Annotated in this window: 45 protein-coding genes and 3 tRNA genes; 21 read left to right on the top strand and 27 right to left on the bottom strand. The window is 71.6% G+C overall.

Features of this window, described 5'->3' with window-relative positions; translation table 11 throughout:
- Positions 1-100 precede the first annotated feature (100 nt).
- On the bottom strand, positions 101-850 hold the full coding sequence (locus tag JHN63_RS07245) for a MerR family transcriptional regulator (RefSeq protein ID WP_200678064.1): 750 nt from the start codon (positions 848-850) through the stop codon (positions 101-103).
- A gap of 136 nt (positions 851-986) precedes the next feature.
- The gene (locus JHN63_RS07240) at positions 987-1,853 is read right to left on the bottom strand and encodes a helix-turn-helix transcriptional regulator (protein ID WP_200678063.1); all 867 of its coding nucleotides are present in this window, start codon (positions 1,851-1,853) and stop codon (positions 987-989) included.
- A gap of 109 nt (positions 1,854-1,962) precedes the next feature.
- Between JHN63_RS07240 and JHN63_RS07235 the strand changes: the two genes are divergently transcribed.
- From JHN63_RS07235 to JHN63_RS07225, 3 genes are read left to right on the top strand one after another with little or no spacing between them, the layout of a single operon-like run.
- Complete coding sequence (locus JHN63_RS07235; RefSeq protein WP_200678062.1) at positions 1,963-2,811, top strand: helix-turn-helix transcriptional regulator; 849 nt, start codon at positions 1,963-1,965, stop codon at positions 2,809-2,811.
- A 29-nt stretch (positions 2,812-2,840) separates the two neighbouring features.
- Positions 2,841-3,032, top strand: coding sequence for a zinc-binding dehydrogenase (locus tag JHN63_RS07230; RefSeq protein ID WP_307781838.1), 192 nt, complete (start codon positions 2,841-2,843; stop codon positions 3,030-3,032).
- 21 nt (positions 3,033-3,053) lie between these two features.
- Positions 3,054-4,112: an NAD(+)/NADH kinase gene (locus JHN63_RS07225; RefSeq protein ID WP_200678061.1), complete on the top strand. Its 1,059-nt coding sequence runs from the start codon at positions 3,054-3,056 to the stop codon at positions 4,110-4,112.
- Positions 4,113-4,123: 11 nt separating this feature from the next.
- Here the strand turns inward: JHN63_RS07225 and JHN63_RS07220 are convergent, their stop codons facing one another.
- Together JHN63_RS07220 and JHN63_RS07215 are read right to left on the bottom strand one after the other, a co-directional pair.
- Positions 4,124-5,824: a cell wall metabolism sensor histidine kinase WalK gene (locus tag JHN63_RS07220; RefSeq protein WP_200678066.1), complete on the bottom strand. Its 1,701-nt coding sequence runs from the start codon at positions 5,822-5,824 to the stop codon at positions 4,124-4,126.
- A gap of 97 nt (positions 5,825-5,921) precedes the next feature.
- Positions 5,922-6,623: a response regulator transcription factor gene (locus JHN63_RS07215; protein ID WP_200678060.1), complete on the bottom strand. Its 702-nt coding sequence runs from the start codon at positions 6,621-6,623 to the stop codon at positions 5,922-5,924.
- Between the two features lie 83 nt (positions 6,624-6,706).
- Here JHN63_RS07215 and JHN63_RS52470 point away from each other — a divergent pair, with 83 nt between their 5' ends.
- The 3 genes from JHN63_RS52470 to JHN63_RS07200 all read left to right on the top strand — a co-directional run bounded on the left by JHN63_RS52470 (position 6,707) and on the right by JHN63_RS07200 (position 10,607).
- On the top strand, positions 6,707-7,393 hold the full coding sequence (locus tag JHN63_RS52470; RefSeq protein ID WP_307781837.1) for an ABC transporter permease: 687 nt from the start codon (positions 6,707-6,709) through the stop codon (positions 7,391-7,393).
- A 267-nt stretch (positions 7,394-7,660) separates the two neighbouring features.
- Positions 7,661-9,715 (top strand): phosphocholine-specific phospholipase C, encoded by a 2,055-nt coding sequence (locus tag JHN63_RS07205; RefSeq protein ID WP_200678059.1) that lies wholly within the window; start codon positions 7,661-7,663, stop codon positions 9,713-9,715.
- 52 nt (positions 9,716-9,767) lie between these two features.
- The gene (locus tag JHN63_RS07200) at positions 9,768-10,607 is read left to right on the top strand and encodes a phospholipid scramblase-related protein (RefSeq protein WP_200678058.1); all 840 of its coding nucleotides are present in this window, start codon (positions 9,768-9,770) and stop codon (positions 10,605-10,607) included.
- A 6-nt stretch (positions 10,608-10,613) separates the two neighbouring features.
- Here the strand turns inward: JHN63_RS07200 and JHN63_RS07195 are convergent, their stop codons facing one another.
- The gene (locus JHN63_RS07195; RefSeq protein WP_200678056.1) at positions 10,614-11,579 is read right to left on the bottom strand and encodes a hypothetical protein; all 966 of its coding nucleotides are present in this window, start codon (positions 11,577-11,579) and stop codon (positions 10,614-10,616) included.
- Positions 11,576-12,373, bottom strand: a complete 798-nt coding sequence (locus JHN63_RS07190; RefSeq protein WP_200678054.1) for a phosphatase PAP2 family protein — start codon at positions 12,371-12,373, stop codon at positions 11,576-11,578. The genes JHN63_RS07195 and JHN63_RS07190 overlap by 4 nt, the downstream gene beginning before the upstream one ends.
- A 224-nt stretch (positions 12,374-12,597) precedes the next feature.
- Here JHN63_RS07190 and JHN63_RS07185 point away from each other — a divergent pair, with 224 nt between their 5' ends.
- Positions 12,598-13,212, top strand: a complete 615-nt coding sequence (locus JHN63_RS07185; protein WP_200678052.1) for a TetR/AcrR family transcriptional regulator — start codon at positions 12,598-12,600, stop codon at positions 13,210-13,212.
- Between the two features lie 148 nt (positions 13,213-13,360).
- Here the strand turns inward: JHN63_RS07185 and JHN63_RS07180 are convergent, their stop codons facing one another.
- The 3 genes from JHN63_RS07180 to JHN63_RS07170 all read right to left on the bottom strand — a co-directional run bounded on the left by JHN63_RS07180 (position 13,361) and on the right by JHN63_RS07170 (position 16,934).
- Positions 13,361-14,380 carry a DUF2510 domain-containing protein gene (locus JHN63_RS07180; protein WP_200678050.1) on the bottom strand — a complete coding sequence of 340 codons (1,020 nt, stop codon included), beginning with the start codon at positions 14,378-14,380 and terminating at the stop codon, positions 13,361-13,363.
- A 120-nt stretch (positions 14,381-14,500) separates the two neighbouring features.
- Entirely contained in the window at positions 14,501-15,637 is a 1,137-nt protein-coding gene (locus JHN63_RS07175) for an anhydro-N-acetylmuramic acid kinase (protein ID WP_200678048.1), read from the bottom strand.
- Positions 15,558-16,934: an MFS transporter gene (locus JHN63_RS07170; RefSeq protein WP_200678046.1), complete on the bottom strand. Its 1,377-nt coding sequence runs from the start codon at positions 16,932-16,934 to the stop codon at positions 15,558-15,560. The genes JHN63_RS07175 and JHN63_RS07170 overlap by 80 nt, the downstream gene beginning before the upstream one ends.
- Before the next feature lie 157 nt (positions 16,935-17,091).
- Between JHN63_RS07170 and JHN63_RS07165 the strand changes: the two genes are divergently transcribed.
- Positions 17,092-19,776: an AAA family ATPase gene (locus tag JHN63_RS07165; protein WP_200678044.1), complete on the top strand. Its 2,685-nt coding sequence runs from the start codon at positions 17,092-17,094 to the stop codon at positions 19,774-19,776.
- 66 nt (positions 19,777-19,842) lie between these two features.
- On the opposite strand, the gene pcaD is transcribed toward JHN63_RS07165, so the two are convergent.
- Genes pcaD through JHN63_RS07130 form a run of 7 tightly spaced genes read right to left on the bottom strand, consistent with a single transcriptional unit; the run spans position 19,843 to position 26,287 of the window.
- A complete protein-coding gene (gene pcaD / locus JHN63_RS07160; RefSeq protein ID WP_200678042.1) occupies positions 19,843-20,961 on the bottom strand; it encodes a 3-oxoadipate enol-lactonase in 1,119 nt (372 codons plus the stop codon).
- On the bottom strand, positions 20,958-22,292 hold the full coding sequence (gene pcaB / locus JHN63_RS07155) for a 3-carboxy-cis,cis-muconate cycloisomerase (protein WP_200678040.1): 1,335 nt from the start codon (positions 22,290-22,292) through the stop codon (positions 20,958-20,960). Before pcaB ends, pcaD begins: the two co-directional genes overlap by 4 nt.
- The gene (pcaG, locus tag JHN63_RS07150; RefSeq protein WP_200678038.1) at positions 22,289-22,894 is read right to left on the bottom strand and encodes a protocatechuate 3,4-dioxygenase subunit alpha; all 606 of its coding nucleotides are present in this window, start codon (positions 22,892-22,894) and stop codon (positions 22,289-22,291) included. The genes pcaB and pcaG overlap by 4 nt, the downstream gene beginning before the upstream one ends.
- Before the next feature lie 6 nt (positions 22,895-22,900).
- Entirely contained in the window at positions 22,901-23,674 is a 774-nt protein-coding gene (gene pcaH, locus JHN63_RS07145) for a protocatechuate 3,4-dioxygenase subunit beta (RefSeq protein WP_200678037.1), read from the bottom strand.
- Positions 23,675-23,682: 8 nt separating this feature from the next.
- Positions 23,683-24,885 (bottom strand): thiolase family protein, encoded by a 1,203-nt coding sequence (locus JHN63_RS07140; RefSeq protein ID WP_200678036.1) that lies wholly within the window; start codon positions 24,883-24,885, stop codon positions 23,683-23,685.
- Positions 24,882-25,526 (bottom strand): CoA transferase subunit B, encoded by a 645-nt coding sequence (locus JHN63_RS07135; RefSeq protein ID WP_200678035.1) that lies wholly within the window; start codon positions 25,524-25,526, stop codon positions 24,882-24,884. Before JHN63_RS07135 ends, JHN63_RS07140 begins: the two co-directional genes overlap by 4 nt.
- On the bottom strand, positions 25,526-26,287 hold the full coding sequence (locus JHN63_RS07130; RefSeq protein WP_200678034.1) for a CoA transferase subunit A: 762 nt from the start codon (positions 26,285-26,287) through the stop codon (positions 25,526-25,528). The genes JHN63_RS07135 and JHN63_RS07130 overlap by 1 nt, the downstream gene beginning before the upstream one ends.
- 221 nt (positions 26,288-26,508) lie before the next feature.
- On the opposite strand from JHN63_RS07130, the gene JHN63_RS07125 reads away from it, so the two are divergent.
- Entirely contained in the window at positions 26,509-26,973 is a 465-nt protein-coding gene (locus tag JHN63_RS07125) for a MarR family winged helix-turn-helix transcriptional regulator (protein WP_200678033.1), read from the top strand.
- 272 nt (positions 26,974-27,245) lie between these two features.
- Here the strand turns inward: JHN63_RS07125 and JHN63_RS07120 are convergent, their stop codons facing one another.
- From JHN63_RS07120 to JHN63_RS07110, 3 genes are all read right to left on the bottom strand, one after another.
- Entirely contained in the window at positions 27,246-28,094 is an 849-nt protein-coding gene (locus JHN63_RS07120; protein WP_200678032.1) for a lipopolysaccharide assembly protein LapB, read from the bottom strand.
- A gap of 80 nt (positions 28,095-28,174) precedes the next feature.
- Positions 28,175-29,179, bottom strand: coding sequence for a DUF3048 domain-containing protein (locus JHN63_RS07115; protein WP_200678030.1), 1,005 nt, complete (start codon positions 29,177-29,179; stop codon positions 28,175-28,177).
- 149 nt (positions 29,180-29,328) lie between these two features.
- Positions 29,329-30,408 (bottom strand): ATP-dependent DNA ligase, encoded by a 1,080-nt coding sequence (locus JHN63_RS07110; protein WP_200678028.1) that lies wholly within the window; start codon positions 30,406-30,408, stop codon positions 29,329-29,331.
- A gap of 75 nt (positions 30,409-30,483) precedes the next feature.
- Here JHN63_RS07110 and ligD point away from each other — a divergent pair, with 75 nt between their 5' ends.
- The 3 genes from ligD (at position 30,484) to JHN63_RS07095 (ending at position 33,588) form a co-directional block, all read left to right on the top strand.
- Positions 30,484-31,518, top strand: a complete 1,035-nt coding sequence (gene ligD / locus JHN63_RS07105) for a non-homologous end-joining DNA ligase (protein WP_200678026.1) — start codon at positions 30,484-30,486, stop codon at positions 31,516-31,518.
- Positions 31,519-31,522: 4 nt separating this feature from the next.
- Entirely contained in the window at positions 31,523-32,452 is a 930-nt protein-coding gene (locus JHN63_RS07100; RefSeq protein WP_200678024.1) for an ornithine cyclodeaminase family protein, read from the top strand.
- A gap of 89 nt (positions 32,453-32,541) precedes the next feature.
- Positions 32,542-33,588 (top strand): LacI family DNA-binding transcriptional regulator, encoded by a 1,047-nt coding sequence (locus JHN63_RS07095; RefSeq protein WP_200678022.1) that lies wholly within the window; start codon positions 32,542-32,544, stop codon positions 33,586-33,588.
- A gap of 239 nt (positions 33,589-33,827) precedes the next feature.
- Here the strand turns inward: JHN63_RS07095 and JHN63_RS07090 are convergent, their stop codons facing one another.
- On the bottom strand, positions 33,828-34,619 hold the full coding sequence (locus tag JHN63_RS07090; RefSeq protein ID WP_200678019.1) for a VOC family protein: 792 nt from the start codon (positions 34,617-34,619) through the stop codon (positions 33,828-33,830).
- Positions 34,620-34,890: 271 nt separating this feature from the next.
- On the opposite strand from JHN63_RS07090, the gene JHN63_RS07085 reads away from it, so the two are divergent.
- The 6 genes from JHN63_RS07085 (at position 34,891) to JHN63_RS07065 (ending at position 38,156) form a co-directional block, all read left to right on the top strand.
- Entirely contained in the window at positions 34,891-35,136 is a 246-nt protein-coding gene (locus JHN63_RS07085; RefSeq protein WP_200678017.1) for a WhiB family transcriptional regulator, read from the top strand.
- A gap of 78 nt (positions 35,137-35,214) precedes the next feature.
- Positions 35,215-35,287: transfer RNA gene (locus JHN63_RS07080), tRNA-Val, on the top strand.
- A 10-nt stretch (positions 35,288-35,297) separates the two neighbouring features.
- Positions 35,298-35,369, top strand: a tRNA-Glu gene (locus JHN63_RS07075).
- A gap of 30 nt (positions 35,370-35,399) precedes the next feature.
- A complete protein-coding gene (locus tag JHN63_RS07070; protein WP_200678015.1) occupies positions 35,400-36,752 on the top strand; it encodes an SDR family NAD(P)-dependent oxidoreductase in 1,353 nt (450 codons plus the stop codon).
- Between the two features lie 56 nt (positions 36,753-36,808).
- Positions 36,809-37,252 carry a hypothetical protein gene (locus tag JHN63_RS52465; protein ID WP_234476245.1) on the top strand — a complete coding sequence of 148 codons (444 nt, stop codon included), beginning with the start codon at positions 36,809-36,811 and terminating at the stop codon, positions 37,250-37,252.
- A complete protein-coding gene (locus JHN63_RS07065) occupies positions 37,188-38,156 on the top strand; it encodes a ribonuclease inhibitor (protein WP_234476244.1) in 969 nt (322 codons plus the stop codon). The genes JHN63_RS52465 and JHN63_RS07065 overlap by 65 nt, the downstream gene beginning before the upstream one ends.
- On the opposite strand, the gene JHN63_RS07060 is transcribed toward JHN63_RS07065, so the two are convergent.
- On the bottom strand, positions 38,134-39,954 hold the full coding sequence (locus JHN63_RS07060) for an AAA family ATPase (protein WP_200678013.1): 1,821 nt from the start codon (positions 39,952-39,954) through the stop codon (positions 38,134-38,136). The genes JHN63_RS07065 and JHN63_RS07060 overlap by 23 nt on opposite strands.
- The gene (locus JHN63_RS07055) at positions 39,955-41,358 is read right to left on the bottom strand and encodes a hypothetical protein (protein ID WP_200678011.1); all 1,404 of its coding nucleotides are present in this window, start codon (positions 41,356-41,358) and stop codon (positions 39,955-39,957) included.
- A gap of 91 nt (positions 41,359-41,449) precedes the next feature.
- Between JHN63_RS07055 and JHN63_RS07050 the strand changes: the two genes are divergently transcribed.
- Positions 41,450-41,525: transfer RNA gene (locus JHN63_RS07050), tRNA-Trp, on the top strand.
- 4 nt (positions 41,526-41,529) lie between these two features.
- On the opposite strand, the gene JHN63_RS07045 is transcribed toward JHN63_RS07050, so the two are convergent.
- The 4 genes from JHN63_RS07045 to JHN63_RS07030 all read right to left on the bottom strand — a co-directional run bounded on the left by JHN63_RS07045 (position 41,530) and on the right by JHN63_RS07030 (position 46,198).
- Positions 41,530-42,378 (bottom strand): hypothetical protein, encoded by an 849-nt coding sequence (locus tag JHN63_RS07045; RefSeq protein WP_200678009.1) that lies wholly within the window; start codon positions 42,376-42,378, stop codon positions 41,530-41,532.
- A gap of 73 nt (positions 42,379-42,451) precedes the next feature.
- Positions 42,452-43,426 (bottom strand): acyl-ACP desaturase, encoded by a 975-nt coding sequence (locus tag JHN63_RS07040; RefSeq protein WP_200678007.1) that lies wholly within the window; start codon positions 43,424-43,426, stop codon positions 42,452-42,454.
- A gap of 215 nt (positions 43,427-43,641) precedes the next feature.
- The gene (gene ddaH / locus JHN63_RS07035; RefSeq protein WP_200678005.1) at positions 43,642-44,418 is read right to left on the bottom strand and encodes a dimethylargininase; all 777 of its coding nucleotides are present in this window, start codon (positions 44,416-44,418) and stop codon (positions 43,642-43,644) included.
- Between the two features lie 157 nt (positions 44,419-44,575).
- Positions 44,576-46,198, bottom strand: a complete 1,623-nt coding sequence (locus JHN63_RS07030) for an ABC-F family ATP-binding cassette domain-containing protein (protein WP_200678003.1) — start codon at positions 46,196-46,198, stop codon at positions 44,576-44,578.
- Positions 46,199-46,535: 337 nt separating this feature from the next.
- On the opposite strand from JHN63_RS07030, the gene JHN63_RS07025 reads away from it, so the two are divergent.
- Entirely contained in the window at positions 46,536-47,369 is an 834-nt protein-coding gene (locus JHN63_RS07025; protein WP_200678001.1) for an isocitrate lyase/phosphoenolpyruvate mutase family protein, read from the top strand.
- Between the two features lies 1 nt (position 47,370).
- Here the strand turns inward: JHN63_RS07025 and JHN63_RS07020 are convergent, their stop codons facing one another.
- The gene (locus JHN63_RS07020; protein ID WP_200677999.1) at positions 47,371-47,787 is read right to left on the bottom strand and encodes an SsgA family sporulation/cell division regulator; all 417 of its coding nucleotides are present in this window, start codon (positions 47,785-47,787) and stop codon (positions 47,371-47,373) included.
- Positions 47,788-48,027: 240 nt separating this feature from the next.
- Between JHN63_RS07020 and JHN63_RS07015 the strand changes: the two genes are divergently transcribed.
- Positions 48,028-48,789: YCF48-related protein (locus tag JHN63_RS07015; protein WP_200677996.1), on the top strand; the 762-nt coding region annotated here is incomplete at its 3' end.

Here is a 48,789-nt window from a genome sequence, read left to right as displayed (position 1 = left end):
GTCAGCGCGAGTTGGGCGGGCACCGCGACGGCGCGCAGCTTCCGCAGGGCGGGTCCTCGGGCGGGGGCTTCGGGCAGGGGGACCCGGATCTCCGGCGTGGTCATGACGGAGCCTCCTGTCGTCGCCGCACGAGTTCGATCGCGTGGAGCACCGCCGCCGCTTGGGCCGGTGCCAGGTCCGCGAAGATGACGTCGGTCAGGCCGTTGTCGGGCTGGTCGGGGAAACCCGCGATCAGGTCGGCGGGGAGCAGGGCCGCGAGCGCGGTGGCGGCGCGGGTGACCCCGGGGTCGTCCGGTGCCTTGTCGGCAAGGGCGTCCAGCAGGGCGTACATCTCGCCGGCGTGCTCCTGCATCCCCCGCAGTGTCTCCATCAGCCGGACCCGCTCCGCCTCGGGCGCCACGGTGTCGAGGAGAGCAAGGATCTCCCGGTCCTTCGCGGCGATGGGGGAGTCCGGGATCTCGCCGAGGCCCGCCAGCAGCGCGGTGAGCTGCGGCGACAGCGGTGCGTCGGCGGTCAGCCGTCCGGCCCGGGCCTCCGCCAGCAGCGCGGCGAGGCGTTGGCGTCGCTCCCGGACCACCGCTTCCTGCCGTCCGAGGTCCTCGTCCAACTCCTGGAGGACTTCGACCAGTTCGCGGCCCTCGTCGTCGGCGAGGACGTCCCGCACCTCGTCGAGACCGAGGCCGAGTTCGGTCAGCCGCCGGACGCGGGCCAGCAGGACGGCGTCCCGGATGCCGTACTCGCGGTAGCCGTTGCTCCGCCGTACGGGTTCGGGCAGCAGCCCGAGATGGTGGTAGTGCCGCACGGCCCGCGGGGTGACCCCGACGAGGGCGGCGAGCTGGCCGATTCGCATGACCTCAGTAGAAACCCTGACGTCGCGACAAGGTCAAGGCGACGCGTGAGCCGCTTGACCTTGCCGCGGCGTCAAGGTCCGTACTGAGTGGCATCCGGCCCGGAGCGAGCACCGAGCTCGCTCCCAGTGATTCCGGCTATCCCGGTTGTCCCGGTGATGTCGGCTCGGGCGCGTTGAGCGAACCCAGCAGTGCCAGAGCGTCCGCCGAGGGTGAGTCCGGCTCCGCCTGCAGAATGACGAGCTGCTGCCCGGGCGCGCTGCGGATGGTGAGGGCCTCGTGTCGCAGCTCCAGGTCGCCCACCACGGAATGGCGCATCCGCTTGACCTCGTAGGGCGGGACCCGGGTGTACTCGCGGGCCCACAGCGAGCGGAACTCGCCGCTGCGCACGGAGAGTTCGCCGACGAGTTCCAGGATGCGGGGATCCTCCGGGGTGCTCGCCGCGGTCTGCTGGAGATCGGCGACCGCGCGGTCCTTCGCCCGCTCGGGGCTGCGGTAGAACGTCTTCGCCGCGGGGTCCAGGAAGAGCATGCGCAGCACGTTGTCGTGCTGGGCGAAGTCGCGGTAGAGGGCGTCGGCAAGGGCGTTGGTGGCCAGCAGGTCCTGGGCGTGGCCAATGATGAAGGCCGGGGTCCTGGTCCAGCTCTCGATCAGCTGCCGCAGATGCGGGCGCACCCGCTCGACACGGGAGGGCGACTTCGTCCGGCGGGCCGGGGGCCGCGCCAGCCGGAACAACTCGAGCCGGTCCGCCTCCGCCAGCCGCAGCACCCGGGCCATGGCCTCCAACACCCGTACCGAGGGGCTGAGTTCACGGCCCTGCTCGAGTCTGCTGTAGTAGCTGGGGCTGACCCCGGCGAGCACGGCGACCTCGTCCCGGCGCAGCCCGGGCACCCGCCGCCGGCCGGAGCCGGACAGACCCGCATCGGCGGGGCTGACCCGTTCCCGGCGGGAGCGGAGAAACTGACCCAGCCCTTCCACCGGGTCGGGGCGCGTGTCGTTCTGCATACCGTCGAGGCTAGGCGGAAAACACGGGGAGAAGCGCTGCCGACGGTGGGTGCGTTGCACCCAGGATGACGGCTCCCCGGGTCGCTCGAAGAGCATCTAGTCTGGCCGCATGAGCAATGGGACCCCTTTGGGTGATTTCCTCCGGGCTCGCCGCGAGGCCCTCAAGCCCCAGGACGTCGGTCTGCCCGAGTACGGGCGACGCCGGGTGCCGGGACTGCGCAGGGAAGAGGTCGCGCTGCTCGCCGGGGTCAGCTCCGACTACTACATCAGGCTCGAGCAGGGACGCGAGAACAGCCCCTCGCCGCAGGTCCTGGAGGCCGTGGCCCAGGCGTTGAAGCTGGACGCGGAGTCCGCCGATCATCTCAACCGCCTCTGCCTGGCGCCCTCGCAGCGTCCGCACGACGCGGGCGAGGCCGAAGTGAGCCCGCAGTTGCTGCGGTTGATGGACGGCTGGAAGCACACCCCGGCGTTCGTGCTCGGCCCGGCTCTCGACATTCTCGCGGGCAACTCGCTTGCCACGGCGCTGCACAGCGGATTCGACGCGTTCGACAATCTCGCCCGGAATGTGTTCGTCGACCCGGCGGGGCGTGAGTTCTACCAGGAATGGGAGCGGGCCGCGCATTCCTGTGTCGCCGAACTCCGGGCCGCCTACGGACACGATCCCGATTCGGACCGTATCGCCGAGGTGGTCGGGGAACTCTCCGCCGAGAGCGAGGAGTTCGCCGGTATCTGGCGACTGCACGACGTCAAGAGCAAGTCCCAGGGAGACAAACACCTCAAGCACCCGGACGTCGGCGACCTGCACATCGCCTTCGCCGCGTTCACCGTCAATGGCGCCCCGCACCAGCAACTCGTCGTCTACCAGGCCGAACCGGCCAGCCCCACCGCCGCCGCCTTCGAGACGCTGCGGGCGATGGCCGCCGAGCCGAAGAAGGCGCGGACGAAGGCGAACACGTAGGAGAGGACGTCTTCACCCCTCAACTGGTCGTGGAACCCGCTGAATTGGTCTCCAACAGCCTGCTCACCGTCCCGATCAGCGAGGTGTACCCACTGGAACAGGTCCAGGAGGCCTACCGGCAGGTGCGGCGGCGCCATGCGCGGGGGAAGATCGTGCTCAGCCCGGTCCCGCCCGACGAACGCCCCGCACTGCCCGCCGAACTCCGCGCCCCTCGTCCCTGACCGCACTTCACGGAGGACCCCATGCCCGTACGCCGTATCGGTCTCGTCGTCCACCTGGGACGGGAGACCGCCCGGGACGCGGCGGCCGCCGTGCACGCCTGGAGTGAGGCGCACGACGTCCGCTGCACGGAGATCGACGTGTGGGCCAAGGACCACCACCGCCGCACCGGACGCGAGGAGGCCGAGGCCGCGGGCAACCCCGACCTCGTCGTCACCCTCGGCGGCGACGGCACCTTCCTGCGCGGCGCCCGCATCGCCGTCAAGAGCGACGCCGACGTCCTCGGCGTCGACCTCGGCAAGGTCGGCTTCCTCACCGAGGTCCCCGCCTGCGACATCGGCGACGCCCTGGACGCCGTACACGAAGGACGGGCGATCGTGGAGGAGCGCATGACGCTGACCATGCGCGCGTCCCGTCCGCTGGACATCCCCGAGGAGATGGAGGCCCTGCTGCGCTACGGCCGCGGGCCCGCGCTGCCGCCGCCGCAGGTCCGGCCGGAGACCACGGAAGGGGGCGGCTGGGGGTGCGCGCTGGACGTCACCGCGCTCAACGACGTCGTCCTGGAGAAGCTGGCCCGCGACCGGCAGGTCGGCGTCGGTGTCTACCTCGCCGGACGGCTGCTGGCGACCTACTCGGCCGACGCGCTGGCCGTCGCCACCCCCACCGGGTCCACGGCCTACAGCTTCGCCGCCGGCGGGCCCGTCCTCTCGCCCCACATGGACGCCCTCGTCTTCACCCCGATCGCCCCGCACATGACGTTCAACCGCAGCGTGATCGCCGCCCCCGACGAACCGATCGGCCTGCGCGTCCTGCCCCAGTCCGGGCAGGCCGCCGTCAGCGTCGACGGCCAACTCCGCGGCGTCCTGGACCCCGGCGACTGGATCGGCGTCTTCCGCGCCCCCCAGCGCGTCCGCCTCGTCCGACTGCGCCCGACGGATTTCTACGGCCGGCTGCGCGACCGGTTCCGGCTCACGGACGCCCCCGCGAATGCCCAGGACGGGCCCTCGGAACCGTTCTTCCGGCCGGACACCCCGGTCCCGGCGGACCTCGCCGGGATGCGACTGCCGCCGCCCGCCCAGTAGTTCCGGGTGGTTCAGGAAGGAAGACGGACGGTGAAGACCGTCCCCGCGCCGACCGTGCTGGTCACCGTCACCGTCCCGCCGTGCGCCTCGGTCAGCCGGCGCACGATGGCGAGGCCCAGACCGCTGCCGCCGGTGCGGCGGTTGCGGGACTTCTCGGCGCGCCAGAAACGGTCGAAGACCCGGGGCAGGTCCTCGGCCGGGATACCGGTCCCGGTGTCGGCGACCTCGATCGTGACCTGGCCCGCGGCCTGGCGGGCCCGGAGGGTGACGCTGCCGCCGCGCGGGGTGTGCCGCACGGCGTTGGAGACCAGGTTGCCGACGACCTGCCGCAGCCGTACGGGATCGCCGGACACCTCGGGCTCGCCGTCGATGTGGGTGGTGAGGGTGACGCCCGCGGTCTCGGCACGGCCGAGGTGGGCGGTGGCGACATGGTCGAGAAGGTCGCGCACGAGGAGGGACTCGAGGTGGACGCGCAACTGGCCCGCGTCCGCCTCCGCGAGATCCTGGAGGTCGTCGACGATGTGCTGGAGCAGCAGCGCCTCTTCGAGCAGGGAGTCCACGAGCGCCTGGTCGGAGGTGGCGATGCCGTCCTGCACGGCCTCGAGCCAGCCTCGGATGGTGCTGAGCGGGGTGCGGAGTTCGTGGGCTACATCGCTGACCATCGCCTTACGCCGGCCTTCCACGCGCTCCCGGCGCTGGGAGAGGTCGTTGAAGGCGGCGGCGAGGTAGCCGATCTCGTCGTTGGTCGTGACCGGTACCCGCTGGTGCTCCTCCACCGGACGGCGCGCGGCGTCGGCCAGCGCGCGCAGGGGCCTGACGAGCCGCGTTCCGACGACGACGGTGACGGCCACGGTGACCAGCAGCACCAGCCCGGCCGCGCCGGCGATGCGGGTGGTGTTGGCGGAGGTGAAGTGGAACGCGGGGGCGGCGGTCGTACCGGCCGGGGTGGTGACGTACAGCAGCGCGGCCGGTGCCACATAGGGGGTGAGCTGGTCGCGGCGGGCGGTGTCGAGACAGGTCTGGGCGGCCTGGGCGCCGATCTTCGTACGGACGACGAAGTCGATGGACACCTTCACCTCGGGCAGGTCCTGGCCCCTCAAGCAGGCGTTGACCATGGTGTTGAGCCGGTCGAGCGGCCCGATCTCGGTCGGGACGGGGGCGGCGAGCTGGTCGAGGCCGCATCCCCTGTCCACGAAGGCCCCGTCGAGGACGCTGTCGGGGAGCTTGATGGACGGGCGGCCGGTCGGCTTCTCGGTGAGGGTGGCGGCACCGGTCGTGGCCCTCAGGCAGTAGACGATCTTGGTCGCGTCCCGGCGCAGGCCCTTCCGCTCCGCGGCGGTCAGCCGGTACGGGCCGACGGCAAGCGGGTCGATCCGGTCGCTCACGCCACCGGACAGCAGGGCCGGGTCGGTGCGCAGCGGGTCGACGACCGCCGACGCCCTGGTGGGCAGCGCGGCGCTGGTGGCGGACGACGCGGCGATGGTACGGCGGCTCTGGGTGGTCAGGGTGATACGGCGGCCGGTGTCCCCGGCGAGGCGGCGCAGGGTGGGGGCGACACCGTTCCAGTCCCGGTGCGTGGCCGCGTAGCCGACGAGGGTGTCGTAGATCTCGGTGTCGGACGACAGGAGTTGACCCTGTTCCTGCTGGATGGCGCTGCTCGTGGTGCGCGCGGCCAGCCACGCGGTGGCCGCGACCGAACAGACGGCGATCATCACGGAGGTGGCCAGCAGCCGGACCAACAGGCTTCTGTGCAGGGGCACTTTGGCCCGCGGCCGGGTCCTGGGCCGACCCTCGCCGCCGGTCTCCGCGTCACCGCGCACGGGTGCCGTCCATGAGCTTGTAGCCGACGCCGTACACGGTCTGCAGATAGGCCGGTCGCCGGGGCACGGCCTCTATCTTCTTGCGCAGGTTGAGGACATGGACGTCGATCGTGCGCTCGGTGATGTAGCGGTCGAACCCCCGGGTCAGGGCGAGCAGTTGGCGGCGGGAGAAGACCCGTTCCGGTTCGGCGGCCATCGCCGCGAGGATCTCGAACTCCCCTGGCGTGCACACCACTTGGCGTCCGTCGAGCGCGACGGTACGGCGGACCGGGTCGATGGCGAGCGCGCCGATCCGCAGCACGGGATCGTCCGGCGGCGCCGTGGCGGCCCGGGTGCGCCGCAGCAGGGTGCGGATGCGGGCCATCAACTCCCGTGGGCTGTAAGGCTTCGTCATGTAGTCGTCGGCGCCCAGGTCGAGGCCGAGCAGGAGGTCCTCCTCCGTGCTGCGCGCGGTCAGCATCAGCACGGGCACCTCGCACTCCCGGCGCAACACCCGGCACACGTCCAGCCCGTCGACCAAGGGCATCATGACGTCGAGGACGAGCAGATCCGGCAGCCGCCGCCGCACCTCGTCGATGGCCGCACGCCCGTCGTGGACGACCAGACAGGAGTGGCCCTCGCGGTCCAGATAGCGGCGGATCACCTCGGCCTGTTTGACGTCGTCCTCGGCCACCAGGACATATGCGCTCACGCGGCTCACCCTAAGGTCGCCGCCCGGACATCAGACAGGAGTCTGACGGTGGCCTGACAGGATCTTCATATCCTCCGGCCACTGTGCCGCCATGGCGAAACCCCCCCCCAGCGAAGGCGGTCCGTAGCCTTCGCCGGCCTCGGCGCGGCACCGGCTCTCCCCTCCTCGCCGCGTGCGGCGGTTCGGGCGGCCACGGGAGCACCGCGCTGGGCATCTCGATCGGCATCGCCACGATGATCGTGGTCACCGGGATCCCGGCGTCCAGCCAGAAGGCGCTGATGGAGCAACTCTTCGCGCCGGGCACCAACATGCTCCAGGTCGCGCCGGTCCCGAACCAGACCCCGCCCGTCGAACTCCCTCCCCGGTCCGTGGACATGGTCCGCCGGATCGGTCCGGTGACGACGGCCGGCGCGGTCGCCAACACCCGTGCCGAGGTGTTCGGGCGTTTCCTCAGCGCGAGCACCGAGAAGTTCCCCACGGCCGTCCTCGGCTCGGTGGCCGCCACCCGGATGGGCGTCGCGCGGATCGTCCCGGGGCGGCCCGCCCCGCAGATCTACGTCGACCAGCGCTGGTTCACGGTCATCGGCATCCTCGCGCGGACCCCGCTCTCGCCCGACATCGACCGCTCGGTGCCGGTCGGCCGGGACGCGGCCCGTACCCGACTGGGCTTCACCGGCCACCCCACCGTCATCGACGTCAAGGCCAGGGAGGACGGCATCGACGCCGTCCGCAACGTCCTCGCGCCGACGGTCTGTCCCGAACTCCCCTGATCCCGCTCCCGGCGGTGGCGGGGCGGCTTCGCCGGTGCCGTCCTCATCGGCATGGCCGCCGGTGTCCACCTCTCCGTCCGGGCCTCCCGGCTCACCCCGACGGAGGCCCTCGCGACGACGTGACGGTCCGCCCCCGCACGTACGGGCGAGTTTCACATGGGCGCCACCGGACCCTTCCCTGACGTTTGTTGCTCTTGGAACACTCGCACCGCGCGCATTTCGCCATGTTCCGGCCGGCCGCGCGTCAGGATGAGAGGTGCCTCACCCATGTCCGAAGTCAATCGGCGTCGATTTCTCCAACTCGCCGGTGCCACCACGGCGTTCACGGCACTGTCGAGCAGCATCGAGCGGGCCGCCGCGCTTCCCGCGAACCACAGCTCGGGGAGCATCGAGGATGTCGAGCACATCGTCGTGCTGATGCAGGAGAACCGGTCCTTCGACCACTACTTCGGTTCGCTCAGAGGCGTCCGGGGCTTCGGCGACCCCCGCCCGGTCGTGACCCGGCAGGACGGTAAACCGGTCTGGTACCAGTCGGACGGCACCAAGGACATCCTGCCGTTCCGCCCCGAGGCCGACGACCTGGGCCTCCAGTTCATCCAGGACCTCCCGCACGGCTGGAACGACGGACACGCCGCGTTCGACGGCGGCAAGTACGACAAGTGGGTGCCGTCCAAGGGCTCCACGACGATGGCGTACCTGAACCGTGAGGACATCCCCTTCCACTACGCGCTCGCCGACTCCTTCACCATCTGCGACGCCTACCACTGCTCGTTCATCGGCTCCACCGACCCCAACCGCTACTACCTGTGGACGGGTTACACCGGCAACGACGGCCAGGGCGGCGGCCCCGTCCTCGGCAACGACGAGGCCGGCTACAGCTGGACGACGTACCCCGAGCGGCTGGAGAAGGCGGGCGTCTCCTGGAAGATCTACCAGGACGTCGGCGACGGCCTCGACGCGGCCGGCGGCTGGGGCTGGATCACGGACGCCTACCGCGGCAACTACGGCGACAACTCGCTCCTCTACTTCAAGCAGTTCCAGAACGCCCAGCCCGGCGACCCGCTCTACGACAAGGCCCGCACCGGCACCGACGCCACCAAGGGCGAGGGCTTCTTCGACCAGTTGAAGGCGGACGTCAAGGGCGGCAAGCTGCCGAAGATCTCCTGGATCGTCGCCCCCGAGGCCTTCACCGAGCACCCCAACTGGCCCGCGAACTACGGTGCTTGGTACGTCGCCCAGGTCCTGGACGCGCTCACCTCCGACCCCAAGGTCTGGGCGAAGACGGCCCTGTTCATCACGTACGACGAGAACGACGGCTTCTTCGACCACATGGTGCCGCCGTTCGCGCCGGGCTCGGCCGCGCAGGGCAAGTCGACCGTCGACGTCGGCCCGGACCTCTTCGCGGGCAACGCCGGCCACCCGGCCGGTCCCTACGGTCTCGGCCAGCGCGTCCCGATGATCGTCGTCTCGCCCTGGAGCAAGGGCGGTTACGTCTGCTCGGAGACCTTCGACCACACCTCGGTCATCCGGTTCATGGAGCGCCGCTTCGGTGTCCACGAGCCCAACATCTCGCCGTGGCGGCGCGCGATCTGCGGCGACCTGACCACCGCCTTCGACTTCTCCCGCAAGGACGTCAAGAAGGTCCCGCTGCCGGACACCGACGGCTACCAGCCGCCGGACAAGAACCGCCACCCCGACTACGTCCCGACCCCGCCCGCCAACCCTGCGCTGCCCAAGCAGGAGCGCGGACTGCGCCCGGCCCGGCCGCTCAAGTACGCGCCCACGGTGGACGGTTCGGCCGACACGGCGGCCGGAAAGTTCACGCTGACCTTCGCCTCCGGCGCGAAGGCCGGCGCCAACTTCCTGGTCACCTCCGCCAACCGCACGGACGGGCCCTGGAGTTACACCACCGAGGCCGGCAAGTCCGTCTCCGACGCCTGGAACTCGGCGTACTCGAACGGCTCGTACGACCTGACCGTGCACGGCCCGAACGGCTTCCTGCGCGTCTTCAAGGGCCACGGCAAGAGTGCCGGACCCGAGGTCACCGCCCGCACCTGCGGCGACGACATCGAGCTGATCTTCACCAACAAGGGCTCCGGGACGGCGCAGTTGAAGGTCGCCAACGGCTACGGCGGCAAGGCCCGGACCGTCAAGGTGCGGGCGGGCGCGACCGTACGGCACACCGTCGACCTGGGCGCGAGCAAGCGCTGGTACGACCTGACGGTCACCTCCGACGGCGACGCGGGCTTCCTGCGGCGATTCGCCGGACATGTCGAGAACGGCCGTCCCGGGGTCAGCGACCCGGCGATCGTCACCGTCTGAGGGGCTTCGTGAAGCCGGTTGTTTTCCGGGGCACTCGCGGTAGTGTGCCCCGGTGACCACGCATTCGAACACACCTGCAGGCTGGTACCCGGATCCGCACGGAGCGCCGCAGACCCTCCGGTACTGGGACGGCGCGAAGTGGACCGACCACACCAACGCGGACCAGCAGGCGCAGGGCGCCAAGCCGCAGCAGCCGCCGCAGGCCGTGCCGCAACAGGCGGCCGGTCCTGACCCGCGGGTCCAGCAGCAGGTGCAGCAGCAGGCCGGGGTCGCGGGTGGCGGCCCCGGCGGTGGCAGCCTGTTCAGCGAGCCGGTCCTGGTGGTGAACCAGAAGGCCAAGCTGATCGAGCTGACCAACGAGTACAAGGTCATGGATCAGAACGGCAATCTGATCGGCTCGGTCACCGAGATAGGCCAGAGCGCGCTGAAGAAGGCGCTGCGCTTCGTCTCCAGTCTCGACCAGTTCATGACCCACCGGCTGGAGATCCGGGACGCCTACGGGCAGCCGCAGTTGGTGCTGACCCGGCCCGCGAAGATCATGAAGTCCAAGGTGCTCGTGTCCCGCCCGGACGGCTCGCCGGTGGGCGAGATCGTGCAGCAGAACATGATCGGGAAGATCAATTTCGGCATCTTCGCGGACGGCCGGCAGATCGGCGCGATCAAGGCGGAGAACTGGCGGGCGTGGAACTTCGCGATCGTCGACCACGCGGACAACGAGGTCGCCCGGATCACCAAGACCTGGGAAGGCCTCGCCAAGACGATGTTCACCACCGCGGACAACTACGTCCTGCAGATCCACTACCAACTGCCCGAGCCGCTGCTGAGCCTGGTGGTGGCGACGGCGCTGACCGTCGACACCGCGCTCAAGCAGGACTCGCGGGGTCTCGGCTGACCCCCGTCACAGCGCGGTGAGATGCCCCGGCTCGGACCGTCGGTTCGGCTGCCGGGGCATCAACGCCGGTTCCGGGGAGGCCGATTCGGGCTCCAGCGCCAGCACGGCGGCCACCGGGTGATCGTGGTCGCCGTACTCGTGCGGCAGGGGTAGCGCGGGGACCACCCGGGTCAGCAGGACCACGCCCCAGGACGCGATGCCCGCCCCCGTCAGCGCGAGGAGGATGCCGGCCGCGCCGCCCTGGAGGCGTTCGCCCAGCAGCGCGAGGCCGATCGCGGCGGCGGCCACCGGGTTCGCCAGGGTCACCACCGCGAGCGGGGCACCGAGGCCGCCCCGGTAGGCGGTCTGCGAGAGCAGCAGCCCGCCCGCCGCGAACACCGCGACCAGCAGGGCGACTCCGACCACCTGCATGCTCAGCAGCGGGCCCGAACGGTCCGTCGCCGCGACCGTCACGGTCTGCGTGAGCGCGGAGGCGACACCCGAGGCGACACCGGACGCCGAGGCATGGCGTAGACCCGGCTTCGCGCCGCGTCGTGCGAGGAGGCCGATCAGCGCCGAGGTCGCTCCCGCGACCGCCAACGCCTGGGGAACGGTGAGGACTTGGTCGGGCTGGGGGCCGGACGCCGTGACCAGTAGGGCCGACAGGCCGAGCAGGGTGAGCGCGGTGCCCCGCCACTCGACCGCGCTGACCCGGCGCCCGGCCACCCGCGCGCCCATCGGGACGGCGGCGACGAGCGTGAGCGCGCCCAGCGGCTGTACGACGGTCAGCGGACCGTACTTGAGGGCCACGACGTGCAGCAGCGCGGCGCCCGCGTTGAGCACGACCGTCCCCCACCAGGCGCCGGTGGCGAGCAGCCGCAGCGTGCCCGCGTCGGAGTTGCGGGAGGCGAGCCGTTCCTGGGCCACGGCGGCGGCCGCGTAGGCGACGGCGGAGAAGAGGGACAGGACGACGGCGACGAGCGTGGCGTTCATCGGCCGGCTCCGACGAGCACCGGCTGCTTCTCGGGGGCGAGTTCCGGCTGACCGCGGCCCGCCGTGCTCGCCGTGCGGTGCGGCGGGTGGATCAGCGCGAGGGCGATGCCGAGCATCGCGGCGGCCACGATCGCGTCGAGCCAGTAGTGGTTCGCCGTGCCCACGATCACCGTCAGCGTGACCAGCGGGTGCAGCAGCCACAGCCAGCGCCAGCGCGAGCGGGTCGCCACGATCAGGCCGATCGCCACCATCAGCGCCCAGCCGAAGTGCAGCGAGGGCATCGCCGCGAACTGGTTCGAGAGGTGGTCGCTGGTCGGCGGGCCGTAGACCGAGGGACCGTAGACCTTGGCGGTGTCGACCAGGCCCGTCGCGGCCAGCATGCGCGGGGGCGCGAGCGGGAACACGAAGGGCAGGACGAGGGCGGCCGAGGTGACCGTCGCCAGGACCCGGCGGGCCCAGACGTAGTGCGCGGGGCGCCGCAGGTACAGCCAGACCAGGAAGGCCACGGTGGCCGGGAAGTGGACGGTCGCGTAGAAGGTGTTCGCGAGGTGCACGAGGGTGTCGCTGTGCAGCAGCACCGACTGCACCGAGCCCTCGTTCGGGAGGCGCAGGGTCCGCTCCAGGTCCCATACGTGGCGGGCGTTGTGCAGGGCCTCACCGGTATGGCCCGTCGCCAGTTGGCGGCCGAACTTGTAGACGAGGAAGAGTCCTGCGACGAGCAGGAGCTCACGGACGAGCGGAGGCCGCGCTATCGCGCTGGTCTCCGGCTCTGCAGGCTCGGTGCGGGCATTCATCCCCCGGCCCCTTCGCTGACGGTGGTGCGTGTGGTGGTGCTGGCAGGGCTTGTGACCCTTCCGGCGGACCGAACTCATCGGTACGAGTTCGTTCCGATACGCCAGTGTACCGATACGTGCGGGTACCGATACGGCGGAGTACCGGTACACTGGCGTATCGATAGCGAAACGAGACACACGGGAGAGCGGACCCCGAGTCCGCGGGCCGAGCGAGGAGAAGAGCCATGACGTCGCAGGCTGAGGACGCACCGGACACGGTCGCCGCCTCGCGCCGCTCCAAGATCACGCCGGAGCGTGAGCGGGAGTTCTTCGACGCCGTGCTCGAACAGATCAGAGAATGCGGCTACGACTCCGTCAGCATGGAGGGCGTGGCCAGCAGCACGCGGTGCAGCAAGTCCACGCTGTACCGGCAGTGGGGGACCAAGCCCCAGTTCGTCGCCGCCGCGCTGCGCGCCAACCGCCGGGTGCACTTCACCGGCATCGACACGGGATCCCTCGCGGAGGACCTGCGCCAGGCCGCGCGGGCGGCGGGCGCGTGGTCGGCGAAGGACACGAAACTCGTCTCGGCGCTCGGCCACGCCGTCATCCAGGACAGCGAGCTCGCCCAGGCGGTCCGTGAGGCGCTCGTGCACCCCGAGATCGCCGCGCTGGAGGACATCCTGCGCCGTGGTGTGGAACGCGGCGAGGTCCCGGCCGACCATCCGGCGCTGCCGTACGTCCCGGCCCAGATCTTCGGCGTCCTGCGGGCCCGTCCGGTCCTGGAGGGCTGTTACGCCGACCCCGACTACCTCGTCAGATTCGTGGAGGCCGCGGTGCTGCCGGCACTCGGTCTCACCTAGAACTCAGGCCGCCGTCCATGGGATGACCGGACGGTGACCTGATCGCGCCGCACCGTGGGGACGGGGGCGGCGCGCACCCCCCGGCCGGGTGGGGTTCCTCTTGAGCGGAGAGGCGCCACACCCGGCCGACCGGTGTGCGGGGGCGGGATCAGATCTTCTGGCCGTCGCCGCTGCCCGTGGACACCTTGATGCCCGAGGTGATCTCGTCGATGACGGACTGCTTCTGGCCGACGTCGACACCGAAGCGGACCACGACGATCTGGCCGCTGCTCGCGGGCGAGGGGAACGCGAGCGACTCGACATAGCCGTCGGCGCCCTTGCTGGTGACCGCCTTCCAGCGGACCAGATAGCCCTTCTGCCCGGCCACGGTCACGGCCTTGGAGGCCAGCACCTCGTGCGAGGTGATGCTGCCGTACGACGTACCGCCGTAGGACTCCTTCGCATTGGCGGCGATGTCCGCCTTCGCGACCGCCTCGGCCGTGCTGCCCTTCGTGCCCAGCACCACCGCGGGCGCGGAGTACGCGCCGCCGTTGGTGCAGGTCTGGGAGGTGTTGCCGGGGCACTTGTACGAGGTGTTCGACGTGACCTGCGCGCCGATCTGGATGACCTGGCCGTACCAGTCGGACGGCACGGGGAGGCTGATGCCGTCGAGGGAGTCGGTCACGGCGCCGCCGGCCTCGACCTTCGGCTGCGCGGACTCGCTGGGTGCGGGGGTCGCACCGCCCGTACCGCCGGAGCCGCCGAAGGGATCGCTCTGACCGCCGGTACCACCGGACCCGCCCGTGCCGCCCTGTCCCTCGGGACCGCCCTGGCCGCCGAAGCCGCCCTGGCCGTTCGGCGCCTGCTGGTTGCCGGCCTGGGTGCCGTTCCCGCTGCCGTTGTCGGACAGCGCGTACGCACCGACACCGATCGCGGTGAGCACCGCCACGGCCACCGCCACGGCTATGCCCGTGCGCAGATTGCGGCGCGGCGCGGCCGGGGGCACGGCGGGATACGCCGGATACGCCCCGGCGTACGGCGGCTCGGTCGGGGGACCCCACTCGGCCCCCGACCCCGCGGGCCGGGTCCGGTCCGTCCATGCCTTGCCGTCCCACCAGCGCTCGGCGGCGGGACCGTCATTCGTCTGCCCGGGATCGGGGTACCACCCGGGGGGAGTCACCTGCGTCATGCCCCTACCGTATGAGGCGTCGGTGAAAGCGGGATGAGAGGATCCGGCCCGGATCGGGGGGACGGGGCGGTACGGGCGCGTCGGCGGGGGTGCGCCGGTACGACGGCGGGCTGTTCTCCGTCACCCCAACACCAGCCGCACAGGCCCCCGTTCGACCGTCGGAGGCCCCGGTGTCATGGACCCGAGCACGCTCGGATGCCGGGCGCCGGTGCTGGTCGGGATCGTGCCCGGGAGGCCGTGGGCCGTGAGGAAGCCGAGGACGGCGAAGGCGTAGGCCTCCTTCGCGGGGGACGGGAGGCCCAGGTCGTCGGAGGTGCGGACGGGGACGCCCGGGAGTTCCGTGGCGAGCAGGGTCATCAGGACCGGGTTGCGGGTGCCGCCGCCCGAGGCGATGACCTCGGTGGGAGCCAGCGGCCGGAGCGCGTTCGCGACCGTGCGGGCCGTGAGCAGGGTGAGGGTCGCGATGACGTCCTCGGCGGGGAGGGTGCCCAGGCCGGCCAGCGCGTCCTGGAGATATCCGAGGTGGAACAGTTCCTTGCCGGTCGTCTTCGGGGCGGGCAGCGCGTAGTACGGCTCGCTCAACAGCCGTTCCAGCAACGGCTCATGGACGGTTCCGCGGGCCGCGAGGGCGCCCTCCGCGTCGTGGTCGAGCCGCCCGCCGCTGAAGCCCCGCGCCGCCGCGTCGATCAGCGCGCACGCCGGTCCGGTGTCGAAGGCCGTGCCGTCGGGGGCGGTGAGGTTGGCGATCCCGCCGAGGTTGAGCGCGACCGGTGTGCCCGGACGGCCGCGCAGCCACAGCAGGTCGACCAGGCTCACCAGCGGCGCGCCCTGGCCCCCGGCGGCGATGTCACGTGGCCGGAAGTCGGCGACCACCGGCAGCCCGGTCGCCTCCGCGATCCAGGCCGGCTGCCCCAGTTGCAGCGTGCCGCGCACCGCGCCGCCCTCCACCCAGTGATAGACGGTCTGCCCGTGCGAGGCCACCAACTCGGCCCGCCCGCCGCACAGTTCGTCGTTCGCCCGGACGGCCGCCGCGGCGAAGGCCTGCCCGATCAGGGTGTCCAGCCGGCACACCTCGGCCAGCGTGGTGGCGGCCGGCGGCAGCGCCGCCGCGAGCGCCTCCCGCAGCTCCTCGTCGTACGGCGTGCTCAGCATCCCGAGCGGTTCCAGTACGACACTGTCACCGACGAGGCTCAGCCCGGCCGCCGCCGCGTCGATCGCGTCGTACGACGTCCCGGACATCAGCCCGATCACCAGCATCCGACCAACTCCCCTTTCCTGTACGGCTCTTGACGAGCGCGAGCGCGCTCACCGCGCAGGCCGCCGCCGCGTAGTACGCCGGAATGTCCACGTTCCCGGTCCGCTCGACGCTCTCGGTGATGATGAGCCCGGCGCACCCCGAGAACACGGCATTGGACAGGGCGTAGGCGAGTCCCAGACCGGTGTGGCGGACGCTCGTCGGGAACATCTCCGCGAGCATCGCCGGGCCGGGCCCCGCCATCAGCCCCACCACGGCACCCGCCCCGAACACCCACGCACCCTTCACCGCGGTCGAAGTCCCGTCGTCCTGAAGGAGGTTGAGCAAGGGCACGGACAGGGCCACGACCAGCAGCGCGCCCGTCAGCATCACCGGGCGGCGCCCCACCCGGTCGCTCAGCAGCCCCGCCGGAAGGATGGTGGCCGCGAACCCGACGGTGGCCAACACCGTGGCCAGCAGCGCCTGTTGGAAGCTCGCGTCGAGCGTGCTCTGCAGGTACGACGGCAGCACCACCAGGAAGGTGTAGCCGGCCGCCGACCACCCCATCACCCGCCCGACACCCAGCGCGATCGCCGCCCGGACCTCCCGCGCGGGCGGCACCTCCCGTACCGCCCCGCTCACCGTCCCGTTCCGGAACGACGGTGTCTCCTCCAGCCGCAGCCGGAGCCACAGCGCGCCGAGCCCTGCCGGCAGCGTCAGCAGGAACGCCAACCGCCAGCCCCAGTGCGCCAGTTGACCGGCGTCGAGCACGGTCGCGAGCAGCGCCGCGATCCCCGCCCCGCCCAACAGTCCCAGCGCCACGGTGAACGACTGCCACGCCCCGTACAGCCCACGCCGTCCCGGCGGCGCGAACTCCGTCATCAGAGCCACCGCACCGCCGAACTCCCCACCCGCGGACAGCCCCTGAAGGACCCTCAGAAACGTGAGCAGCCAGGGCGCGAGGGCACCGACCGTCGCGTACGTCGGCAGCACACCGATCAGTGTCGTCGCACCGGTCATCAGCGCGATCACCAGGATCAGCACCGGGCGCCGCCCCACCCGGTCGCCGAGCCGGCCGAACACGGCGGCGCCGACCGGCCGGAAGAAGAACGCCAGCGCGAAGGAGGCGTACGTCCGCACCAGCCCCTCGGCCGCGCCGGTGCCCTCCGGGGTGAAGAACTCCGCCGCGATCACCGTCGAGAAGGAGCCGTAGACACCGAACTCGTACCACTCGATGAAATTGCCCACCGACCCGGCGACCAGCGCCCGTACCGCAGGCCTGTTCGAGACGGGTCGGGATTGATCGGAAAACACCTTCATTTCAGCGCCTCTTGACCGTTCGTCACCTGCGTGAGTCCTGCGGAAAGACCGCCGTCACCCGTTGCGGCAACAGCTGCCCGGACCGGCCTCCACTTCGGCATCCGGACGGCTACGCTCAAGGGCTGTACGTCGTTCGGGCTACTGGGGAGGTTTCGGGATGACGGAGGAACGGCCTCCGGGAGCCGGATCGGCCTCCCTGTGGGAGCGCGAGAAGGCGGTCGAGGGCGTCGCGGAGGCGATCGACGCGCTGCGCGCCGACGAGTCGTCCTCGGGCAGCCTGCTGATGATCCGGGCCGAGGCGGGGTTCGGAAAGACCGCGCTGCTGGCCGAGACCCGCCGTATCGCCGAGGCACGCAAGTGCGTGGTCTGGCACGCCCGCGGCGGCGAGACCCTCAAGTCCGTCCCCTTCAACGTCGTACGGCAGTTGCTGCAACCCGCGCTCCTCTCGCTGATGCCGGAGGAGATCCGGGAGTACCTCGGCGACTGGTACGACATCGCGGGCCCCGCCCTCGGCGTCACCGAACCTGGCGAGCGGCAGGCCGACCCGCAGGGCGTGTGCGACGGCCTGGTCGCCGCGGTGCGCCGGCTCGCCAAACGCGACTGGCCGCTGGTCCTGCTGATCGACGACGCCCACTGGGCCGACCAGGAGACCCTGCGCTGGCTCGCCGCGTTCGCCGAGCGCCTCGACGACCTGTCCGTGCTGGTCGTGGTCGCCCGCAGGCCCGGCGAGGTCAGCGGGGAGAGCGCCCGCTACCTGGACGCGATCGCCGCCGCCGCGGGCCCGCCGCCCACGGTCCTGGAATCCCTCACCCCGAAGGCCACCGCGGGGCTCACCCGCGCCACCCTCGGCCCGCACGCCGACGGCGCGTTCTGCCGCGAGGTGTGGGCGGTCACCGACGGCAACCCGTACGAGACCGTCGAACTCCTCGCCAAGGTGAAGGACAGCGGCCTCGCCCCCGTCGAGGACTCGGCCGCCGAACTGCGCGAGCTCAACCGCTCCGCGCGCGGCGGCGGACTGCTCGCCCGCCTGGACGACCTGGGCTTCGAGGCCACCCGGTTCGCCTGGGCCGCCGCGATCCTCGGCACCGGCATCTCCGTGGACCTGGTCGCCAAGCTCGCCACCATGAGCCGCGAGGAGGCGGTCCGCTGCGCCGAGTTGCTCCGCGCCGACCGCATCCTCACCGCGCCCGACCCCGCCGCCTCCCAGGCCGGCGCGGGCGAGCTGGAGTTCGTCCACCCGCTGATCGCCAGTGATGTCTACGACTCCATCCCGGGCGGTGTGTGCACGGCCATGCACGGCATCGCCGCCCAGGTCGTCACCGACAACGGGTACGGCGCGGCCGCCGCCTCACGGCACCTCCTCAAGGTGCACCCGGACGACGACCAGGAACTCGTCGAGCAACTCCGCGAGGCCGCCCGCGAACACCTCTCCATCGGCGCCCCCGACGCCGCCCGCCGCTGTCTGGAGCGCGCCCTCCTGGAGCCGCCGCTCACCGAGACCCACGCGCACGTGCTCTACGAACTGGGCTGCGCCACCCTCCTCACCGCGCCCGCCACCACTATCGGCCACCTCCAGACCGCCCTCGGCATGCCCGGCCTCGACGGCCACGCACGCGTGGACGCCGTCTTCCGGCTGTCCCAGGCGCTGACCCACAACGACCAACTGGAGGAAGCCGTCCGCACGGTGGAGGCGGAGGCCGCGCGGTACGAACCGGGCGCCGCCCGGATGCGGCTCCAGGCCGTGCAGTTCATGTGGGAGGGCATCCACGCGGGCGAGGGCACCTCCCCGGGACGCTCCGAGCGGCTCGCCGCACTCGCCGGCACCTGCACCGGCCGGGACAACTCCGAGCGGGCCCTGCTGATCCTGCGCGGCTTCGACGCCATGACCCACGGGGAGAACGCCGAGGAGGTCGTCGAGGTCTGCGACCGCGCCCTCGTCAACGGACGGCTCGCCCCCGGACTCGGCTGGACCGACACCGAGTGGGGCCTGGAGATCCTCATGATGCTGGCCAGCGCGTACGCCTACACGGACCGCCTGGATCGCGCGGAGAGCCTCTACAACGAAGCCCTGCGCGCCTACGTGTCCGCCGGCTGGAGCGGCGGCCACCTCTCCCTGGCGCACGCCTACGTGGGCCTCGGCCACCGTCGGCGCGGCCGTCTCCGCGAGGCCGAGATCTCGCTGCGCGAGTCCCTGCGTCTCGCCGAGCGCGTCGGCCGCGGACTGCCGCTGTACTGGTCGGCGACCTGCAACCTGGTCGACACGCTGCTCGCCCGCGGGCATGTCGAGGAGGCCTGGGAGACGGCGGAACAGTACGGCTTCACACCCCCGTACCCGTCCACCATCGTGCTGCCCGACCCGCGCTGTGTGCGCGGCCGGCTCCTGCTCGCCGTCGGCCGCACGAAGGACGGCATCAACGAGCTGGAACAGGCCGCGAAGGCGGCGACCGTACGCGGCCACCACAACCCGGTCCTGGTCCCCTGGGCCGTGGACCTCGCCCGCGCCCTCGCCGTCGAGGACCCGACCCGCGCGGCCCAACTCGCCACCGACGCCCGCCGCCAGGCCGAACACTTCGGCACGGACACGGCGATCGGCGAGGCCCTCCGCTGCGCCGCGGCCCTCGAAACGGGCCAGCGCGCGGTACGGCTCGCCGCACAGGCGGTCGCTTACCTGGAGTCCTCGCCCTGCCAGTACGAGCATGCGGCGGCGCGGGTCGAGTACGGCATCGCGGCGCGGTCGGTGGCGGAGATCAACAGGGGCCTGACGCTCGCGCGTTCCTGCGGGGCGGACGGACTGGTGACCCAGGCGCGGGAGGTGTTGGAGACGGGGAGGGGGCTGCGGTGAGTTGTCGTTCGGCCGCGGCCAGCCACGACACACCCGCAGTTGACACACAACAGGCCCCCCACCCCCTCAGTCGCCCTCTTCCTCCAACACCCGCTGAGCCACGGCAAACGCCGAGTTCGCCGCAGGCACCCCGCAATACACCGCGCTCTGCATCAACACCGCCCCGATCTCCTCCGGCGTGAGCCCATTGCGTCGGGCCGCCCGCACATGCATCGCCAGTTCGTCGGAATGGCCACCCGCGACCAACGCCGTCAGCGTGACCATGCTCCGCTCGCGCCGCGACAACGTGGGGTCGGTCCAGATCTCCCCCCACGCGTACCGGGAGATGAAGTCCTGGAAGCGGGCCGTGAACGGCGTCTGCCGAGCCTGCGCTCCGTCCACGTGGGCGTCACCGAGCACCTCCCGCCGCACGGCCATCCCCAGCCGCGCACCCCCACCGAGATGCGCCCGCAGCGCGCTGAGAACGGCCGAAGGACACTGCGCCGGCGCCAGATGCGACGCCCCCGGAATCTCGACCAGGGCCGAGCCCGCCACCGCGTCGGCGATCTCCCGCAGATGCGCCGGCGGCGTCGCCGGGTCCTCGCGCCCGGCGATCACCAGCGTCCGCGCGCTGATCTCGGAGAGCCGCGACCGCAGGTCGAACGCGGCCAGCGCGTCACAGCAGGCGGCATACGCGGCCGGGTCGGCGGCCCCCTGGTCGGCCACCAGCTCCGGCACGGTGAACCCGGGTGTGAACCAACGGGAGTCGGCGCTCTCCACCAGCCACCCCACCCCCTCGCTCCGCACCCGCGCGGCCCGTTCCTCCCACGCCTTGGCCCCGTTGAAGTGCGCCGAGGAACAGATGACGGCGAGCGAGGCGACCCGCTCGGGGTGGTGCACCGCGAGATGCAGACCGACCGCACCCCCCAACGACACACCCGCGTAGGCGAATTGCCCGATCCCGAGCGAGTCGGCGAGCGCGAGCACCAGACCCGCGAGGTCCCCGACACTCGCCCCGGGACCGATCAGCTCCGGCGCCGAACCACCGTGCCCGGGCAGGTCCCAGCGGATCACCCGGTGGGTGACGGACAGTTCGGGCGCGACCCTGTCCCACAGGGCGTACGACGTGCCCAACGAGGGCCCGAGCAGCAGCGGGGGAGCGGAAGTGGGCCCCTCGGCACGGAAGGTGAGGAGTTTCTCGGTCAACGTCGCTCCAGCGCACGGTCGGTGAGGGCTCCGGCGGAACCCGTGTAGCGGGCGGGGTCGGTGAGGGCGGAGAGATCGAGGTCCTTCAACTCCGTTTCCCCGGAAAGCAGTTCGGCCAGCGGACGACCTTCGGTGTACGCCCGCCGGGCGACCTCCGTGAGCAGCTCCTTCGCCCGGGCCCGCCCGAGCAGCGGCGCCAGTTCAGCGGACAGCCGCTCGGAGACGATCAACCCATGGGTGAGATCCAGGTGTTCACGCATCACGTCCGGGTGCACCCGCAGCCCCTCGGCCAGTTCGGCGGCATCGCGCGCCGCGCCGCCGACCAGCCGCAGCAACTCGCGCAGCGGCTCCCACTCGGCGTGCCACGCCCCGGCCGGCCGCTCGTCCTCGGCGACCAGCGAGCCGTAGAGGACGGCCGCGAGCTGCGGTGCCCGGCGCACGGCGGCGGCGATCAGCGTGGACCGTACGGGATTCGCCTTGTGCGGCATGGCCGAGGAACCCCCGCCGCTGCTCTCCGAGACCTCGGCGATCTCCGTACGGCACAGCACGAGCACATCGGCGGCGAACTTGCCCAGCGCCCCCGCCGCGAAGGCCAGGCACCCGGCGAGATCGGCGATCGGCGTCCGCAGCGTGTGCCAGGGCAACAGCGGCGCCGCCAGGCCGAGTTCACGGGCGTACGAGTCGGGCAGCGCGAGCGCGTCCTCGGCGCCGTACGCGGTGAAGGCAGCCAACGTGCCTGCCGCGCCGCCGAGTTGAACGGGCAGCCCGCCCCGCACGACCCGCACCCGGTCCCGCGCGTCGAGCACCAGCGACCGCCACCCGGCGGCCTTCAGCCCGAAGGTCGTCGGTACGGCGTGCTGGGTGAGCGTGCGGCCCGGCAGCGCGGTGTCGCGGTGGGCGGCGGCCAGCCGGGCCAGCGCCTGCTCCGTGCGCGTGAGGTCGGCCAGGACCAGATCCAGGGTGCGGGCGGCGACCAGCATCGTCGCCGTGTCCATGATGTCCTGGCTGGTCGCGCCCCGGTGGACGTACGGGCCGTACTCCCCGCCGACCGCCTTCGTCAGATCCGCGACCAGCGGGATCACCGGGTTCCCGCCGCCACGGGCGCGCTCCGCGAGGGACCGTACGTCGAAGCCGTCCACGTCGGCCGCCGCCGTCACCGCCGTCGCCGCCTCGGCGGGCGCGAGCCCCAGGGCCGCCTGGGAGCGGGTGAGCGCGGCCTCCGCGTCGAGCAGGGCCCGCAGATACGCGGTGTCGCTCGTCGCGGAGGCGGCGGGGGAGCCGGCCCACCCGGGGGCGAGCAGGCCGGTGTCCGACGGGTCGGAAGAAGTCACTGGAACTCCAGGAAGACCGTTTCGCCTTCGCCCTGAAGGCGGATGTCGAAACGGTAGGTGCCCCTGCCGTCGTCCTGCGCGATCAGTGTGTCGCGCCGCGCCGGGTCCAGCCCGGACAGCAGCGGGTCGGCGGCGAGCGCGGCCTCGTCGCCCGGGAGGTAGATCCGGGTGAAGAGGTGCACCAGGAGTCCGCGCGCGAAGACGCAGGCGCTCAGGTACGGGGCGCTCTGTCCGCGCGCACCCGGCCGCAGGGTCCGTGCGTACCAGTGGCCGTTGGCGTCGGTCTGGATGCGGCCCCAGCCGGTGAACTCCACGCCGTTGCGGCCGAGATAGCCGCCGCTCGCCGGGTCGCGCCGGATCGAACCGTCGGTCGTGGAGACGTTGCCCTCGGGGTCGGGCCCCCACAGCTCCACGAAGGCGTCCGGCAGCGGATTGCCCTCGCCGTCGTACACGTATCCCTGGACGGTGATCGTGTCCGGATGCCCGACCGGCGCGATGTCACCGCCGCCCGGGAACGGCAGCGCGTAGCCGTAGAAGGGCCCGACCGTGTGCGAGGGGGTCGGCAGCACGGACTCCGGGCGGCTCGTGTCGATCTTCGTCATGGCGGGTCAGCGTCCTTCTTCGATCCAGGTGGCGTGCGGGCCGTCGAGCACGATGTCCCAGTGGTAGCCCATCGAGAACTCGGGCACCGACAGGCTGTGGTCGTACGTCGCGACGAGGCGCTGGCGGGCCGCGTCGTCCGTCACCGACTGGATGATCGGGTCGTAGGGGAAGAGCGGGTCGCTGGGGAAGTACATCTGCGTCACGAGCCGTTGGGTGAACGCCGTGCCGAACATCGAGAAGTGGATGTGCGCCGGGCGCCAGGCGTTGACGTGATTGCGCCAGGGGTAGGGGCCCGGCTGGATCGTGGTGAAGCGGTAGGTGCCCTCGTCGTCGGTCAACGTCCGCCCCACACCGGTGAAGTTGGGGTCCAGCGGGGCGTCGTGCTGCTCGCGCTGGTGCGCGTAGCGGCCGGCCGAGTTCGCCTGCCAGATCTCCACCAACTGGCCCCGGACGGGCCGCCCGTCGCGGTCCAGCAGCCGCCCGGAGACGGTGATCCGCTCACCGATCGGCTCGCCGTTGTGCTGCCGGGTGAGGTCGTTGTCGATCTCGGTGATGTCCCGCTCGCCGAACGCGGGGGAGGCCAGCTCCACCAGCTCCGGGTCCTTCGACACGTCGATCGTGACCGGCGGCTGTTTCGGGTGGCGCAGCAGCGAGGAGCGGTACGGGGCGTAGTCGCGGCGCGGGTGGTGCTCGACCGGGGCGCCGTCCGCGACCCGCTTCTCGTACGTCGCGTGCTCGGCCGCTATCTCGAGGTCGATGTCGTGCTGGGTGAGTGTCATGGGGGTTCCTACCGTTCGAGGACGAGGGCGAGGCCCTGGCCCACGCCGATGCAGAGGGTCGCGACACCGACTCCTGTTCCCTTGCGGGCGAGTTGGTGGGCGACGGTACCGGCGAGCCGGGCACCGGAGGCGCCGAGCGGGTGACCGAGGGCGATGGCGCCGCCCTGCGGGTTGAGGATCGCCGGGTCGAACTCGGGCCATTCGGCGACGCATCCGAGCACCTGGGCGGCGAAGGCCTCGTTCAGTTCGAGGACTGACAGGTCGTCAAATGCCTTGCCCGCCTTGGCGAGTGCGCGGTTGACCGCTTCGACGGGGGCGAGTCCGAAGTACTGCGGGTCGAGCGCGTTCACGCCAGTGGCGGAGATGCGGGCGAGCGGCTGGCGGCCGGTGGCCTTGAGCCCTTCCTCGTCGACCAGGAGGAGTGCGGCGGCACCGTCGTTGAGCGGTGAGGCGTTGCCCGCCGTCACCGTGCCGTTCTCTGGGCGGAAGGACGGCTTCAGCCTGGCCATGGCGGCGAGGGACGCGTCCGGTCGTACGGACTCGTCGGCGGCGAAGACGACCGGGTCGCCCTTGCGCTGCGGGATCGGCACGGGGGCGATCTCGCCGTCGAAGAGGCCCGCGGCCTGTGCCTTCGCCGCCTTGTGGTGGCTGGCGAGTGCGAACTCGTCCTGCTGTTCGCGGCCGATCTTGTGCTTGTCCGCGATCAGCTCGGCGCTCTCGCCGAGCGGGATGGTCCACTCCGGGTTCATGGCCGGGTTGGTCATGCGCCAGCCGAGCGTGGTCGAGTACAGCTCGGTGTGCCCGGCGGGGAAGGGCCGGTCCGACTTGGGCAGGACGTACGGTGCGCGGGTCATCGACTCCACACCGCCGGCCACGGCGATGGAGGCGTCCCCGACCGCGATGGCGCGGGCCGCCTGGATGACCGCCTCGAGGCCGGAGGCGCACAGCCGGTTGACGGTCACGCCCGGCACGGAGGTGGGCAGGCCGGCGAGGAGGGCGGCCATGCGGCCGACGTTGCGGTTCTCCTCGCCGGCGCCGTTGGCGTTGCCGAAGTAGACGTCCTCGATGCGGGCGGGGTCCAGGTCCGGGGTGCGGGCGAGGAGTTCACGGAGGGCATGGGCGGCGAGGTCGTCGGGGCGGACGGACGCGAGCCCTCCGCTGTATCTGCCGATGGGGGTGCGGACGGCGTCGACGATGTAAACCGGGTTCACAGCAGGCCTTCCGTGATGATGAGTTTCGCGTCGGTCTTGGCGACGATCTCCTCGACGCCCACACCGGGTGCGGTCTCGGTCAACACCAGACCTTCGGGTGACACGTCGATCACGCCGAGATCGGTGATGACTCGGTTCACACATGCTCTGCCGGTGAGCGGCAGTGCGCACTCCGTGAGGATCTTCGGCGAGCCGTCCTTGGCGGTGTGGGTCATGACCACGATGACCGTGCGGGCGCCGTGCACGAGGTCCATCGCCCCGCCGATCCCGGTGATCATCTTTCCGGGAATCGCCCAGTTCGCGAGGTCACCGCCCGCCGACACCTGCATCGCGCCCAGGACGGCGACGTCGATGTGACCGCCCCGGATCATCCCGAAGGAGAGCGCCGAGTCGAAGAAGGACGCCCCCGGCAGGACCGTCACGGTCTCCTTGCCGGCGTTGATCAGATCCGGGTCGACCTGGTCCTCGGTCGGATAGGGCCCGGTGCCCAGGATGCCGTTCTCGGACTCCAGGATCACCTCGACGCCCGGCGGGAGGTAGTTGGGGATCAGGGTCGGCAGACCGATGCCGAGATTGACGTACTGACCGTCTGCGAGTTCGCGGGCCGCGCGGGCCGCCATCTGCTCACGTGTCCAGGCCATCAGCCGCTCACCGTCACCGTTCGCTGCTCGATCCGCTTGTCGGCGGCCTGCTCGGGGGTGAGGGCCACCACCCGCTGCACGAAGATCCCGGGCAGGTGCACCGCGTCCGGGTCGATCTCGCCGGGCTCGACGAGTTCCTCGACCTCGGCGATCGTGACCTTGCCTGCCATCGCCGCGAGCGGGTTGAAGTTCCGCGTGGACTTGTTGAAGACGAGGTTGCCGTGCCGGTCGCCCTTCGCGGCGCGGACCAGGGCGAAGTCGGTGCGGATGCCACGCTCCAGGACGTACTCGGTGCCGTCGAACTCCCGCACCTCCTTCGGCGGCGAGGCGAGCGAGACCCCGCCGGAGCCGTCGTACCGCCAGGGCAGTCCGCCCTCGGCGACCTGCGTGCCCACCCCGGCCGGGGTGTAGAAGGCGGGGATGCCCGCCCCGCCCGCGCGCAGGCGCTCCGCGAGGGTGCCCTGGGGGATCAGCTCGACCTCCAGTTCTCCGGCGAGGTACTGGCGGGCGAACTCCTTGTTCGCGCCGATGTAGGAGCCCGTCACCCGGGCGATCCGACCGGCGGAGAGGAGGACGGCGAGACCGGACTCCATCGCCCCGCAGTTGTTGGAGACCACGCCCAGCGCGCCGACACCGCGCTCGTAGAGGGCCTGGATCAGCACGTTCGGTACACCGCTCAGTCCGAAGCCGCCGACCGCGAGGGTTGCTCCGTCCGGCACATCGGCCACGGCCTCGTCGGCCGTGGCGACCACCTTGTCCATCCGTGAAGCTCCGTCCCGTTCGAGCGCCCGGTCGGCATGTGGCCGGCAATTGGTCAGGGCACTGAGCATTTCGGTGAAGTTTCCTTCACGCTGCCACTGCGGGGGCTCGTCGTCAAGACCCGGGGGAAGTGCCAGTTCAGCTCCCTGCATGGGGCTGGACGCATACGTAGGGCCTCCCGGTATCGTTCAGTGCACGGATGAATATGACTTCGGGAGGGCACATGGCCGCGGTGGACCTCACCACCCACCCCGGGCACCTCGCCCGGCGACTGCAGCAGGCGCACTATCTGCTGTGGAACACGATGGTCTCCGAGGAGATCACCTCGCCGCAGTTCGCGGTGCTCAACGCGCTCGTCGACGAGCCCGGGCTCGACCAGCGCACGGCGGGGGAGCGGGTGGGCCTGGACCGGTCGACCATCGCCGAGGTGATCAGCCGGCTGATCCGGCGCGGACTGCTCGACAAGGTGCGCGATCCGCAGGACGGCCGTCGTTTCCTGCTGCGCCTCACCGACGACGGCATGCGCGTCCACCGCAAGCTGATCGTGCGCACGGCCCGGATGAACCAGCTCTTCCTCGCCCCGCTCTCCTCCGAGGAACAGACCGTCTTCTTCGACCTCATCCGACGGGTCGCGGATGCGGCGGAGGGGCTCCGCAATCCCGGGGAGCCGCTCGCCGCCCAGCGGTAGCCGGGGTCGGAGGGCGCGCCTCGGTCAGCAGGTACTCGGTGCGGTGCTGTCGGCTCGCGGAGATGCGCGCGTGTGCCTGGTGCGTGTCGCCGGTCGGCGGTCGGTGGACATGTCCCGGCCCGGCAGGGAGGGGACCCGCGCACACGTCGAGAGTCGTCGCTCTGCGCGGCTGAGGCTCCCGTGCGCCGAGTTGCAGCGCCGTCGCCAAGTCGCCGCGCACCAAACGGCGTTCGGCCGTCCGCACCTCGGCCAGGCGGTGGGCGAAGCCGGAGCTACTTCCCTTCGCGCGCGGCGATGACCCGCAGTGCGTGCTGCGCCTGCGCGTCCCCCAGGTCGGCCGCCCTGTGGAACCAGACGAGGGCCTCGTCCGTCCGGTCCTGCCCGTCAAGGAGTTGACCCAAGCCGTACATGCCGCCGGCGTTCCCGGCGTCGGCCGCTGTGCGGAACCACTCCTCGGCCTCTGCCGTGCGCTCCTGCTTCTTGTGCAGGAGCGCCAGATTCACCGCCGCACCGCTGAACCCCGCCGCGTGGGCTCGGGCGTAGAATCCGGCGGCCTGCTCGGTGTCACCTTGCTCCGCGGCCAGTTTGCCCAGGAAGTCGAGTGCCCCGGGATGGTCCTTGTCCGCTGCCCGGCGCAGCAGTTCCTCGGCCTCCCGCCGACGGCCCCGGCCGAGCCACAGACCGGCCAGGGACACCTCCGCGTCGACGTCTCCGTGCTGCGCGGCCTGTTCGAAGTAGCGCTCGGCGAGGGCGAGTTCACCCGTAACCCGGTGGTGGAGACCCAGGTTGAACTGCGACGGCGCGTGGCCGCGCGAGGACGCCTCGGCGTACCAGCGCAGCGCCTCGGCGGCCTCCTTCCGGTCCCCGTCGGCGAGTTGGAGCGCGAGACTGTGCATGGCGCCGGCGTCTCCCGCGGCGGCGGCCCGGCGGAACCACCGGATCGCGTTGGCGCGGTCGCCGAGATCGACGTAGACGAGCGCGAGGTTGTACTGGGCGTTCACGCTGCCCGACTCGGCCGAGCGGAGGTACGCGTCGCGTGCCTCCGTCAGCCGTCCCTGCTCGGCGTGAGTGACCCCCCGCTTGAACCACTTCCGGCCGCTGAACCACCCACGTCCGCCCACGACTTCCCCCGCCCCGGCCGCACCGATCAAGGACGACAGAGTGGCACAAGCGTGCGAAACCGCGAAAGGGCACCAGACGGTCAGGCCTTCGCGAACACCACCCAGACCTGGCCCTTCGCGAAGTTCACCGGCGTACCGTCCGGGGTGGTGAACTCCGTTCCGTCCGTGGCCTTCTGCCGCTTCCAGTCGACGCTGAAGGTACGGCCGTCCCGCAGGACGTCCGCCTTCCCGGAGCCGACCGACTCGGTGTACGGCGTGTTGTTGCCGAGGACGTCGTGATAGACGGACCTGCGGATCTTCACGTACTGCACGACGACGGTCGCCGGAGCCACCCGCTTGCCGTCGGTCGTCACGGTGGGCGTGCCGTCCTCGGTGACCAGCCAGCGGTGCTTGCTCCCGGACCAGGTGAAGGTGAAGCGGGCCGCCGGATAGCGCACGGTGCGGGAAGCGGTGGGCTTGCCGCCCGCGGGGGCCGCGCCGTAGCGGAAACCGGTCGTCAGGGCCGCCGCGCCCGGCGCCGAGGAGAGCAGCTTGCCCGGGTGCAGATAGAGGTTGTGCGGGGCGGACTTGGTGACGCCCCGGTAGTAGGCGCTCGCCACCTCGTCCGGCGACGCGGAACGAAGGGGCGCCTTGGCGATCAGCGGCAGCAGTTTGTGCTGCGCCCCGGAGAAGGCGAGCGTCGGTTCGTGGAACTGGCGCAGCAGTTCCAGGTCGGACACGCGGGCGCTGCGCACCGGTCCGACGGACCGGGGGAGCTTGGTGGCGAAGACCGCCATCAGCCGGCTCAGCCCGCCCTCGACCTGCTCGGCGTAGACGATGTCCGCCGAGTCCAGACCCGTCTGCGGGCGGGCCGCGGGGACGTTGTCGATCTTCACCGCGAGCACCGGACCGGCGGCGGGGGCGACCGTGCCGTCGGCGCTCGGGCTCTGGGCCGGGCTCTGCGTGGGGGTCTGGACCTTTCCGCGCCCGTCGTCGACGGACCGGCCGTGATGGGCCGAGCAGCCCACCGCCAGGGAGGCCGTCATCGTGGCGGCCAGCAGCGCCGCTCTTCTCGCACCGCGCCGCCGAGGCGTTCTCTGTCCCATGCCCACCGTTGCCACCAAGTCTGTATTTTCGATTGTGCGCTTATAAGTTCATTGATGGCCATACCCGCTCGGTTGTGTTTGTGCGCGCTGATTGCGCCGATCGGACCAGGGGAAATGTGGAAGGGCTCGGTCCCTGACCTGCGGAAGGGTCAGTCCGCAGCGTTCCGCGGGCCCAGAATCTCCGCGAGGTCGTAGCGGACAGGTTCCTCCAGTTGTGCGTAGGTGCAGCTCTCGGGCGTGCGGTCCGGGCGCCAGCGGCGGAAGCGCGCCGTGTGCCGGAAGCGCGCGCCGTTCTCCATGTGGTCGTACGCCACCTCGGCCACCCGCTCCGGTCTGAGCGGCACCCACGACAGGTCCTTCTTGCCCGACCAGCGGCTCGGCGCGCCCGGCAGCCGGGCCGACTCTTGCGCGGCCTCCTCCGCCCAGGCCGCCCACGGATGCCCCGTCGGGTCGTCCATGCGCAGCGGCGCCAGTTCCTCGATCAGCTCGGCGCGCCGCTTCATGGTGAAGGCGGCGGACACGCCCACATGCTGGAGGGTGCCGTGATCGTCGTTCAGGCCGAGCAGGAGGGACCCCACGACGGGCCCGCTCTTGTGCAGCCGGTACCCGGCGACGACCACATCCGCCGTCCGCTCGTGCTTGATCTTGAACATGGCGCGCTCGTCCTGGCGATAGCCCAGGTCGAGCGGCTTCGCCACGACACCGTCGAGCCCGGCGCCCTCGTACTGCTCGAACCACCGCCGCGCGACCTCGATGTCGGTGGTCGCGGGCGCCAGATGCACGGGCGCGGTCGCACCCGACAGCGCCCGGGCGAGCAGCGCCCGCCGGTCGCCGAGCGGTACGTCCAGCAGCGACTCGTCGGCCAGCGCCAGCAGGTCGAAGGCGACGAAGGAGGCCGGCGTCCGCTCGGCCAGCGTCCGCACCCGTGAGTCGGCCGGGTGGATGCGCTCGGTCAGCGCGTCGAAGTCGAGCCGTCCCTCCCGGGCGATCACGATCTCCCCGTCCAGCACGCACCGCTGCGGCACCCGCTCCTTCAGCGCCTCGACCAGTTCGGGAAAATACCTGGTCAGCGGCTTTCCGGTACGACTGCCCAGCTCGACCTCATCGCCGTCACGGAACACGATCGCCCGGAAGCCGTCCCACTTCGCCTCGTAGTGCAGGCCCGGCGGAATGCGCGCCACCGACTTGGCGAGCATGGGCTTCACGGGCGGCATCACCGGCAGATCCATGGTTCCGATTCTGCGCCCGTACGTCGCTCGCCGCCCGGTGTGCGAGCTGTGCGCGGGAGGCCTACGGTGGCTCGCATGGGCGAAGCGGTGGAACTGGAGGCGGGCGGCCGGACCGTACGGCTGTCCAGTCCCGGCAAGATCTTCTTCCCGGAGCGCGGCTTCACCAAGCTGGACCTCGCCCGGTACTACATCGCGGTCGGCCCCGGGATCCTGCGCGCCCTGCGGAACCGCCCCACCACCCTGGAGCGCTATCCGGACGGGGTCGAGGGCGAGAACTTCTTCCAGAAGCGGGCGCCGAAGAACATGCCCGACTGGATCCCGACCGCCCACATCACCTTCCCCAGCGGACGCAGCGCCGACGAGATGTGCCCCACCGAGGAGGCCGCCGTCCTGTGGGCCGCCCAGTACGGCACGCTCACCTTCCACCCCTGGCCGGTACGGCGTGACGACGTCGACAGCCCCGACGAACTCCGCATCGACCTCGACCCGCAGCCCGGCACCGACTACGACGACGCGGTCCGCGCCGCCCATGAACTCCGGTCCGTACTCGACGAGTTCGGCGGTCTGAAGGGCTTCCCCAAGACCTCCGGCGGCCGCGGCCTGCACGTCTTCGTGCCGATCGAACCCAACTGGACCTTCACCCAGGTCCGCCGTGCGGCCATCGCGGTAGGCCGTGAACTGGCGCGCCGGATGCCCGACCAGGTGACGATCAACTGGTGGAAGGAGGAGCGCGGCGAGCGCATCTTCGTCGACTACAACCAGACCGCCCGCGACCGCACCATCGCCTCCGCCTATTCCGTACGGCCCCGCCCGCACGCCCCCGTCTCGGCGCCCCTGCGCTGGGACGAGGTCCCCGTCGCGCACCCCCGGGACTTCGACCTCGCGACGATGCCGGCGCGGTTCGCCGAACTCGGCGACGTGCACGCCGACATGGACGACCACCGCTTCTCCCTGGAGGCCCTGCTCGAACTCGCCCGCCGCGACGAACACGACCACGGGCTGGGCGATCTGCCGTATCCGCCGGAGTACCCGAAGATGCCGGGGGAGCCGAAGAGGGTGCAGCCGAGCCGCGCGAAGAAGGACCCCGACGCCGCCCCTGACGGATCATGAACGGATGACGCGCCTCCTGACCCGGAGCGACCTCGGTGACCTCCTGGAACCCTCGGCCTGTCTCGCGGCGCTGCGCGACGGCTTCCGCGCCGTGGGAGCCGAGGCGGCGATCCCCGGCCAACGGGTGCGCACCGACCTGCCGTTCCCCGGTACGGCCACCGCCCTGATCCCCGGACTGCTGCCCGGCATCGAGGCCTACACCGCGAAGGTCAACGCCAAGTTCCCCGGTGCGCGGCCCGCGTTGCGGGGTGTCATCTGCCTGTACAGCGGTGTGGACGGCGAGTTGCTCGCCCTGCTGGACTCGGCGACGATCACCGCCTGGCGTACGGGACTGGCGGCGGCGCTGGGCACCCATGTGCTCGCGGGGCCCGCCGAGGACGCGGTGGTGGGCGTGATCGGTGCGGGCGCGCAGGCCGAGTTGATGGTGCGGGGGCTGGGTGTCCTGCGGCCGTACGGTCAACTCCTCGTCCACGACACGGACTTCGACCGGGCGACCGACTTCGCCGTACGGCACGGCGGCCGGGTGCTGGGCTCGGCGACGGAGATCGCCTCGGCCGCCGACATCGTGCTCCTCGCGACCTGGTCCCGCACCCCGCTGCTGTCCCTCGCGGACACCCGTGCGGGCCAGCACCTCACCAGTCTCGGCGCCGACGAACCGGGCAAGCGGGAACTCGCCGCGGATCTGCTCGACGCGGCGCTCGTCGTCGTCGACGACCGTCAACTGGTCGCTTCCGTGGGCGCGTTGGCGCCGGACGACATCGACACGACACTCGGCGACGTACTGCGCGGCGACCACCCGGGCCGCACCGATGCCGCCACCCGTTCCGTGTACGCCCCCGTCGGCCTTCCCTGGCAGGACCTGGCGCTCGCCTGGCTGGCGTACCGGCGTGCGGAGGAGGACGGGGTCGGGCGGCGGGTGAATCTGCTGGGATGAGCAAGGGGTTCCCGTCGGGTTGGGAGCGCTCTCACCGTCTGCCTCGCCCGCGGCTATCCTGATCCGCATCATCGAGGAGGGGTCCACACGTGACCGAGACAGCACCGCGTCCCACGCTGGAGGCCGTGGCCGCGCGGGCGGGGGTGTCGCGGGCCACCGTGTCCCGGGTGGTCAACGGCGGGGACGGGGTGCGGGAATCACTCGTCGAACGGGTCAGGCAGGCCGTGGACGAGCTCGGGTACGTGCCCAACCAGGCCGCCCGGAGCCTGGTCACCAAGCGACACGACGCCATCGCCGTGGTGATCGCCGAACCGGAGACCCGCGTCTTCGCCGACCCCTTCTTCGCCATGCAACTCCGCGGCATCAGCAAGGAGTTGACCGCCCACGACTCCCAACTCGTGCTGCTCCTCACCGAAGGCCGCGCCGACCACGCCCGCGTCGGCCGCTATCTCGCCGGCGGCCATGTGGACGGCGCGCTCGTCTTCTCCCTGCACCTCGACGACCCGCTGCCCGGCCTGATCCAACGGGCCGGTGTCCCCACGGTGTTCGGCGGCCGGCCCTCCTGGAGCGAGGGGGCACGCGCCTTCGGCCCCACGGTGTACGTCGACTGCGACAACCGGGGCGGCGCCCGCGAGGCCGTACGGCATCTCGTCGGGCTCGGCCGCACCCGGATCGCGCACATCACCGGCGCGCTCGACCAGACGTCCGCGGTCGACCGGCTCGACGGGTTCCGGGACGTCATGGTCGACGTCGATCCGCGGCTGATCGTCGAGAGCGACTTCACGCCGGGCGGTGGCGAGCGCGCGATGCGGGAACTCCTCGACCGGTGCCCGGACGTGGACGCGGTGTTCGCCGCGAACGACCTCACCGCGTACGGCGCGCTGAAGGTGCTGCGGGAGGAGGGGCTGCGGGTGCCCGAGGACGTGGCGGTGATCGGCTTCGACGACATGCTCCCGGTCGCCGAACAGACCGAACCACCGCTCACGACGGTCCGTCAGGACATAGAGGAGATGGGCCGCTTGATGGCCCGCCTGCTGCTGCGCGGACTCGACCGCCGGGGTGCCCGCGACGGCATCGGAGGCGCACCGTCCAGCGTCATCCTGCCGACGACCCTGGTCCACCGGGCTTCCGCGTGAGCGACGACCTCGCGGTGCTGCGGGGTTCTGAGCTGCCGGGGGCCCGGGTGCTGCCCCCGGGCAAGGCGCACCCCTGCAACCTGCGTGAGTCGCACCTGGGGTGGGCTCACCCCGGGGCGGGCCGCGCCTCCGCGTGAGGCATTTCTGCGCCCGGGTCGCGCCGCTGTGCAACCGACGTCCCCATGAGACCGGCACCCCGCGCGGGTCGCGGATCGTGGCCCCGCGCGGGCCCGGCGTCGTCAGCCCTGGGGCGGCTCGCTCTTGATGATGGCGAAGCGCGCGCCGTGGGGGTCGGTGAGTTGGGCCATGCGGCCGACGCCCTCCATGGTGGTGGCCGGGACGGCGACCTTGCCGCCGGACTCCAGGGCCTTGGCCACCGTGGCGTCGACGTCGTCGACCTCGAAGTACGCCAGCCAGTACGCCCCCGAGGCCGCGCCGGTCGGGTCGACGTCGAGGGGGACGATGCCGCCGAACATCGCGTCCTCGCCGAGGCCGGCCGGGTTGACGCAGGTGTAGTCGACGCCCGCCATGGGCGCGGCCGAGGTCTCCAGACCGAATGAGGCGTAGTAGAACGCCGCCGCCGCGGCGATGTCCGGCGTGTACAACTCGACCCAGGTCAGCGAACCGGGGTCGCCCGCCACGTCGACCCCCTTGGTCCGCCCCGGCTGCCAGATGCCGAACGCCGCGCCCGCCGGGTCCCGGAGGATCGCCATGTGGCCCTCGCCCATCACGTCCATCGGCTGGAACAGGACCGCGCCGTGCGCCTGTTCCACCGCCTTGGCCGTGGCCTCCGCGTCCGGGCTCTGGAAGTACACCGTCCAGGCCGACGCCTCATGCTCCGCGGGCAGGGGCATGCCGCCCGCGACGGTCTTTCCGTCCAGTTGGAAGAAGCCGTACCCGCCGGCCTCGGGCCCCGCCGACTGGAACTCCCAGCCGAAGAGACCGCCGTAGAAGGAGATGGCGCTGTCGATGTCGGGCGAGCCGACGTCCAACCAGTTGGGAGCGCCGTTGACGAAACGGGTGGTGAGCATTGTTGCCCTCCTCATTGAAGGGTCCCGTTCTCTGCACTGCCGAGTCTTGCACCGCCCACTGACAATCGCTGCCGGAGTGCGGCAGCGGTTCGGGGACACGGCCATGATTACCCTCGGTGACCATTGAAGTTCTCCGTGTTTTCATATGGTTCCGCGCGCCGCCGTGCGCCGGTGTGGTCGCGGGGCCATCATCGGGGCGGCCGGAGGCCTCGGAGCGCGGCGTTGATCCCGCGTTGATCGAACGTTTTTCGCCGGACGGCACGATGTGGCCATGCACATCGACACGATCACCACGCCCGACCTGGCCTGGCAGCAGGAGGCGTTGTGCGCGCAGACCGGGGCGGACTTCTTCTTCCCCGAGCCGGGCAGCTCCGTCAGGGAGGCCAAGCGGATCTGCGGCATGTGCCCGATCCGCTCCGCCTGTCTGGAGTACGCCCTCGACAACGACGAACGCTTCGGTGTCTGGGGCGGACTGTCGGAGAAGGAGCGCCTGGAGATCCGACGTGGCTCGCGTTGAACGGGACGCGTTGAGTCGAACGGGTGCGTTTATCGGTGCGGGTCGCGCGGGGGAGTGCGGCTAGGATCCGGGGGCGCACCCGGGCGTAGCGCAGAGGCAGGCGCACGTCGTGCTCTGACGAAGCACATCGGTTCGAATCCGATCCCCGGGCTGCGTTCGGGGGCCCTGTAGAGCAGAGGCAGACTCGCCGCCTTCTCAGGGCGGATACGCCGGTTCGAATCCGGCCGGGGCCCCACTTCACGGTACGGCCGGGGCGGGAATCGATGACGGACGAGGGCGGGATCACCGAGGCGGAACTGGCGGCCTTCCACCAAGTGGTGGGCAGGCTGCGGGAGTTGCCCGTCGACGATCCGGTGCGCCTGCGCGCGGAACAGGTCGCCGCGTCCTTCGCGCGGGACGGCCGGCTGCGCCGCCGCAAGGCCCGCGGCGCCGATGTGACCGCGGCCGACGCGGCGGCGATGGCGGCGACGGCGACGGGGGCGGTGGACCGACGCGAGGACGCTCCGCTGGGTCTTCCGGACGGGCTCGCCGAGGTGGACACCGGGGGTGTGTACCGCAAGCCGCGTGGTTGCTATGTCTGCAAGTCGCCCTATCGACAGGTGGATTCCTTCTACCACCGGCTGTGCCCCGACTGCGCCGCCGACAACTCCGCGCGCCGGGCGCTGCGTACGGATCTGAGCGGGCGCCGGGCGCTGCTCACCGGCGGGCGGGTGAAGATCGGTTTCCAGCTGGCGCTGATGATGCTGCGGGACGGTGCGGAGCTGCTGGTCACCTCGCGGTTCCCGCACGACACCGTGCGCCGGTTCCGCGCCGAGCCCGGCAGCGGGAAATGGCTGGACCGGCTGACCGTGCTCGCCGTGGACCTGCGTGATCCCCGTCAAGTGCTGGGCCTCTGCGAGGAATTGCGGCAGGCGGGCGAGCCTCTGGACATCCTCGTCAACAACGCCGCGCAGACCGTACGACGCCCTCCGCAGTCGTACGCGCTGCTGGCCGCGGGCGAGCGCGACGCGCTGCCCGAGGGGGCCCGGCAGGCACCGGGCTTCACACCGATGCGGATGCTCGCGGGCGGGGCCTCGGCCCTGCCGGTCGTCCTGCGCGAGGCCGACGAGGCCGGACTGCTGCCCGACCCGTCCCCGGAGAACTCCTGGTCGGCACGGCTCGGCGCCCTCGACCCGGCCGAGGTCCTGGAGACCCAACTCGTCAACGCCCTCGCCCCCGCCCTCCTCTGCGACCGACTGCTGCCCCTGCTGCTCGCCTCGCCGCACCCCCGCAGATACGTCGTCAACGTCACCGCCGTGGAAGGCCGGTTCGCCGTCCGCAACAAGACGGCCGGCCACCCCCACACCAACATGGCCAAGGCCGCGCTCAACATGCTCACCCGCACCAGTGCCGCCGAACTCGCCGACCAGGGCGTCCACATGTGCGCCGTCGACACCGGCTGGATCACGGACGAGAACCCCGCTCCCAAGAAGGGCCGCATGGCCGGGGCGGGCTTCCGCACACCGCTCGACATCGTGGACGGCGCGGCCCGCGTCTACGACCCGATCGTGCGCGGCGAGTCCGGGGACCCGGTGTCCGGTGTGTTCCTCAAGGACTATCGAGAGGCGGCGTGGTGAGCGGGGACGCGAGGAACACGGGAGGTTCCGCCGCGCCGGGTTCGGGGGACGGGGCCGTGAAATCTCCGGTGACGGGGTCGGGCGAGCCGCGTCCGACGGCTGCGCCGGTCGGCCCGGAGGCGGCGATGCCGTCGGCGACCGCGCCGGTCGAGCCGCCCCCGGTGCCCGCGCCGCCCGCTCCGGACTCGGAGCACCCGGACTCCCTGCCCGTCACCTTCGCCGGTGTGCCGAGCGTCGTGCCGCGACCGGTCACCGAACTCGGCCCGCTGCTCGACTGGTTGAGGGCGGGGCGACCGGCCGGGGAGCGGCTGGACTTCGCCGTCGGGACGGCCTTGCCCGACGGTCGACTCGACCTGTGCAAGCAGGAGTTGGGGGCGGAGGGCGCCGCGCTGGTCGCCGAGGCCCTGGGCCAAGGGCCCGTCCCCTGTACGGCACTTGCTGCTCGGCACCGACGGGCTCGGGGACGAGGGGGCCGAGGTCGTCGCCGGGGGGAGCGGTGATGTCGAGACGCTCTATCTCGGGTGCAACGGGATCACGGCCGGCGGTGCCTGCCGGATCGCCGACCAGTTGCGCGCCTCGCCGCAGGTCGTCACCGGGGTGTGGCTCAAGCGCAACCCGCTGGGCAGCGGCGGAGGGCGGGCGGCGGCCGAACTCATCGAGTCCGCACGGTCGTTGCGCACACTCGACCTCGTGCAGACCGGGCTCGACCCGGCGGGCGCGACCGTCCTCGCCGACGCGCTGCTCGCCGCCGCCGGCAACGGGCGCCGTATCGAGCGCCTCTTCGTCGGCGGCAATCCGCTCGGCGCGGACGGCACCGTGCCCCTCGCCGCCGTCGTCGGGGCGGGCGCGATCGACGAACTCTATGTCTCCGCCGCCCGGTTGGGAGACCCGGGCGCCCTCCTCCTGGCCGACGCCCTGGAGCGCGCGCCGTACGGACGGCTCACGCGGTTGTCCGTCGCCAGCAACGGCATCGGTCCACAGGCCGCGGCACGACTGGTGACGGCGGCCACCGCGGCCGGGGTCGGGCTGCTGGACCTCGGCCGGGTCCGGGCGGCGGCCGTGCTCGGCGCAGCCGACAACCACGTCGATCTGCGCGCCGCCGAGACCATCGCCGGAGCCCTCGTGGCGGCCGAGCACCGCCTCACCCATCTCGTCCTGTCCCACACCGGGATGCGCAGCCGCGAGGCCCACCGCCTCCTCGACACCGCACCCCGCGCGATCACCCCCACCCGCTTCGTCCTCGGGCAGGGCATCGCCGCCAGCATCAAACGCCGCCTGGGGTCCCTCACCGCCCACCTCCCCGCACCCGCGCTCGCCCCCGACGTGGCCGCCGTACGCAGCGTGCACCGCACGGCGCGGCCGGGGGAGGGCGACCACGGGGTCAGCGACGCGCCATCCCGGTGAAGATGTCGGTCCAGAACCGCTGTTGCTGTGCCGACGCCCCCACCAGATACGTCGCCCGCAGCTTGGCCGGCAGCAGCGCCACCATGCGGGCCACCACCGCGCGGTGCTTCTTCAGCTGGGACAACTCCGCGTTGGCGAGGATCTGGTGGACCACGTCGCTGTCGTCGCCGCCCTCGTCGGTGTGCTCGGCGGCGCGCCGCAGCCGGGCCGCCCAGAGGTCCGCGTCACGGGCCAGTTCCCGCAGGCCGGTGACCGGGCGGCCCTTGAAGCGGTCGATCAGGGCGGTGAGCGGCACGGGCGCGTACTCGCCGTCGCCGAGGTAGACCGTCGCCATCTCCAGCGGCAGCCCCTTGCGGTGCAGCTTGACGAGCCGCTCCAGGGTGCGCTTGGTGATCCAGGCGCGGCCGTCGTCGTCGATGTCGTGCTTCCACCACTCCAGCACCGTCTCGGCGTCCGCGCCGTACCGCGCGAGCAGCCACTCGTTGGCCGGGATGTCCTCCGGCTCCACCGTCAGCGAGGCCGTGAACCGCGTCGCCTGGGCGATGTTGTTCCGCGAGACCAGCAGCTTGCGGCCCAGATGGTACGGCGGGTTCTGGACGGCGATCTGCGCCTTCAGGTTCTCGATGCGGCGGCCGGCCAGCGACCACTCCTGGGTGATCTCCATGAGCTTGGCGAACGCGGCCCTGTCCTTGGGGCGGTTGTACTCGTCCCACACGATCGCCTTGGGCCCGGGCCCGGTGAAGTTCGCCGCGAGCAGGTTGTCCAGGGTGCCGTCCGGCGACGGGATCGGGGCGCACAGGTCCTCGACGTTCGTCACCGGCAGCGAGAAGTACAGCGGCTCCCGGCCCAGGCCCGCGCGGACCGTCTCCCGGACCAGCTCCGTCTTGCCGCAGCCGGGCGGCCCTTGGAGCAGCACTGTCCAGCGGTTGCGCAGCGCGGCCCGCACCACCTGCCGTACCGGGTCGGGGATCGTCGTCGGGTTGGGCACGCCGAGGGCCTCGGCGACGCGGTCCAGGATCTCCGCGGTGCGGTTCTGCCCGGGCCTGCCGTCGGGGCCCGGCTCGGCCAGCCGCAGCCGCTCACCGTCGATCAGGGGCAGGCCCCAGCTGAGCGGGAAGCCCTCCTTCGCGTTGGCCAGGAGATGGTCCAGCGTGCGCGGGGACAGCAGCTCGCGCAGCGCGGGGGAGAGCGACGCCCACACGGCGAACACCGGATTCAGGTCCCAGGGGCGGTACTTGACGGCGAGATGCCGGCGCCAGGACGTGTCGTTCGCCGTGATCCGCATCGTGACCATGCGGTCGAGCAGCGCGAGGTCGCCGCGCCGGGCCGAGGTCTCGGACAGCGACTCGTTGTCCGTGAGGAAGACCCCGACGCAGCCGAGCGCGCGCAGATCGTGCTCGCCGAGCGTCCAGTTGCAGGCGATCTGCATCAGCTGCGACTGGATCGTGTCGCCCGCCTGGAGCGAGTCGTCGATGAGCAGCACGAACGGCGTGCCCGGCTTCAACTGGCTCATCACCAGCTGCCGCAGCACCAGTTCACCGGAGTGCGGGTCCCGCACCGGCGCGTTGACCAGCAGGTCGTCCGGTGTCAGATTCGCCGCCGGGACGTACACCAGCGCGGTGCCCGGGTGGGCGCGGCCGATGTGGGTGAAGAACGTCGCCGTCTTGCCGATGCCGTGCTCGCCGAAGATCTGCCCGGTCTGCCCGATGTCGATCATCGCGTCGATGAAGGACTCCAGGCGCGACACCTCACGCCCGTCGCGCTGGGCACCCGTCGACTGCTCTGTTCCCGTGCTCATCTACCGCGATCCTGTCGTGACGCGATGGCAGTCCATCGCCGGGGTGTGCGTCTCGGGCCACTCGCTGCCGCCCTCGGTGATCAGCCAGATCCACCTGTCCGGCTCGGCGGGCGTGATCGGCGGCGCGTACCCGTCGGTGAGCATCACGACCGCGTCCGGGGTGACGTCGAACCGCCGGCCCTTCACCTCCGTACGTCCCTCCACGTAGTCCGCGACCACCTGGAAACTCGTGCCGCCACCGCCGTAGACCCGCTCGCCCGGCCTGAACGGCATGACCACGGCGTCGAAGGACAGCCAGTGCGCCTCGACCCCGTCGATGCGGCCGACGAGTTCGGTGAGCCAGGTGATCACCTGGTGCGGCATCGAGCCCGAGGTGTCGTAGGCGATGACCAGGACCTTGTCCCGGACCGGGCCGCGACGCGCGAGCATCGGGTCCTGGCCGAGGGCCGCGAGCAGTGCGCCGCGCTTCTTCGGGTACACCAGCCGCTCGCCGTCGCGCAGCTTCGAGCCGAGGACGTCGACCAGCCAGCGCTGCCACCAGTGGACCGTACGCGTGCGTGCCGTCTCGCCGCGCAGGACGCCCGCGCCGAGGCTCCCCCAGATCCGGCCGGCCCGCGCGGGACCGTCCTCCGTGCGGCCCATCAGGTCGAGCAACTCCCGCTCCGCGCCCGCGTGTCCGCGCCGGGCCGCCAGCAGGGAGTTCAACAGCGCGGACGACGTCACCGCGTCCACCGTCTCCTGGTCGGCCGGTACCCACCCGTCCAGCAGGTGCACGCACAGGTGCCGCTCCGGGACCGGAGGGTGCCGCATCCGCTTCAGCTCGCCGTAGACCTTCAGGTCGGTCGCGACGAACTCGTCGTACGGGACGGGCTCCAGGCCGTGCGCGGTGAGGTCCTCGCGGTACAGGGCGTGGATCTTCCGGGGGTCGATGCCCGTCGGCCGGCCGTTCAGCAGCGGCAGCTCGGGGCGGGCGAGGCGGACCAGGGCGACATGGTTGATGGAGACCTCGGCGGCCAGCTCGAAGACCGGGTCGTCGCGCAGTTCCAGGTCGGCGAACAGATGGCGCTGCACCAGGTGCCGGGCCTCGTGGAAGAGCACGAACTTCACGCCGTCCAGGCCGAGTCCGACGAAGAAGTCCGGGTTGAACAGCAGCAGGCAGGAGCCGTCGCCCGAGGCGACCACGGCCGCCGTGTCCACCGCCGTGGTCGGGATCTGGTGATGGCACTTCGCGTACAGCCAGGACGCCACCGCCGACTCGGTCAGCCCGAAGTCCAGCAGCGCGGCCTCCTTCAGCCGCCGCGCCTCCGCGACCGTCGCCGGGTCCGCCGGCCGGTACCGCTCCAGTGCCCTGCGGTCGGCCAGATCGACCACAGGGGTACGCCGACCCCGCTCCCCGTACGCCATCTCACGTCCCCCGCGCCGCAGTTCCCCCGATGGCTCATTGGTACCAGGCCGCACTGACAACGGGCCAAGGCATTACGCTCTGGCCCCAAGGGCGGGGTCGTAGCGCAGAGGCAGGCGCACCGGTCTCCAGAACTGGGACACGCTGGTTCGAATCCAGCCGCCCCGCCCCCCTCAGGCGACAGCGCCCGCCGTCAGCACCAGTTCCACCGTGTTCCCGTGGAACGTGTCGATCAGCTGCGCCAGCACCGACCAGGCGTCCTCGTGGTCGGACAGGTGCTCGCGCACGAGGGGTCGCAGGGCGTCCTCGGCCTCGGACACGCGCGCTGGGAACAGCAGTTGACCGGTGGACAGCACCTTCAGTACGTGTGACGCGGGGCCCCAGGCGGTCGCGTAGTCGGCGGGGCTGTCCAGCACACCGGCCTCCTTCACCCGGTGGGTGAACTTGCGGTGTGTGCCGAACCGCGCGCGCAGTGCGGGTGGGCAGTCCGGGCGTACGGACAGCGCCCAGCGTGCGTAACCGGGCAACGGACGGTCCTGGTCCGCCTCCGTGACCGCCTGCCAGTCGGAGCGCTCCAGGACCATCGACGCGGCCGTCCGCGCGGACTGCATGGAGGTGCCCTCGCGCAGGGCGCCGACCAGGCCGAAACGGGTGTAGTTCTCGGGAACCGGCGGCTCCAGTTCCATGCCCAGGCCGTTGATCACGGTCAACGGCCCTTCGCGGCCGGGACCGAACGGCACACCTCGCACGATGGCCCGCCGCATCGCGTTGTCCGCCGACATGTGCCGCCAGACGCTGAGGTTCAGCTCCGGATCGTCCTCCTCCAGAACCCACAGCAGCACGGAGGCCGGCACCGGGACCCTCGTCCAGGACCACATCTCGACGTTGCGCCGGGCCTCGGGAGTCCGCTCGGGATCCGGCTCCGGGAGGCCGATCCGCCGCCGTATCCGCGCGGCGTCCCCGCTGTCGATCAGGCCGAGCAGAAAGCCGACCGCCGCCCCCGACGTGCTGTTGTCATGCATGGCGGCATGATGCCGCAGGCCGGCCGCCTTCCGCACCGGCGATTCGGTCGCCGGTGCGGAGGGCCGGGGTGGGTCAGGCGCTCGCGCGGGCCGCCATGCGGGCCTTGCGGATCGCCAGCTTCTCGTCGAACTTGGAGGCCTCGGAGTCCAGGCCGCCCATGTAGAGGCCGATCTCCTCCTGGGCCTGCTGGCCCTCGGGGCCGAGACCGTCGATGTCCATGACCTTCAGGAAGCGCAGCACGGGCTGGATGACGTCGTCGTGGTGGATGCGCAGGTTGTAGACCTCGCCGATGGCCATCTGGGCGGCGAAGCGCTCGAAGCCGGGCATGCCGTGACCGGGCATCCGGAAGTTGACCAGGACGTCGCGCACGGCCTGCATGGTGAGGTCGGGGGCGAGCTCGAACGCGGCCTTCAGGAGGTTGCGATAGAAGACCATGTGGAGGTTCTCGTCGGTCGCGATGCGGGCCAGCATGCGGTCGCAGACCGGGTCGCCCGACTGGTGGCCCGTGTTGCGGTGCGAGACGCGCGTGGCCAGCTCCTGGAAGGCGACGTACGCCACGGAGTGCAGCATCGAGTGCCGGTTGTCCGACTCGAAGCCCTCGCTCATGTGCTGCATCCGGAAGGCTTCCAGCTTGTCCGGGTCCACCGCGCGGGAGGCGAGCAGGTAGTCCCGCATGACGATGCCGTGCCGCCCCTCCTCCGCCGTCCAGCGGTGCACCCAGGTGCCCCAGGCGCCGTCGCGGCCGAACAGGGAGGCGATCTCGTGGTGGTAGCTGGGGAGGTTGTCCTCGGTAAGGAGGTTCACGACCAGGGCGATACGGCCGATTTCGGTGACCTTGGACTGCTCCTTGCCCCAGGCCTCGCCGTCCTCGAAGAAGCCGGGGAAGTTACGGGCGTCGCTCCACGGGACGTACTCGTGCGGCATCCAGTCCTTGGTGACCTTGAGGTGCCGGTTGAGTTCGGTCTCGACGACTTCTTCCAACGCGTACAGCAGCTTGGCGTCGGTCCAGACTGCGGGGCTGCCGAGGTGCGGGGAAGTGATCGTCACGGGGACTCCAGGGGGACGTGGTGCAAAACCGAACAAACCGGCGAGCGGTGCCGGGGCCTGTGCAACTTACGGAATCGTAGGCTACGAAACCGTAGGTTACGAGACCGTAGGTTAAGGCCGCTGTAAAGGTCGCTGTTCAGGCCGTATCGCGGGGGAATCCGCAGAAGTCCCAGGACCGCAGGTCCCGGCGCCGAACGGGCGGTTCGGTCACCCGGTCAGGCGTACAGATCCCGGAGCCGGACCGAGAGGCACGTCACACATCCTTCGAGTTTCTCGAACTCGCTGATGTCCACCACGACCGGCTCGTGGCCGAGGTCGGCGAGCAGATCGGCCGTCTTGGGCGCGCTCGCCGCCATCAGCAGCTTGTCGCCGCCGAGCAGCACCACATGCGCGCCGGACTCCTCGGGCACCGACAGGAAGCGCGGGAACAGCGAGGGCCGGTCCACCATCGGGATGTGCCCGAGCACCGTCCCGTCGGGCAGCGCGGTGACCGCCGACTTCAGATGCAGCACCTTGCTCACCGGCACGGTGACCACCCGCGCCCCGAGCGGCTCGAACACGGCCCGCAACTGCTGCACGCCGGCCGCGTTCGTCCGGCCGCCCCGGCCGACGTAGATCGTGTCGTCGACCTTGAGCACGTCACCGCCCTCCAGGGTGCCCGGGTCCCAGACCCAGTTCACCGAGCAGCCGAGCCGGGCCGCCGCCTCCTCGACCCCGCCGGTCTCCTCGCGCCGGGACTCGGCGCCGGGCCGGGCGATCAGCGCCACGTTCTTGTACATGACCACCGCGTCCTCGACGAACACGGAGTCCGGGCAGTCGTCGGCCGGGTCCACCTCGATGGTCTCCCAGCCGTGCACCCGCAGCGTCTGCGTGTAGGCCTCCCACTGCTCGAAGGCCTGCTCGACATCGACCTTCTCCCGCTCGATGTGCGTGACCAGCCCTTCGGCCAGGCGCGGGCTGGGGCGGCGGACGAGCGCCTTCTTGCTGGGCACGAGCGGGACTCCGTATCGGCGGGATCGTTTCGGCACCGTCGGCGCGGCACCGGTTGGCCATCATGCGTCACCCGTCCGTGCCGACAAAACCCCTCGCGTGAGGCTGTGGCCCTCCTGAGACGCGCCCGGAGGGCCCGGGCCGGGTGCCGCACGGGCGCTATGCCGGGTGTTCCACCTCCTCCGGCGTGATCGTCCGCAGCTCCCCGTCCAGCAGCAGCCAGCGTGTGATGCCGATCGACTCCAGGAACGGCAGGTCGTGACTGGCCACGATCAACGCCCCTTCGTACGACGCCAGCGCCGAGGTGAGTTGCCGCACACTCGCCATGTCGAGGTTGTTCGTCGGCTCGTCCAGCATCAGCAGCTGCGGCGCGGGCTCCGCCAGCATCAGCGCGGCCAGCGCCGCCCGGAAGCGCTCACCGCCGGAGAGGGTCGCCGCCCGCTGGTCGGCGCGGGCACCACGGAACAGGAAGCGGGCCAGCCGGGCCCGGACCCGGTTGTTGGTGGCGCTCGGCGCGAACCGGGCCACGTTCTCCGCCACCGTCAGCTCGTCGTCGAGGACGTCGAGCCGCTGCGGCAGGAAGCGCAGCGGGACATGGGTCACCGCCTCGCCCGACACCGGCGCCAGCTCCCCGGCGATCGTGCGCAGCAGGGTCGTCTTGCCCGCGCCGTTGCGGCCGATCAGCGCGATCCGCTCCGGCCCGCGCAGATCGAGCCCGCCACCCACCCGCGCGCCGTACGCGAGGTGGAGGTCGAGGAGGGTGAGGACCTGGCGCCCCGGCGGTACGGCCGTGTACGGCAGGTCGACGCGGATCTCGTCGTCGTCCCGTACGGCCTCCACCGCCTCGTCGAGCCGTTCCTTCGCCTCGGCCAGCCGCTCCTCGTGCAGGATGCGGTGCTTGCCCGCGGACTCCTGCGCTGAGCGCCTGCGCGCGCCCATGACGATCTTCGGCTCGCGCTTCTGCTCGAACATCTTCTGTCCGTACTTCTTGCGCCGGGCCAACTTGACCTGGGCGTCGGACAGTTCGCGTTTCTGCTTGCGGAAGTCCGCCTCGGCGACGCGCACCATCCGTGTCGCGGCGTCCTGTTCGGTGGCCAGGGCCTCCTCGTAGGCGGAGTAGTTGCCGCCGTACCAGGTGATCTCGCCGGAGCGCAGATCGGCGATCTGGTCGACGAGGTCCAGGAGTTCACGGTCGTGGCTGACCACGATCATCACCCCGGGCCAGGAGGCGACGGCCGCGTACAACCGTCTGCGTGCGTACAGGTCGAGGTTGTTGGTCGGTTCGTCGAGGAGCAGGACGTCCGGGCGGCCGAGCAGCAGCGCGGCCAGCCGCAGCAGCACCGACTCCCCGCCCGACACCTCGCCGATCGTGCGGTCCAAGTCGATGTGCCCCAGGCCGAGTTCGCCGAGTGTGGCAAGGGCGCGCTCTTCCACGTCCCAGTCGTCGCCGAGTGTCTCGAAGTGCTCCTCGGCCGCGTCACCGGCCTCGATGGCGTGCAGGGCGGCGCGTCGAGCGGCGATGCCGAGCGTCTCGTCGACGCGCAGGGCGGTGTCGAGCGTGACGTTCTGCGGGAGGTAGCCGACCTCGCCCGCGATCCGCACGGTGCCGTCCACCGGGGCGAGTTGCCCGGCGATCAGCTTCAACAGGGTCGATTTTCCTGAGCCGTTGACTCCGACGAGCCCCGTTCTGCCGGGTCCGAAGGCGGCGTCCAGCTCCTCGAAGACGGAACTGCCGTCGGGCCAGGCGAAGTCGAGGGACGTACAGGTGACGAAGGTATGCATGAGGGCCTCGCGGTTGCTTGACGCGGTCAGGGCGGACGCGTAGCGAGACACCGCGAGGCGGGAGACTGGTCCCGGGGCAGAGGAGAAGGCCCTGTTCCGGAGGACGGCTCGAACGCCGAGGTCGTACACGACGAAACACACCCCACGGGTGTGTACGCGGTGTCTCAGAACCTCAGACGAGCAACGTCCTACTCCTATCGACGGCAACAGAACCGAGGGCAACGCTACGAACGGTGCCGCAGGGCTGTCAACGCATTAAAACGGGGGCCCGCGGCCTTCACCTCCGTGTCGGATTCCTGCCAGCCAGGGCGCGCCCGCGCCTGCTTGAGTGGGACGCATGACGAACCAGAACACCCTCCGTGACCGGGCTCTGGCCTTCCGCGCGCTGCATGTGCCGGGGCATCCGCTGGTCCTCCCGAACGCCTGGGACGCCGCGAGCGCCCGCATCGTCGAGGACGCGGGCGCGGCGGCCGTGGCGACGACCAGCGCGGGCCTCTCCTGGGCCCTCGGCGTCCCGGACGGCGACCGGCTGGTCCGGGAGCGGGCCCTGGAGGTGGTCGCGCGGATCACCGCGTCCGTCGCCGTACCGGTGAGTGCCGACATCGAGAGCGGTTTCGCGCCGGACGCGGAGGGCGTCGCGGACACGGTCCGCGCGGTGCTCGCCGCGGGTGCGGTGGGGGTGAACATCGAGGACGCGCTCTACGGGGGTGAGGGCGTCCTGCGTCCGGTCGCCGAGCAGGCCGAGCGCATCACCGCCGCGCGCGAGGCCGCCGACGCGGAGGGCGTGCCGCTGTTCGTCAACGCGCGGATCGACACGTATCTGCGGGGCGCCGGGGGAGTGGACGCGACGCTGGAGCGGGCCGCCGCGTTCCGGGCCGCGGGCGCCGACGGGATCTTCGTCCCCGGTGCCGTCGAACCGGGAACGGTCAAGGAACTCGTCGACGGGATCGACGCGCCGCTCAATGTGCTGGTCGGCCCCGGGGCACCGGCGGTCGCCGAACTGGCCGCGCTGGGTGTCGCCCGCCTGAGCGCGGGCTCCGGCATCGCGGCGGCCGCCTACGCCGTGGTCCGCCGTGCCGCGCGGGAGCTGCTGGACACGGGCACCTACGACACGCAGACGGGAGGGCTCGGCTACGGCGAGCTCAACTCACTGCTGGCGCGGGGGCGTTAGGTCAGTAGGCGTCGCGCATCAGCTCGGCGAGGTCGTGGTCCAGGTCGAGCTGGAGGTGTTCGAGACCGGCGGGCACCAGCTCGCCGGTGGCCGCCAGGAAGCGGCGCACCTCGGACGAGTGGACATGCACGACGGCGGTGCCCTCGGGCGCGTGGAACTCCAGGACGGTGCGGTCGAAGCCGTAGGGCCGCACCCGGACGTCGCCATGGCCCTCGGCGCCGTGCAGACCGGCCGCGAGGAGGTCACGGGCGAAGGTCCAGCAGACCTCGACGCCCTCCAGGGTGGCCGGTGCCGGGAAGGTCATCCGGACGGCGAAGGGGTCCCGCCGGTCGTAGTGCAGGGTGGCGGGAATGCTCGGCATCCGCGGTGCGGCGGCGACGAGGCGGGCCTCTACGGGCTGCTCGATGACGATGGACAAGGCCTTGCTCCCTTGAGTGACGGCGGTGCTACTGCGGTGAAGACCGGAGGGACTCCTGAAAAGATTCCGGAACGGACCCCCGAGTGGATTGGTCCGCACTGGAAGAGACGCTGGAACAGGCCTCTCCGTGTACATGAATTTCGAGTGACCTCTGTCACCGCCGCCCATATGCGCCCAAGGCGGGCGCGGGCATCTGGACGGCCCTCGGGGAGTGGGCTAGCTTCGCCCGCCATGAGGCGCATGGGGAAGACGCGACGGGTGGGACGTACGTACCGGAGCATGGCGGCGGCGGTGGTGTGCGGCGCGGCGCTGACCGCGCTCACCGCCGTACCGGCGCAGGCGCGGGACACGGCGCACCGGGCTCCGCACTGGGAACTCAAGGACAGCGGGGCCGCCGACGTGCGCTTCCGGGGACTGTCGGCCGTCAGCCGGAACACCGCGTGGGTGGCCGGGACGGCGGGCACGGTGCTGCGCACCACCGACGGCGGGGCGAGCTGGCGGAACGTCTCGCCGCCCGGGACCACCGACCTTCAGTTCCGGGACATCGAGGCGTTCGACGCGCGGCGCGCGGTGGTCCTGGCGATCGGCGAGGGGGAGGCGTCCCGCGTCTACCGCACCGACGACGCCGGAGCGACCTGGACGGAGTCCTTCCGCAACACCGACGCGAAGGCCTTCTACGACTGCATGACCTTCTTCGACAGCCGGCACGGTCTCGCGATGAGCGACCCGGTGGACGGGAAGTTCCGCATCCTGTCGACCGGCGACGGCGGCCGCTCCTGGAAGGTGCTGCCGAACACCGGGATGCCGGCCGCGCTCGACGGCGAGGCGGGCTTCGCGGCGAGCGGCCAGTGCCTGGTGAGTTCCGGGCCGAGGGACGTCTGGCTGGCCTCCGGCGGGGGTGCACGCGCGCGTGTCCTGCACTCCGCGGACCGGGGCCTCACCTGGACGGCGACCGACACGCCGATCCCGGCCGGTGACCCCGCGCGCGGGGTCACCGGCCGG

The organism is Streptomyces sp. MBT65 (genome assembly GCF_016612545.1).
Lineage (GTDB): Bacteria > Actinomycetota > Actinomycetes > Streptomycetales > Streptomycetaceae > Streptomyces.
Note: the sequence above shows the minus strand (reverse complement) of the source record. Positions and strands in the feature narration are given on the sequence as shown.

Coding starts and splice junctions, on each gene's coding strand:
- JHN63_RS07245 (WP_200678064.1), bottom strand. CDS start 850: ATGCGAATCGGCCAGCTCGCCGCCCTCGTCGGGGTCACCCCGCGGGCC.
- JHN63_RS07240 (WP_200678063.1), bottom strand. CDS start 1,853: ATGCAGAACGACACGCGCCCCGACCCGGTGGAAGGGCTGGGTCAGTTT.
- JHN63_RS07235 (WP_200678062.1), top strand. CDS start 1,963: ATGAGCAATGGGACCCCTTTGGGTGATTTCCTCCGGGCTCGCCGCGAG.
- JHN63_RS07225 (WP_200678061.1), top strand. CDS start 3,054: ATGCCCGTACGCCGTATCGGTCTCGTCGTCCACCTGGGACGGGAGACC.
- JHN63_RS07220 (WP_200678066.1), bottom strand. CDS start 5,824: ATGATCGCCGTCTGTTCGGTCGCGGCCACCGCGTGGCTGGCCGCGCGC.
- JHN63_RS07205 (WP_200678059.1), top strand. CDS start 7,661: ATGTCCGAAGTCAATCGGCGTCGATTTCTCCAACTCGCCGGTGCCACC.
- JHN63_RS07195 (WP_200678056.1), bottom strand. CDS start 11,579: ATGAACGCCACGCTCGTCGCCGTCGTCCTGTCCCTCTTCTCCGCCGTC.
- JHN63_RS07190 (WP_200678054.1), bottom strand. CDS start 12,373: ATGAATGCCCGCACCGAGCCTGCAGAGCCGGAGACCAGCGCGATAGCG.
- JHN63_RS07185 (WP_200678052.1), top strand. CDS start 12,598: ATGACGTCGCAGGCTGAGGACGCACCGGACACGGTCGCCGCCTCGCGC.
- JHN63_RS07180 (WP_200678050.1), bottom strand. CDS start 14,380: ATGACGCAGGTGACTCCCCCCGGGTGGTACCCCGATCCCGGGCAGACG.
- JHN63_RS07175 (WP_200678048.1), bottom strand. CDS start 15,637: ATGCTGGTGATCGGGCTGATGTCCGGGACGTCGTACGACGCGATCGAC.
- JHN63_RS07170 (WP_200678046.1), bottom strand. CDS start 16,934: ATGAAGGTGTTTTCCGATCAATCCCGACCCGTCTCGAACAGGCCTGCG.
- JHN63_RS07165 (WP_200678044.1), top strand. CDS start 17,092: ATGACGGAGGAACGGCCTCCGGGAGCCGGATCGGCCTCCCTGTGGGAG.
- pcaG (WP_200678038.1), bottom strand. CDS start 22,894: ATGACGAAGATCGACACGAGCCGCCCGGAGTCCGTGCTGCCGACCCCC.
- pcaH (WP_200678037.1), bottom strand. CDS start 23,674: ATGACACTCACCCAGCACGACATCGACCTCGAGATAGCGGCCGAGCAC.
- JHN63_RS07135 (WP_200678035.1), bottom strand. CDS start 25,526: ATGGCCTGGACACGTGAGCAGATGGCGGCCCGCGCGGCCCGCGAACTC.
- JHN63_RS07130 (WP_200678034.1), bottom strand. CDS start 26,287: ATGGACAAGGTGGTCGCCACGGCCGACGAGGCCGTGGCCGATGTGCCG.
- JHN63_RS07125 (WP_200678033.1), top strand. CDS start 26,509: ATGGCCGCGGTGGACCTCACCACCCACCCCGGGCACCTCGCCCGGCGA.
- JHN63_RS07115 (WP_200678030.1), bottom strand. CDS start 29,179: ATGGGACAGAGAACGCCTCGGCGGCGCGGTGCGAGAAGAGCGGCGCTG.
- JHN63_RS07110 (WP_200678028.1), bottom strand. CDS start 30,408: ATGGATCTGCCGGTGATGCCGCCCGTGAAGCCCATGCTCGCCAAGTCG.
- ligD (WP_200678026.1), top strand. CDS start 30,484: ATGGGCGAAGCGGTGGAACTGGAGGCGGGCGGCCGGACCGTACGGCTG.
- JHN63_RS07100 (WP_200678024.1), top strand. CDS start 31,523: ATGACGCGCCTCCTGACCCGGAGCGACCTCGGTGACCTCCTGGAACCC.
- JHN63_RS07090 (WP_200678019.1), bottom strand. CDS start 34,619: ATGCTCACCACCCGTTTCGTCAACGGCGCTCCCAACTGGTTGGACGTC.
- JHN63_RS07085 (WP_200678017.1), top strand. CDS start 34,891: ATGCACATCGACACGATCACCACGCCCGACCTGGCCTGGCAGCAGGAG.
- JHN63_RS07070 (WP_200678015.1), top strand. CDS start 35,400: ATGACGGACGAGGGCGGGATCACCGAGGCGGAACTGGCGGCCTTCCAC.
- JHN63_RS07060 (WP_200678013.1), bottom strand. CDS start 39,954: ATGAGCACGGGAACAGAGCAGTCGACGGGTGCCCAGCGCGACGGGCGT.
- JHN63_RS07055 (WP_200678011.1), bottom strand. CDS start 41,358: ATGGCGTACGGGGAGCGGGGTCGGCGTACCCCTGTGGTCGATCTGGCC.
- JHN63_RS07045 (WP_200678009.1), bottom strand. CDS start 42,378: ATGCATGACAACAGCACGTCGGGGGCGGCGGTCGGCTTTCTGCTCGGC.
- JHN63_RS07030 (WP_200678003.1), bottom strand. CDS start 46,198: ATGCATACCTTCGTCACCTGTACGTCCCTCGACTTCGCCTGGCCCGAC.
- JHN63_RS07025 (WP_200678001.1), top strand. CDS start 46,536: ATGACGAACCAGAACACCCTCCGTGACCGGGCTCTGGCCTTCCGCGCG.